At 70.8% G+C, this 56,227-nt stretch carries 56 protein-coding genes and 1 pseudogene (2 of these 57 running past the window's edge); 26 read left to right on the top strand and 31 right to left on the bottom strand.

Annotation, left to right across the window (positions count from 1 at the left end):
- On the top strand, positions 1-752 hold the final stretch of the coding sequence (locus ACLQ23_RS05245; RefSeq protein WP_355594707.1) for an ABC transporter permease. The gene continues 1,804 nt to the left of window position 1, outside the view; the window shows 752 of its 2,556 coding nt (coding positions 1,805-2,556); its start codon lies beyond the left edge, outside the window; it ends in the stop codon at positions 750-752.
- Between the two features lie 79 nt (positions 753-831).
- On the opposite strand, the gene ACLQ23_RS05240 is transcribed toward ACLQ23_RS05245, so the two are convergent.
- Positions 832-1,485, bottom strand: coding sequence for an HAD family hydrolase (locus ACLQ23_RS05240; protein ID WP_355594811.1), 654 nt, complete (start codon positions 1,483-1,485; stop codon positions 832-834).
- Positions 1,486-1,627: 142 nt separating this feature from the next.
- On the bottom strand, positions 1,628-2,371 hold the full coding sequence (locus ACLQ23_RS05235) for a neutral zinc metallopeptidase (RefSeq protein ID WP_355594709.1): 744 nt from the start codon (positions 2,369-2,371) through the stop codon (positions 1,628-1,630).
- A 290-nt stretch (positions 2,372-2,661) separates the two neighbouring features.
- On the opposite strand from ACLQ23_RS05235, the gene ACLQ23_RS05230 reads away from it, so the two are divergent.
- The gene (locus ACLQ23_RS05230) at positions 2,662-3,063 is read left to right on the top strand and encodes a YciI family protein (RefSeq protein ID WP_355594711.1); all 402 of its coding nucleotides are present in this window, start codon (positions 2,662-2,664) and stop codon (positions 3,061-3,063) included.
- 3 nt (positions 3,064-3,066) lie between these two features.
- Positions 3,067-3,462 (top strand): annotated as a pseudogene (locus ACLQ23_RS05225) (sigma factor); the annotation flags it as partial.
- Between the two features lie 156 nt (positions 3,463-3,618).
- Here ACLQ23_RS05225 and ACLQ23_RS05220 read toward each other — a convergent pair.
- The gene (locus ACLQ23_RS05220; protein ID WP_425880399.1) at positions 3,619-4,722 is read right to left on the bottom strand and encodes a calcium:proton antiporter; all 1,104 of its coding nucleotides are present in this window, start codon (positions 4,720-4,722) and stop codon (positions 3,619-3,621) included.
- Positions 4,723-4,816: 94 nt separating this feature from the next.
- Here ACLQ23_RS05220 and ACLQ23_RS05215 point away from each other — a divergent pair, with 94 nt between their 5' ends.
- The 6 genes from ACLQ23_RS05215 to ACLQ23_RS05190 all read left to right on the top strand — a co-directional run bounded on the left by ACLQ23_RS05215 (position 4,817) and on the right by ACLQ23_RS05190 (position 11,734).
- A complete protein-coding gene (locus ACLQ23_RS05215) occupies positions 4,817-5,197 on the top strand; it encodes a metalloregulator ArsR/SmtB family transcription factor (RefSeq protein WP_334549888.1) in 381 nt (126 codons plus the stop codon).
- The gene (locus ACLQ23_RS05210; protein WP_334549890.1) at positions 5,194-5,748 is read left to right on the top strand and encodes an SRPBCC family protein; all 555 of its coding nucleotides are present in this window, start codon (positions 5,194-5,196) and stop codon (positions 5,746-5,748) included. The genes ACLQ23_RS05215 and ACLQ23_RS05210 overlap by 4 nt, the downstream gene beginning before the upstream one ends.
- Before the next feature lie 4 nt (positions 5,749-5,752).
- On the top strand, positions 5,753-6,496 hold the full coding sequence (locus tag ACLQ23_RS05205) for an SAM-dependent methyltransferase (protein ID WP_306271386.1): 744 nt from the start codon (positions 5,753-5,755) through the stop codon (positions 6,494-6,496).
- A 37-nt stretch (positions 6,497-6,533) separates the two neighbouring features.
- Positions 6,534-7,349, top strand: a complete 816-nt coding sequence (locus ACLQ23_RS05200) for a CPBP family intramembrane glutamic endopeptidase (protein ID WP_355594721.1) — start codon at positions 6,534-6,536, stop codon at positions 7,347-7,349.
- Between the two features lie 281 nt (positions 7,350-7,630).
- The gene (locus ACLQ23_RS05195; RefSeq protein WP_425880398.1) at positions 7,631-8,818 is read left to right on the top strand and encodes a ThuA domain-containing protein; all 1,188 of its coding nucleotides are present in this window, start codon (positions 7,631-7,633) and stop codon (positions 8,816-8,818) included.
- 87 nt (positions 8,819-8,905) lie between these two features.
- On the top strand, positions 8,906-11,734 hold the full coding sequence (locus ACLQ23_RS05190) for a PQQ-dependent sugar dehydrogenase (RefSeq protein WP_355594725.1): 2,829 nt from the start codon (positions 8,906-8,908) through the stop codon (positions 11,732-11,734).
- A 53-nt stretch (positions 11,735-11,787) separates the two neighbouring features.
- Here the strand turns inward: ACLQ23_RS05190 and ACLQ23_RS05185 are convergent, their stop codons facing one another.
- Positions 11,788-12,648: an SDR family NAD(P)-dependent oxidoreductase gene (locus ACLQ23_RS05185; RefSeq protein ID WP_355594727.1), complete on the bottom strand. Its 861-nt coding sequence runs from the start codon at positions 12,646-12,648 to the stop codon at positions 11,788-11,790.
- A gap of 181 nt (positions 12,649-12,829) precedes the next feature.
- On the opposite strand from ACLQ23_RS05185, the gene ACLQ23_RS05180 reads away from it, so the two are divergent.
- Together ACLQ23_RS05180 and ACLQ23_RS05175 are read left to right on the top strand one after the other, a co-directional pair.
- Positions 12,830-13,693 carry a helix-turn-helix transcriptional regulator gene (locus ACLQ23_RS05180; RefSeq protein ID WP_355594729.1) on the top strand — a complete coding sequence of 288 codons (864 nt, stop codon included), beginning with the start codon at positions 12,830-12,832 and terminating at the stop codon, positions 13,691-13,693.
- Positions 13,694-13,725: 32 nt separating this feature from the next.
- Positions 13,726-14,634, top strand: a complete 909-nt coding sequence (locus ACLQ23_RS05175) for an NAD-dependent epimerase/dehydratase family protein (protein ID WP_355594731.1) — start codon at positions 13,726-13,728, stop codon at positions 14,632-14,634.
- Between the two features lie 15 nt (positions 14,635-14,649).
- Here the strand turns inward: ACLQ23_RS05175 and ACLQ23_RS05170 are convergent, their stop codons facing one another.
- A complete protein-coding gene (locus ACLQ23_RS05170; protein WP_355594733.1) occupies positions 14,650-15,012 on the bottom strand; it encodes a MerR family transcriptional regulator in 363 nt (120 codons plus the stop codon).
- 157 nt (positions 15,013-15,169) lie between these two features.
- Between ACLQ23_RS05170 and ACLQ23_RS05165 the strand changes: the two genes are divergently transcribed.
- Positions 15,170-16,093: an NADP-dependent oxidoreductase gene (locus tag ACLQ23_RS05165; protein WP_355594735.1), complete on the top strand. Its 924-nt coding sequence runs from the start codon at positions 15,170-15,172 to the stop codon at positions 16,091-16,093.
- A gap of 51 nt (positions 16,094-16,144) precedes the next feature.
- Here the strand turns inward: ACLQ23_RS05165 and ACLQ23_RS05160 are convergent, their stop codons facing one another.
- Positions 16,145-16,585 carry a VOC family protein gene (locus ACLQ23_RS05160; RefSeq protein ID WP_355594737.1) on the bottom strand — a complete coding sequence of 147 codons (441 nt, stop codon included), beginning with the start codon at positions 16,583-16,585 and terminating at the stop codon, positions 16,145-16,147.
- A gap of 119 nt (positions 16,586-16,704) precedes the next feature.
- Between ACLQ23_RS05160 and ACLQ23_RS05155 the strand changes: the two genes are divergently transcribed.
- Together ACLQ23_RS05155 and ACLQ23_RS05150 are read left to right on the top strand one after the other, a co-directional pair.
- Positions 16,705-17,214: a hypothetical protein gene (locus ACLQ23_RS05155; RefSeq protein WP_425880397.1), complete on the top strand. Its 510-nt coding sequence runs from the start codon at positions 16,705-16,707 to the stop codon at positions 17,212-17,214.
- A gap of 280 nt (positions 17,215-17,494) precedes the next feature.
- On the top strand, positions 17,495-17,953 hold the full coding sequence (locus tag ACLQ23_RS05150; RefSeq protein ID WP_355594741.1) for a DUF4878 domain-containing protein: 459 nt from the start codon (positions 17,495-17,497) through the stop codon (positions 17,951-17,953).
- Positions 17,954-18,036: 83 nt separating this feature from the next.
- On the opposite strand, the gene ACLQ23_RS05145 is transcribed toward ACLQ23_RS05150, so the two are convergent.
- The 3 genes from ACLQ23_RS05145 to metH form a co-directional block, all read right to left on the bottom strand.
- Positions 18,037-18,945 carry a hypothetical protein gene (locus tag ACLQ23_RS05145; protein WP_355594743.1) on the bottom strand — a complete coding sequence of 303 codons (909 nt, stop codon included), beginning with the start codon at positions 18,943-18,945 and terminating at the stop codon, positions 18,037-18,039.
- Between the two features lie 252 nt (positions 18,946-19,197).
- A complete protein-coding gene (locus ACLQ23_RS05140) occupies positions 19,198-19,518 on the bottom strand; it encodes a PadR family transcriptional regulator (protein ID WP_355594813.1) in 321 nt (106 codons plus the stop codon).
- Between the two features lie 603 nt (positions 19,519-20,121).
- Positions 20,122-23,622, bottom strand: coding sequence for a methionine synthase (gene metH / locus ACLQ23_RS05135; protein ID WP_425735597.1), 3,501 nt, complete (start codon positions 23,620-23,622; stop codon positions 20,122-20,124).
- 278 nt (positions 23,623-23,900) lie between these two features.
- Here metH and ACLQ23_RS05130 point away from each other — a divergent pair, with 278 nt between their 5' ends.
- On the top strand, positions 23,901-24,770 hold the full coding sequence (locus ACLQ23_RS05130) for a PAC2 family protein (protein WP_053655841.1): 870 nt from the start codon (positions 23,901-23,903) through the stop codon (positions 24,768-24,770).
- Between the two features lie 199 nt (positions 24,771-24,969).
- Entirely contained in the window at positions 24,970-25,761 is a 792-nt protein-coding gene (locus ACLQ23_RS05125; RefSeq protein WP_355632662.1) for a GntR family transcriptional regulator, read from the top strand.
- Between the two features lie 686 nt (positions 25,762-26,447).
- On the opposite strand, the gene mshC is transcribed toward ACLQ23_RS05125, so the two are convergent.
- The 16 genes from mshC to ACLQ23_RS05045 all read right to left on the bottom strand — a co-directional run bounded on the left by mshC (position 26,448) and on the right by ACLQ23_RS05045 (position 42,066).
- Positions 26,448-27,686 (bottom strand): cysteine--1-D-myo-inosityl 2-amino-2-deoxy-alpha-D-glucopyranoside ligase, encoded by a 1,239-nt coding sequence (mshC, locus tag ACLQ23_RS05120; protein ID WP_355629641.1) that lies wholly within the window; start codon positions 27,684-27,686, stop codon positions 26,448-26,450.
- 66 nt (positions 27,687-27,752) lie between these two features.
- Positions 27,753-28,571, bottom strand: a complete 819-nt coding sequence (locus ACLQ23_RS05115) for an SCO1664 family protein (RefSeq protein WP_355629639.1) — start codon at positions 28,569-28,571, stop codon at positions 27,753-27,755.
- A complete protein-coding gene (locus ACLQ23_RS05110; RefSeq protein WP_053655837.1) occupies positions 28,568-29,152 on the bottom strand; it encodes a DUF3090 domain-containing protein in 585 nt (194 codons plus the stop codon). The genes ACLQ23_RS05115 and ACLQ23_RS05110 overlap by 4 nt, the downstream gene beginning before the upstream one ends.
- Positions 29,153-29,327: 175 nt before the next feature.
- Positions 29,328-30,041 carry an MSMEG_4193 family putative phosphomutase gene (locus ACLQ23_RS05105; protein WP_355594753.1) on the bottom strand — a complete coding sequence of 238 codons (714 nt, stop codon included), beginning with the start codon at positions 30,039-30,041 and terminating at the stop codon, positions 29,328-29,330.
- A gap of 61 nt (positions 30,042-30,102) precedes the next feature.
- The gene (amt, locus tag ACLQ23_RS05100) at positions 30,103-31,797 is read right to left on the bottom strand and encodes an ammonium transporter (protein WP_355629636.1); all 1,695 of its coding nucleotides are present in this window, start codon (positions 31,795-31,797) and stop codon (positions 30,103-30,105) included.
- Positions 31,798-31,823: 26 nt separating this feature from the next.
- Positions 31,824-32,849, bottom strand: coding sequence for an urea transporter (yut, locus tag ACLQ23_RS05095; RefSeq protein WP_355629633.1), 1,026 nt, complete (start codon positions 32,847-32,849; stop codon positions 31,824-31,826).
- Between the two features lie 16 nt (positions 32,850-32,865).
- A complete protein-coding gene (locus ACLQ23_RS05090) occupies positions 32,866-33,783 on the bottom strand; it encodes an urease accessory protein UreD (protein WP_355594758.1) in 918 nt (305 codons plus the stop codon).
- Positions 33,780-34,409 carry an urease accessory protein UreG gene (gene ureG, locus ACLQ23_RS05085; RefSeq protein ID WP_053655830.1) on the bottom strand — a complete coding sequence of 210 codons (630 nt, stop codon included), beginning with the start codon at positions 34,407-34,409 and terminating at the stop codon, positions 33,780-33,782. Before ureG ends, ACLQ23_RS05090 begins: the two co-directional genes overlap by 4 nt.
- A 48-nt stretch (positions 34,410-34,457) precedes the next feature.
- Positions 34,458-35,135, bottom strand: coding sequence for an urease accessory protein UreF (locus ACLQ23_RS05080; protein WP_425880396.1), 678 nt, complete (start codon positions 35,133-35,135; stop codon positions 34,458-34,460).
- 22 nt (positions 35,136-35,157) lie between these two features.
- Positions 35,158-35,721, bottom strand: coding sequence for an urease accessory protein UreE (gene ureE, locus ACLQ23_RS05075; protein WP_053655825.1), 564 nt, complete (start codon positions 35,719-35,721; stop codon positions 35,158-35,160).
- A gap of 62 nt (positions 35,722-35,783) precedes the next feature.
- On the bottom strand, positions 35,784-37,502 hold the full coding sequence (locus tag ACLQ23_RS05070; RefSeq protein ID WP_053655821.1) for an urease subunit alpha: 1,719 nt from the start codon (positions 37,500-37,502) through the stop codon (positions 35,784-35,786).
- A 48-nt stretch (positions 37,503-37,550) separates the two neighbouring features.
- The gene (locus ACLQ23_RS05065; RefSeq protein ID WP_053655818.1) at positions 37,551-38,012 is read right to left on the bottom strand and encodes an urease subunit beta; all 462 of its coding nucleotides are present in this window, start codon (positions 38,010-38,012) and stop codon (positions 37,551-37,553) included.
- Positions 38,013-38,054: 42 nt separating this feature from the next.
- Complete coding sequence (locus ACLQ23_RS05060; protein ID WP_053655816.1) at positions 38,055-38,357, bottom strand: urease subunit gamma; 303 nt, start codon at positions 38,355-38,357, stop codon at positions 38,055-38,057.
- 204 nt (positions 38,358-38,561) lie between these two features.
- Positions 38,562-39,995 carry a sugar porter family MFS transporter gene (locus tag ACLQ23_RS05055; protein WP_167943792.1) on the bottom strand — a complete coding sequence of 478 codons (1,434 nt, stop codon included), beginning with the start codon at positions 39,993-39,995 and terminating at the stop codon, positions 38,562-38,564.
- Between the two features lie 185 nt (positions 39,996-40,180).
- The gene (locus ACLQ23_RS05050) at positions 40,181-41,017 is read right to left on the bottom strand and encodes an undecaprenyl-diphosphate phosphatase (protein WP_167943791.1); all 837 of its coding nucleotides are present in this window, start codon (positions 41,015-41,017) and stop codon (positions 40,181-40,183) included.
- Positions 41,014-42,066: an LLM class F420-dependent oxidoreductase gene (locus ACLQ23_RS05045; protein ID WP_053655809.1), complete on the bottom strand. Its 1,053-nt coding sequence runs from the start codon at positions 42,064-42,066 to the stop codon at positions 41,014-41,016. Before ACLQ23_RS05045 ends, ACLQ23_RS05050 begins: the two co-directional genes overlap by 4 nt.
- A gap of 187 nt (positions 42,067-42,253) precedes the next feature.
- On the opposite strand from ACLQ23_RS05045, the gene ACLQ23_RS05040 reads away from it, so the two are divergent.
- Both ACLQ23_RS05040 and ACLQ23_RS05035 read left to right on the top strand, forming a co-directional pair.
- A complete protein-coding gene (locus ACLQ23_RS05040; RefSeq protein ID WP_355629627.1) occupies positions 42,254-43,225 on the top strand; it encodes an aldo/keto reductase in 972 nt (323 codons plus the stop codon).
- A gap of 113 nt (positions 43,226-43,338) precedes the next feature.
- Positions 43,339-43,530: a DUF5703 family protein gene (locus ACLQ23_RS05035; RefSeq protein ID WP_053655860.1), complete on the top strand. Its 192-nt coding sequence runs from the start codon at positions 43,339-43,341 to the stop codon at positions 43,528-43,530.
- 80 nt (positions 43,531-43,610) lie between these two features.
- Here the strand turns inward: ACLQ23_RS05035 and ACLQ23_RS05030 are convergent, their stop codons facing one another.
- Positions 43,611-44,273: a hypothetical protein gene (locus tag ACLQ23_RS05030; RefSeq protein WP_355594774.1), complete on the bottom strand. Its 663-nt coding sequence runs from the start codon at positions 44,271-44,273 to the stop codon at positions 43,611-43,613.
- 57 nt (positions 44,274-44,330) lie between these two features.
- On the bottom strand, positions 44,331-45,659 hold the full coding sequence (locus ACLQ23_RS05025; protein WP_355629624.1) for a M20/M25/M40 family metallo-hydrolase: 1,329 nt from the start codon (positions 45,657-45,659) through the stop codon (positions 44,331-44,333).
- 277 nt (positions 45,660-45,936) lie between these two features.
- Here ACLQ23_RS05025 and ACLQ23_RS05020 point away from each other — a divergent pair, with 277 nt between their 5' ends.
- A complete protein-coding gene (locus ACLQ23_RS05020; protein WP_355594777.1) occupies positions 45,937-46,539 on the top strand; it encodes a hemerythrin domain-containing protein in 603 nt (200 codons plus the stop codon).
- Positions 46,540-46,614: 75 nt separating this feature from the next.
- Entirely contained in the window at positions 46,615-47,586 is a 972-nt protein-coding gene (locus ACLQ23_RS05015; protein WP_355594779.1) for a LysR family transcriptional regulator, read from the top strand.
- A gap of 15 nt (positions 47,587-47,601) precedes the next feature.
- Here ACLQ23_RS05015 and ACLQ23_RS05010 read toward each other — a convergent pair whose 3' ends face one another.
- The gene (locus ACLQ23_RS05010) at positions 47,602-48,765 is read right to left on the bottom strand and encodes an FAD-dependent oxidoreductase (RefSeq protein ID WP_425735576.1); all 1,164 of its coding nucleotides are present in this window, start codon (positions 48,763-48,765) and stop codon (positions 47,602-47,604) included.
- 24 nt (positions 48,766-48,789) lie between these two features.
- On the opposite strand from ACLQ23_RS05010, the gene ACLQ23_RS05005 reads away from it, so the two are divergent.
- Both ACLQ23_RS05005 and ACLQ23_RS05000 read left to right on the top strand, forming a co-directional pair.
- Complete coding sequence (locus ACLQ23_RS05005) at positions 48,790-49,527, top strand: TetR/AcrR family transcriptional regulator (RefSeq protein ID WP_355594781.1); 738 nt, start codon at positions 48,790-48,792, stop codon at positions 49,525-49,527.
- A gap of 81 nt (positions 49,528-49,608) precedes the next feature.
- Entirely contained in the window at positions 49,609-49,854 is a 246-nt protein-coding gene (locus ACLQ23_RS05000; RefSeq protein ID WP_334549910.1) for a hypothetical protein, read from the top strand.
- A gap of 58 nt (positions 49,855-49,912) precedes the next feature.
- On the opposite strand, the gene ACLQ23_RS04995 is transcribed toward ACLQ23_RS05000, so the two are convergent.
- The 3 genes from ACLQ23_RS04995 to ACLQ23_RS04985 are packed head-to-tail and all read right to left on the bottom strand — an operon-like array spanning position 49,913 to position 53,018.
- Complete coding sequence (locus ACLQ23_RS04995) at positions 49,913-50,263, bottom strand: DUF3140 domain-containing protein (RefSeq protein WP_053655796.1); 351 nt, start codon at positions 50,261-50,263, stop codon at positions 49,913-49,915.
- Positions 50,263-50,466: a hypothetical protein gene (locus ACLQ23_RS04990; RefSeq protein WP_355594784.1), complete on the bottom strand. Its 204-nt coding sequence runs from the start codon at positions 50,464-50,466 to the stop codon at positions 50,263-50,265. The genes ACLQ23_RS04995 and ACLQ23_RS04990 overlap by 1 nt, the downstream gene beginning before the upstream one ends.
- Complete coding sequence (locus tag ACLQ23_RS04985) at positions 50,463-53,018, bottom strand: ATP-dependent Clp protease ATP-binding subunit (protein WP_355594786.1); 2,556 nt, start codon at positions 53,016-53,018, stop codon at positions 50,463-50,465. The genes ACLQ23_RS04990 and ACLQ23_RS04985 overlap by 4 nt, the downstream gene beginning before the upstream one ends.
- A 139-nt stretch (positions 53,019-53,157) precedes the next feature.
- Here ACLQ23_RS04985 and ACLQ23_RS04980 point away from each other — a divergent pair, with 139 nt between their 5' ends.
- From ACLQ23_RS04980 to ACLQ23_RS04965, 4 genes are all read left to right on the top strand, one after another.
- Positions 53,158-53,550 (top strand): hypothetical protein, encoded by a 393-nt coding sequence (locus tag ACLQ23_RS04980; protein ID WP_355594788.1) that lies wholly within the window; start codon positions 53,158-53,160, stop codon positions 53,548-53,550.
- Between the two features lie 152 nt (positions 53,551-53,702).
- Positions 53,703-53,963: a hypothetical protein gene (locus ACLQ23_RS04975; RefSeq protein WP_053655789.1), complete on the top strand. Its 261-nt coding sequence runs from the start codon at positions 53,703-53,705 to the stop codon at positions 53,961-53,963.
- 6 nt (positions 53,964-53,969) lie between these two features.
- A complete protein-coding gene (locus ACLQ23_RS04970; protein WP_355594790.1) occupies positions 53,970-55,031 on the top strand; it encodes a hypothetical protein in 1,062 nt (353 codons plus the stop codon).
- Positions 55,024-56,227: the beginning of an FtsK/SpoIIIE domain-containing protein gene (locus tag ACLQ23_RS04965; protein WP_355594792.1), read on the top strand. 1,472 nt of this gene lie beyond the right edge of the window; only the first 1,204 of its 2,676 coding nucleotides appear in the window; its start codon is at positions 55,024-55,026; the stop codon falls past the right edge of the window. The genes ACLQ23_RS04970 and ACLQ23_RS04965 overlap by 8 nt, the downstream gene beginning before the upstream one ends.

Raw genomic sequence — 56,227 nt, 5'->3', positions numbered from 1 at the left:
GTGACATCGACCGGCTCGGGCCGACGCAGATGCTCGCCAGTTCCGACACTGCCGCCTCGCGTGGCTGGTCGGTGGGTTCGACGGTCGACGTGCAGTTGACCCGGGGCGAGGCGCGGACGTACACGATCAGCGGCATCTACGAGTCGGGGCAGCTGTTGAACCCTGTGGTGCTTCCGGCGACGGCGGCGAAGGACTTCGCGATCCCGCAGCCCTTCCAGGGGTACATCCAGCTGGCGCCCGGCACCGCTGTGGCCGACGTACAGCCGCAGGTGGAGTCGCTGCTCGCGGACAGCCCCGAGGTGTCGGTGGCTGACCGGAACGCGTTCATCGAGCAGCAGACCAGCCAGCTCGACGGGCTGCTCACGATGATCCAGATCCTGCTGGCGCTGGCCATCGTGATCGCCGTGCTGGGCATCATCAACACCCTGGCGCTGTCGGTGCTGGAGCGGACCCGCGAGCTGGGCCTGCTGCGGGCGATCGGCCTGCGCCGTGGGCAGACCATGGCCATGATCACTGTCGAGGCGGTGGTGATCTCGGTGTTCGGCGCGCTGCTGGGCGTGGTGGTCGGCACCGGTCTCGGCGCCGCCGTGGTCGAGGCGCTCAAGGACGACGGGATCACCGACCTGATCCTGCCGTGGGGGCAGATGGGTGTCTTCCTCGGCCTCGCCGCGATCATCGGGGTGGTGGCCGCGGTGCTACCCGCCGTTCGCGCGGCCCGGATCAACGTCCTGGGCGCCATCGCCCACGACTGACCGGCAACAGCAGAGGCCCCCGATCGGATCGCGATCGGGGGCCTCCGCTGTTGCGGTCAGGGTTCTCCTGACGTCTGAATCAGCCGGTCGCGCCGGCTCGGTCGGAGAGCAGCCCGGCGAGCACGTCCAGGTCCACGCCGGTCAGGCTCTCCACCTGGTGTACGCCGGCCGTGTCGGGCAGGGGCGCCTCGGGTACGGCAAGCACCGCCGCGCCGGAGGCGAGCGCGCTTGCCACGCCGGTCGCCGAGTCCTCGATAGCCACGCACCGCCCGATCGGCACGTCGAGCAGTCGAGCCGCCGTCAGGTACGGCTCGGGGTGGGGCTTGGCGGCCACCACCTCGTCGCCGCAGACCACCGCGTCGAAGTTGTTCCGACCGAGGGTGTCCAGGGCGATCTCGACAAGCGCCCGGCCGCTGGAGGTGACGAGCGCCGTGGGGATGCCCGCCGCGCGGACGGCGCCCAGCAGGGCGAACGCGCCCGGCTGCCAGCGCAGCCCGGTGCGGAACAGCTCCAGGATCCGGGCGTTGATCCACGCCGCGCTGATCTCCGCGTCCCGCTCGGGCTGGCCCAGGTCGTCGTGCAGGATGCGCATCGACTCGGCCATGCTGGTGCCGGTGATCGACCGGCGGGCGTCCTCGGAGAGTTCACCGCCGTACTCGCGGGCCAACTCCTGGAGCGCGACGTCCCACAGCTTCTCGCTGTCGACGAGCGTGCCGTCCATGTCGAAGAGCACGGCGGCGGGGTGATGGCTGCTCAGTGGGTCCTCCAGGGTCGTGGGCGACACCGGCGATCCTGCCAGGGCCGGTCGCGGCCGGTGCTGGCGGCGGACGCCGAGGTGACCCGGTTAACGCCGCTTTGCCAGGCTGGACACCCGATCAACCGAGGTCGCAGGCCTTCAGCGAACGCTCGTAGCCCCGGAAGAACGAGTCGGTGCGCTGCTCGGGGGTGCCGTGTGAGCCCTCGGCGAACCATGGCTGGTCGGGGTCGTCACCGACCGCCGCCACCCCTTCCCGGAACTCCTCCAGGTCGCCTTCGGCCAGGGTCAGCGCACCGGAGCGCACCGAGTCGCCGAGGTAAGCGCCGGCCATGCAGTCGGCCTGCAACTCCTGCTGGATGGTGAAGCTGTAGTTGATGCCGAGCCGCACCTGGATGCCGTGCGCGTACTCGTGCCCGAGCAGGTAGAACACGAACGCGTCACCGACCTGGCGGAACGCCGCCACCGACCAGTTGACGTCGTACGCGATGAAGTCACCCCGCGAGCAGTAGACGGCGTTGTTGCGGGGCAACGGCTGGCCGCCGCAGGACACCTCGCCCTCCCGCTGGTACGGGATGATCCGCCGGATCGGCTCGAACCGCTGCCCGGACGCCTTGAACTGGGCGGCCCAGTAGCGCTCGGCGACCGCCTGCGCGTCGGCGACGTCCTGCTCGAACTCGGCCACGCTCGTGGTGCCGTCGGCCCGGGTGGTGTCCGCCCTCGGCGACGCCGGGGACTGGCCCGGCGCGGGGCGCTCCGCCTGCGGCTCGGTCAACCCACCGCCGGCGCAGGCGAGCGACACCAGAGCGGCAACCACCAGAGCGGCCAACGGGCCTCGGGCGTCGCGTCCTGAACGTGTCCCCACTGCGCCTCCCCAGGTCGTCGGTGCCGCGCTGGGCAATACCCCGACGACACGACCGCCAAGCCCGTCACCAGTTACACGAGCGGCAGGGGCAGACGGTTCACGACCCTGCGCACCACCACCTCTGCGATCCGCTGATCATGAGGTTGTCGGCATCTTCCCCGGCGTGTCGGAACGGCAACCTCATGGTCAACAAATCGGATGGGGCGAGCGTGTCCGGGGATCGGGTCTGAGGTTCGACGTTTCCTGTGACGGACGCCGGGCCCCGCCCGGAACAGGAGGAGGCAACCACGATGAAGTACATGATTCTGCTCTACGGGTCGCAGCAGGACTACGACGTGCTGTCCGGGCGGGCCTCCGACCGGCCGGCGATGTCGGCCGAGCAGGTCGCGGCCATGCACAAGCACATGGAGACGTTCCACCAGGCGCTCGCCGAGTCCGGGGAACTCGTCGACGCCCGAGGGCTCAGCGAGCCGGTGCACGCCCGCCGGGTGCAGGTGCGCGACGGTGCGCCAGTGGTCACCGACGGCCCGTACCCGGAGACGCAGGAGGTCCTGGCCGGCTACACGGTCGTGGAGTGCGCCAGCTTCGACCGGGCCACCGCTATCGCCGCCGGCCTTGTCGACCCGGACACCCCCGGCGCGTACGTGGACGTGCGGCCGGTGCTCGACGGCGTCGAGGACCTGGGCGGCTGACCGGTGCCGGAAACACCTGTCGAGGACCTGCTGCGCAGCCTGGCGCCGCAGGTCCTCGGCGCGCTCGTCCGCCGCTTCGGGCACTTCGACACCGCCGAGGACGCGGTGCAGGAGGCGCTGATCGCGGCGGCGGTCGGGTGGCCGCGTGACGGCGTACCGGACAATCCGCGCGGCTGGCTGATCACCGTGGCGTCCCGGCGGCTTACCGACCTGTTGCGTCGTGACCAGGCCCGGATGCGGCGGGAGGACACCGTGGCGCGGTGGACGCCGCCGGAGCGGTGGCTGGCGCCGCCCGCCGACCGGCCGCCGGAGGACGCCGACGACACGCTCATCCTGCTGTTCCTGTGCTGCCATCCGGCGCTCACACCTGCCTCGCAGATCGCGCTCACGCTGCGCGCGAGGCGTACCGGCTGGCGGCGGCGTTGTCGACGAACCTCGCCCAGCAGCGCTACCTGAACGCCCGCGCGGACCGCCTCTCCGGCGATCCACCGGCAGAGACGAACGGAGGGATTCCTGGTTGAGTGACCGGGAACCCCTCCGTTGGACGAGTCGGTATCAGGGGCTGGCGGCCAGGAAGACGAAGGCGGCCAGCAGCACCAGGTGCACGCCACCCTGCAACACGTTGGCCCGGCCCGGGACCACCGTCAGGACCGCTGTCACGGCGGTCAGCGCGAGCAGGACGAGCTGGGTGCCGCCGAGGCCGAGCAGCAGCGGCCCGTCGAGCCAGATCGAGGCGATAGCGATGGCCGGGATGGTCAGGCCGATGCTTGCCATCGCGGAGCCGAGCGCCAGATTGAGGCTGATCTGGACGCGGTCGCGGCGGGCGGCACGGCCGGCGGCAAGGGTCTCCGGCAGCAGCACCAGCAGGGCGATGATCACGCCGACGAACGCGTGCGGCAGGTTCGCCCCCGCCACAGCGGCCTCGATGGTCGGCGAGACGGTCTTGGCGTCGCCGACCACCGCTACCAGCGCCACAAGCAGCAGGCCGAGGCTGACCAGCGCCGCACGGTTCGAGGGCGGTTTGGCGTGCTCCTCCGTCTCGATGACCTTGCCCCGGCTGTCGACCGGCAGGAAGTAGTCGCGGTGCCGGCCGGTCTGCACGAGCACGAACAGCCCGTACAGGGCCAGTGAGGCGACGGCGGCGAAGGCGAGCTGGGCCGGGCTGAACTCCGGGCCCGGCCGGGCCGTGGTGAAGGTCGGGATGACAAGGCTCAGGGTGGCCAGGGTGATCACGGTGGCCAGCGCCCCGCCGGTGCCCTCCGGGTTGAACACGGCCACCCGTCGGCGGAGTGCTCCGAGCAGCAGCGACAGGCCGAGTATGCCGTTACAGGTGATCATGACGGCGGCGAAGACGGTGTCCCGGGCGAGCGACTGCGTCTTCTCCGGCCCGCTGATCATCAACGTGACGATCAGTGCGACCTCGATGACGGTGACCGCGACGGCGAGCACCAGTGACCCGTACGGCTCTCCCACCCGGTGCGCGACCACCTCGGCGTGGTGCACGGCCGCGAGCACCGCACCGCCCAGCAGCGCCGCCACCACCACCACGATGGGGCCGGAAAGTTCTCGTCCCCAGGTCACGACCAGCATGAGCACCGCGAGCACAGGCACGGCGACAGTCCAGTCGGACATGCGGAATCGGAGCAGGGCTGCTGGCATACGTTCAAGATTGCCAGGTCAGGTGATCATGTCGCCACCATCGACGGGAGCGACTGGGAGTGTTGGAAATCTCCACAGAAATTATGCGTAACCGATGGGTTACACTTTCCAGGTGGACGAGGTGGCCGCCGCGATCGCGGACCCGGTGCGGCGACGCATCCTGACCCTGCTGCGCGACGCGCCGCTGCCCGCGGGCGAGATCGCCACGCAGTTCGCCATCAGCCGACCCGCTATCAGCCGCCACCTGCGCGTGCTGCGCGAGTGCGGACTGGTCCGCGACGACCTTGTCGGCCGCAGGAGGATCTACCGGCTCGACACCGGCCCGCTCGCCGAACTGCTCGACTGGCTCGCCGATCTCGCCACGCCCGCGCCGTGGGAGCGGCACCTCGACGCGCTGGAGACCGAGGTCTATCGCACCCGCCGAGAGAGCCGCGCCCGCGGCCCGGCGGAGCACCGAAGGGAGCACACGGCATGACCCGCACACCAGGCGGACGCCTGTTCCGCACCGCCACCGGCCATGATCTCGTCCTCACCCGCACGTTCCGCGCACCGGCGGCGGACGTGTGGGCCAGCCTGACCGAGCCGCAACGCACCGCCCGCTGGTTCGGCCCCTGGGAGGGCGACGCCGCGCCGGGCCGGACCATCCGGGTCCAGATGGCGTACGAGGAGGAGCAGCCCTGGTGCGAGGTCCGCATCGAGGAGTGCGAACCACAGCGACGCCTCGCCGTGTCGATGGTCGACAGCTACGGCGCCTGGCTGCTGGACATGGCGTTGGCCGAGACCGACGGCACCACCCAGCTGCGGTTCACCCAGCACCTCACCACCCTCGACGGCGTCGCCGAGACGGGTGCGGGATGGGAGTACTACCTCGACATGCTCGTCGCCTCCCGGGACGGCTCGCCCCGGCCGATCTTCGACGACTACCACCCGGCCATGCAGTCCTACTACCAGGCGCTGGCCGCCGCCCCGGCCACACCCGCCACACCGGACCCGGTGCGCGCCGCTGATCAGGGCTTGACACCCTGATCCGATGCGATCCACCGACCACCTCGCCACCAGCCGCTACGCGCGGATGCGCTGGAACACGCCGCTGTCGGAGGAGCACGCGGCCCTGCTGCTGCGACGACTCGACGTCCGGCCCGGTGCGCGCGTACTCGATCTCGGGTGTGGTTGGGGTGAGCTGCTGCTCAGGGCCGTCGCCGCCGGTGGTGTGGCCGGCCCGGTCGCGACGAGGGGGGTCGGGGTCGACACCGACGAGGCCGCCCTCGCCCGGGGGCGCGCACTCGCCGCCGGTCGGTCGCTGAACCGGCACGTCGCCTTCGTGATGGGGGAAGCGGCCGCCTGGCACGAGCCGGCCGACCGGGTCCTGTGCATCGGCTCGGCGCACGCCTTCGGCGGCACCGGCGCTGCCCTCGACGCGCTGGCCAAGGTGGTCCGGCCGGGCGGTCGGCTGCTGTTCGGCACCGCCTACTGGCAACGCGACCCCACGGCGGCGGCCGAGCAGATCTTCGGCGCGGACATCACGGACCTCGCGGGCCTCGTCGAGACGACTCGGGAGCGCGGCTGGCGGATGCTGCACGTGAGCACCGCCGACCAGCGCGAGTGGGACGACTTCGAGTCCACCTGGCTGGCAGGCCGTCAGGAGTGGCTGCTGACGTACCCGCAGGATCCCCGCGCGGCGCAGGTCCGCGCCGAACTCGACGACCGGCTACGCCAGTACGTCGGCGACTACCGGGGCGTCGTCGGCCTCGCGTACCTCGTCCTGGGTCACTGACCGCCAGTCGTTGACCCCGGTGGCTACGCTGCGCGGGGTGAGCGGCCGACCTCGCCTCGCCCTGCACTGGCGGGTCCTCGTCGTGTTCGCCGGCACCGTGCTGGTGTGGCTGTTCCTCTATCACGATGCCCTGCTCGGCCGCGACTACAGCCGCACGACCCACGTCGTCCGGGCCGTCCTCACGACGGCGCTTGTCGTACCCCTGGTGGTGGCCGCCCGGCGTCTGCTGGACCGGCGTCCGTGGGCCGGGCTCGGGCTGCCATCGCTGCGGGTCGGCTGGCGGCGCCTGCTGCTCGGCATGGCCTGCTGGCTCGTCCCGGCCGCTGTCGGGTTCGCGCTCTGCCTCGGCCTCGGCTGGGTCCAGATCAGCCTGCGGACGTCGGTGGGCGACGCCGTGCGCGTGGCGGCCCTGCTGGTCGTGCTCGTTTTCCTGTACGAGGCGCTGCCGGAGGAACTGGTCTTCCGTGGCTACCTGCAACACTCCCTCGCCACCCGGTTGCCGGCCTGGCAGGCGGCTGTCGGGCAGGCCGCGCTGTTCACCGGCTTCGGGTTCCTCGTCGGAGCCGCCCGGTCCCCCGACCGGCTGCTGCTCTTCTTCGTCTTCGCGCTGCTGCTTGGTGGCTTCCGCGCCGCCACCGGCGACATCTGGGCGGGCATCGGCTTCCACGTCGCCTTCCAGACCGTCGCCCAACTGTTCGGGGACGTGGGCGGCGTCTTCGACGTGCGGGGCGCCGACGTCCTGGGCAGCGTCGCGATGGGGGCCATACCGTTCGCGGTCGGTTGGACCGTCGTGCGACACCTCTACCGGGACCGCCTGGACTGGCGTGCCGTCCGCCCGGAGGCCGATTCCTGAGGCGTCCCGGCACCGGCCGGATTCCAACCCGTGGACGCAGCCGGGCGCGCGCTTGACGACGCTCATACATCAGAGGTTTACTGCGTCAGCGACGACAATCGATATACTGTGAACGCTCACAATGGTCGCTCGGAGCCGTCGGCTGGCTCCCCGCGCACCGTTCGGGCACGACCACACCACCTCGGCCGAGCATCGGCGGCTTGGCTTCCGCACCACCGCCACCTGGCCCTGGCGTGCCCGCAGGCACATCCGGGGTCGCCGCTCAGCAGAGGAGCACAACCATGCGTTCCCGTCCCCGTGTGTTGGCACTCATCACCGGCCTGGCCGTGATGCTGGCCAGCCTCGTCGCCCTACCGGCCCCGGCCTCGGCCGCCCCCCTGACCAAGGTCCTGGTGTTCAGCAAGACCGCGGGCTTCCGCCACTCCTCCATCCCGAACGGCATTTCCGCGATCCAGCAGCTCGGCGCCAACAACGGGTTCACAGTGACCTCGACCGAGGACGCCGGCCAGTTCACCACCTCCAACCTGGCCCAATACCAAGCGGTGGTCTTCATGTCCACGACCGGTGACGTCCTCAACGCCAGTCAGCAGTCGGCGTTCGAGGCGTACATCGCCGCCGGCGGCGGCTATGTCGGCGTGCACGCGGCGGCCGACACCGAGTACAGCTGGCCGTGGTACGGCTCGCTGGTCGGCGCGTGGTTCGACTCGCACCCGGCGATCCAGACCGCGACCGTGCGGATCGAGGACCAGACCAACCCGTCGACCGCCCACCTCGGCAGCACCTGGGTGCGCTCGGACGAGTGGTACAACTACCGCACCAACCCCCGGTCCAGCGCGCGGGTCCTGGCCAGCCTCGACGAGTCGTCCTACAGCGGCGGCAACATGAGCGGCGACCACCCGATCACCTGGTGCAAGGCGTACGGCGGCGGGCGGGCCTGGTACACGGGTCTCGGGCACACCGAGGCGTCGTACACCGACCCGAACTTCACCCGGATGCTGCTCGGCGGCATCCAGGTCGCCGCTGGTTCGGTGACCGCCGACTGCTCCCCGCGTACGACCACCCCGCCGCCCACCGTCAGCGGCTCGACCCTGCGGGCCCGCGCCAACAACCAGTACGTGAGCGCGCCCAACTCGACCACCGCGCTGATCGCCAACAAGACCTCCGTCGGCACCAGCGAGCGGTTCGACCTGGTCAACCTCGCCAACGGCAACGTGGCGCTGCGAGCCAAGAGCAACGGGCAGTACGTCGCGGCCGAGAACGCCGGTGCCGCCGCGCTGATCGCCAACCGTGCCACCGCCGGCGCCTGGGAGACGTTCCAGCTGGTGCGCAACTCCGACGGCACGGTGAGCCTGCGCGCCACGGTCAACAACCGGTACGTCGCCGCCGACAACGGGGGCTCCTCTCCGCTGATCGCCAACCGGACCTCCATCGGGCAGTGGGAGAAGTTCGACCTCGTCACCACCAACTGACAGCGCCTCGACGCGTTCTCCACCACCCTTTCGGCCGTGGTGCGCCCCCGCACGCCCCGGCCCCGGATCGTCGAGGAAGGACGATCTATGCTCTCGTACCCCCGGCGCTGGCCCCGGGCCCTCGTCGCGGCGTTCACCGCCGCCGCGGGCGTGCTCCTGGCCGTTGCGGCACCAGCCCCCGCCCAGGCGGTGGTGATCCCCGCCTCCGACTACCAGCAGGTCAAACTCGCCACCGGCTCGGCGGAGCTGGGTGAGGCCATGTCCCTGGCAGTCCTGCCCAACCGCTCGGTCCTGCACACCGCCCGCAACGGCGTGCTGCGGGTCACCGACGTGGCTGGCAACACGAAGGTCTCCGGCACCCTGTCGGTCTACACCCACGACGAGGAGGGGTTGCAGGGCGTCGCCGTCGACCCCAACTTCGCCACCAACCGGTGGATCTACCTCTACTACTCCCCCACGTTGAGCACGCCGTCCGGGGACGCACCCACCACCGGCTCGCAGTCGGACTGGGACCGGTGGAAGGGGCACCTGCGGTTGTCCCGGTTCACCCTCAACAGCGACGACACGCTCAACATGGGCAGCGAGAAGATCGTGCTGCAGGTCGTCAACGACCGTGGGCAGTGCTGCCACGTCGGCGGTGACCTGGACTTCGACGCCGCCGGCAACCTGTACCTGACCACCGGCGACGACACCAACCCTTTCGAGTCGTCCGGCTACGCGCCGCTTGACGAGCGAACCAACCGCAACCCGCAGTTCGACGCCCAGCGCACGGCGGCCAACACCAACGACCTGCGGGGCAAGCTGCTGCGGATCAAGCCGCAGTCCGACGGCACGTACACGATTCCGTCGGGCAACCTGTTCGCGCCCGGGACTGCGAACACCCGCCCCGAGATCTACGCGATGGGGTTGCGCAACCCGTTCCGGATGAGCGTCGACAAGGCCACCGGCGTCGTCTACCTCGGCGACTACGGCCCGGACGCCGGATCCACGAACTCCAGCCGGGGGCCCCAGGGTCAGGTGGAGTTCAACCGCATCACCGCGCCCGGCAACTTCGGCTGGCCGTACTGCACGGGCACCAACACGAGCGCCGAAACATACAATGAATACACCTTCCCGTCCGGCCCGTCGCAGTCGAAGTACAACTGCACGGGCGGGCCGACCAACAACTCGTTCCGCAACACGGGCCTCGGCACGCTGCCCGCGGCGAAACCGGCCTGGATCAAGTACGCGGGTGACTCCGGTTCGCCGTCGGAGTTCGGCAGCGGCTCGGAGTCCCCGATGGGCGGACCGGTCTACCGGTACGACGCCTCGCTCAACTCCAGCATCAAGTTCCCCGCCTCGCTGAACGGGCAGTTCTTCGCCGGTGAGTACGGCCGCCGCTGGATCAAGGCCATCGCCGTCAACTCCGACGGCTCCCGTGGGGAGATCTCCAACTTCCCGTGGTCCGGAACCCAGGTCATGGACATGGCCTTCGGCCCGGACGGCGCGCTCTACGTGCTGGACTACGGCACCGGCTCCAACAACCAGGCGCTGTTCCGGATCGAGTACATCGGTGGTGGCAACCGCAGCCCGATCGCCGTCGCCTCGGCCAACCCCACGTCGGGGGCCAACCCGCTGACCGTCAACTTCTCGTCGGCGGGCAGCTCCGACCCCGAGGGTGGGGCGCTGAGCTACCTGTGGACGTTCGGTGACGGCACCACGTCGACGGCGGCGAACCCCACCAAGACGTACACCACGAACGGCACGTACTCCCCCACGTTGAAGGTCACCGACCCGGCCGGGCTGTCCGGCACGGCGAGTCTGGTCGTCACAGTCGGGAACACGGCACCGACGGTCACGCTCACCTCGCCGGCCGACGGGCAGCTGTTCAGCTTCGGTGACACGGTGTCGTACCAGATCAGCGTGAGCGACCCGCAGGACGGCACGATCGACTGCACCAAGGTGAGCCTGACCTACGCGCTGGGTCACGACAGCCACGCCCACCAGATCACCTCGAAGAACGGGTGCAGCGGCTCGATCACCGTCCCGACCGACGGTGAGCACGACTCGGCGGCAAACATCTACGGGGTCTTCGACGCCGCGTACACAGACAACGGTGGGCTGACCACGCACAGCATCAAGACGCTACAACCCAAGCACCGCCAGGGTGAGCACTTCGGCGCCCAGTCGGGTGTCCAGGTCACCGAGCACACGAGCGCCGAAGGTGGCCGCACCGCCGGGTTCATCGAGAACAACGACTGGATCTCGTACCAGCCGTACAACCTGTCCAACGCGACGCGCTTCACCGTGCGGGCGTCGTCAGCCGGTGCCGGCGGCACCGTCGAGGTCCGGGCCGGGTCGGCGACCGGCACACTGCTGGGCACCGTCACGGTGCCGGTGACCGGCAGCTGGGAGACCTTCACCGAGGTGTCCGGCGCCATCACCAACCCGCCCGCCTCGACGACCACGCTGTACCTGGTCTTCAAGGGTGGGTCCGGCTACCTGTTCGACGTGGACGCGTTCACGTTTACCACCGGCACCCCTGGTGGCACCGCAGGGATCAGCCTGCGGGCGCAGGTGAACAACCAGTACGTGTCGGCGGTCGGCACCACAGCGCTGATCGCCAACAAGGCCACAGTCGGGTCGACGGAGCAGTTCGACAGGGTGGACGCCGGCAACGGCACCATCGCCCTGCGGTCGCGCGCCAGCGGCCTGTACGTGTGCGCCGAGAACGCGGGCGCCGAACCGCTTGTCGCCAACCGCACGACGATCGGCGCGTGGGAGACGTTCCAGCTCATCACCAACACCGACGGGACGGTCAGCCTGCGAGCCACTGTCAACAACCAGATCGTGGCCGCCGAGAACGCCGGGGCGGGGTCGTTGATCGCCAACCGCACGTCGGTCGGCTCCTGGGAGAGGTTCATCCTGACCGGCTGAGTGCACGTGGGCCCGGCCCGGACAGTGTCCGGGCCGGGCCCACGTCACGGCGCTCAGCTCTGCTGCGGGATGTCAGTCGTGTACGCCAGCTCGCGACCCGCCTCGACGTCGGCGCTCAGCGAGTCGATCCGGGCCCTGGCGAGCGAGTAGGAATCCGAGCCGAGCAGCTGGTGCAGCGGCGCCCTACCCGAGACGGCGACCTCGATGATGGCTGTCGCGGCCCGCACCGGGTCACCGAGTTGGGTGCCGGGCATCGCCAGGTGCGCCTCGGTCATCTCCCGGATCGACTCGTAGCCGGCCACGGTCCCCGACGGCAGGCCAAGCGATTCCGTACGCAGGAAGTCGGTCCGCATGTAGCCCGGCTCCACGAGGTTGACCCGCACACCGAACCCGCCGACCTCCGCGGCCAGCGACTCGGTCAGCCCTTCCAGGGCGTACTTCCCGGCGCAGTAGAGGCCCCAGCCCGGAAACGAGGTCAGGCCGAGGATCGAGGAGACGTTGATGATGTGGCCGCTGCCCTGCTCGCGCAGGTGCGGCAGCACGGCACGGAGAACGTTCCAGAGTCCGAAGATCTGCACGTCGAACATCTGCCGGGCGTCGGCGTCGGTGACCTCCTCGACGGCGGCGAGAAAGCCGTAGCCGGCGTTGTTCACCACCACGTCGATCGCGCCGAACCGCTCGACGGTCGAGCCGATCGCCGCCGCTACCGCCGCCTCGTCGGTGAGGCTGACCTCGATCGGCAGCAGCCGGGACCGGTCCACGGAGGCCAGTGCCGCGTCGAGACGCTCGGCCGACCTGGTCGTCGCCGCGACGTTGTCGCCCCGCTCGAGGAGCTGCTTGACCAACTCCAGGCCGAGCCCACGGGAGGTGCCCGTGACGAACCAGGTGGCGGGTCGGGTGGTGGGGTAGGCCATCGAAGTTCTCCCTTGTGACTGGTGTGGCAGCTTGAGCAGCGCTGGCACTGCCGGGAACGCATTTCATGCTGCTGCCGGGTGGGCGGACCCGGACACCCCTGGCCGGGCCCAGCCGTACCGGGGAATGCCATGCCCACCCAGCGCCTGGGCGTTCGCCGCGACGCGCGCGATGATTGACGGCATGGCGCGACGGACAGAGCTGGGCGACTTCCTGCGGAAATGCCGGGCCGACACGACGCCGGAGGCGGCGGGCTTCGTCGAGCAGTCCGGCAGGCGCGTCCGCGGCCTGCGCCGGGAGGAGGTGGCGCAGCTCGCCGGGGTGAGCGTCGACTACTACACCCGGCTCGAACAGGGCCGGCACACGAGCCCGTCGGAGGCGGTCCTCGACGCGTTGGGGCGGGTCTTCCGGCTTGAGGCCGCCGCCCGGGCCCACCTCGCCGACCTGGCCCGGCCGGCCCGGCACCGCACCGGGGAGGTGCCGGGGCAGCGGGTACGGCCCGCAATGCACCAGCTGATCGCGTCGATGGTCGACCACCCGGCGTTCATCGTCGGCCGCCGCACCGACGTCCTCGCGTCGAACCTGCTGGCGCGCACCCTGCTCACCGACTGGCCCCGACTGCCACCCCGCGAGCGCAACTACACCCGGTGGGTCCTCCTCGACCCCGCCGCCCGCGAGGTCTACACCGACTGGGCGACAGTGGCGGCCGACGTCGTGGGCACCCTGCGCCTCTACGCCGGCCGCTTCCCCGACGACCCTCAGCTCAACGAACTCGTCGGCGAGCTGACCATCAAGAGCCCGCAGTTCCGCACCTGGTGGGACAACCATCGGGTGCACGAGCGGACCCACGGCACCAAACACATGATCCACCCCGCCGTGGGGCCCATCACCATCAGGTACGAGGCGCTGACGCTGCCGGGCGACGATGACCAGACGCTCTTCGTCTACAACACCGATCCCGGCAGCAGCTCACACGACAACATGCGCCTGCTCGCGCTCTGGGCGACGCAGAACACAGCGGAGGCCACCCGGACGACTGTCACTTGACAAGCACCGGCATCCAGAGTGGACGATGCATCGTGCGGATTCTCGTGGTGGGTGGCAGTGGTCTGATCGGCGCGCATGTCGTGGAGGTGCTGCGCGAGCGGGGGCACACCGCGACCACTGTGGCGCGTACCGCCAATCCGGGTGTCGACCACCTTGTCGACGTGGAGTCCGCCTCGGTCGACGAACTGCGCCCGCTGCTCGCCGACCATGACGGTGTCGTCTACGCCACCCGCACCGACGAGCAACGACCGCTGCCCAAGCCGATCTATCCGCAGTTCCGCCACGACAACGTCGAGCCTGTCGTGCGCCTGTTCACCGCCGCGCGCCTGGAGGGCCTCACCCGAGGCGTCGTCATGGGCTCGTACTACACCTATTTCGACAGGCTGCATCCGCAGTGGCGGCTCGCCGAGCGGCACACGTACATCCGGTGCCGGGTGGAGCAGGCCCGGGAGGGACGGGAGGCCGCCGGCCCCGATCTGCCGGTCACCGTCCTCGAACTGCCGTTCGTCTTCGGCCGCGCCGGTGACCGGCTGCCCAACTGGGCCGGACCGCTGGACCGGTGGGCGCGCTCGCGTACACCTCTGGTCGCCCCTACCGGCGGAAGCGCCGCAGCCTCGGCGCGCAGCGTCGCCGAGGTCACGGTGGATGCCCTGGAGAGGGCCAGCGGCGACGACATCCCGGTGGCCGACGAGAACCTGACCTGGAACGACATGATCGGACGCATCGCCACGGCGGTGGGCCGGCCCCGGCGGGTCTCGCGGATGCCGTCCGGCGCGGCGAAGGCCGCCCTACGCCTCGGCGGCGCGCTACAGGCCCTCGGCCGCAAGGAATCGGGCGTCAACCCGACCTACCTCGCCGACCTCCTGCTCGCTGAGTTGTTCATCGAGCCGACGACCGGCCGACCGCTGGGTCCGGCCCTGAGCGAGACATTCACCGCCTAGGCCTGCGGTGCGTCCTCAGGCGACGGCGTCCCGGTCCAGGTGCTGGTACGCGGTGCGGAGCACCGAGTCGAGCCGTTCCCGGGCCTCGGTGAGGCCGCGCAGTTGGCTGTCGATGCGGTCGCGCTCGGCGGTGAGCCTGGCGATCATGTCGGGGGTGGCGCTGCCGGTGTAGACGCACGGGAGCAGTTCGAGGATGTCCCGGCTCGACAGGCCGGCGGCGTAGAGCTGCTGGATGAGGTGCACCCGGTCCACCGCTGCCACGCCGTAGTGTCGCTGCCCGCTCGCGCTGCGGTCGGCCTGCAACAGACCCTGCTCCTCGTAGTAGCGCAGGGCGCGCACGCTGACCCCGGAGCGCTCCGCCACCTCGCCGATTCGCACGAGCACCCCTTCCGGTCCTATCTCTGACGTCACCGTCAGGAACGACCCTAGCGCCGGCCGCCTCGGCCGACGTGTGACGCGGGCCACGTGGTGTTGCCTCTGACGTCAACGTCAGCAAATAGCGTCGCCAGTCGTCAACAGATGGAGGAGAGCGACGATGAGCCGCGCATTTGGCTACCACGCATTCGGTGGCCCCGAGGTCCAGCAGTACTTCGACCGACCCGACCCGAAGCCCGCCGACAATGAGGTCCTCATCCGGGTCCGGGCAGCCGGGGTGGCACGCCTCGACCACCTGCTCCGCTCCGGCGCCGTCCCGGCGCTCAACGGGCACGTGCCGTTCCCGCAGGTGATGGGAATGGAGGCCGCCGGCGATGTTCTCGCGACCGGGGCCGGCGTCACCGATCTCCAGGTGGGCGACGCGGTGTTCGGGTTCGCGCTCAGCGGCGCCGGCACGTACGCCGAGACGACGGTCCTGCCGGCCGAGAACGTGGCCCGCAAGCCGGAGTCGTTGCCCTACGAGTGGGCGGCGACAGTGCCGGTGTCCGGTACGACAGCCCTCGACGGGCTCGACCGGCTCGACCTGCCGGCAGGCTCGACACTGCTGATCAACGGTGTCGGTGGCAGCACCGGCCTCGCCACCGCACAGCTTGCCCGAGCGCGGGGACTGACGGTCATCGGAACGGGCAGCGACAGCAAGCGGACGGTGGCCGAGGCGCTCGGCGTCGCCTTCGTCGACTACACCGCCGGCGACATCCCGGGACAGGTGCGCGCGCTCGCTCCGACCGGCGTCGACGGGCTGTTCGACCTCGTCGGCGGCGACTCCCTGCGCTCGGTCGCCGGGCTGGTGAAGGATGTTCGGCAGCTGCTGTCGGCCGCCGACTACGCGGTGAGTGAGCTGGGTGGCGAGTTCGTGGACCGCCGGCTCGGCAGGACGTCGCTTGAGGCTGTCGCCGCGCTGATGGTCGACGGCACCATCGATCCGCACATCACGCGCACGTTCACCTTCGACCAGAGCGCCCAGGCGGTGGCGGCCGTCGAGACCGGTCACACCACCGGCAAGCTGGTCATCGCACTCGGGTGAGATCCCCGGCGGGGTGGCGCAGACAAAACGCGCCGCCCCGCCGACGGCACCTCACGTCAGCTGTTGGGCCAGGCCGACGATGATGCCCTCCGGGCCACGGACGTAGCAGAGCCGGTAGCTCTCCTCGTACTGCGCCACCTCCCCGACGAGTTCGGCACCGTGCGTACGCAGGCAGGCAACGACGTCCTCGATGTCGTCGACGGCGAACATGATTCGACGAATGCCGACCGTGTTCGCCGGGGCGTGCCTCGGCTCGCTGCTGATCGCCGTCGGCGTGTGGAACATCGCCAACTCCACCTTGCCGTGCCCGTCGGGTGTGCGCAGCATCGCCACGTCCTGCCGGACGCCGTCGACCCCGATGACGCGCTCCACCCAACGACCCTCGACGGGCCCTCTGCCTTCAAGCTCCATGCCGAGTTCGACGAAGAACGAGATGACGGCGTCGAGGTCTTCGACAACGATGAGGACGTTGTCCATCCGCTGAATCGCCATGCCGGATCTTTCCCCTTGGTCGCGTACGGCCACCGTGACCGCATCCACCTCGGAGACGAAGCCGCGTTCCCGTTCTCGACACCATCGTCGCCTGGGACTACGCCGCTCGCCACCGCTTCTTGGAATCCGTCGCGGTGGTCGTACACACCATCGACTTACCGGTCTTTGTCACACCACGCGCTCCCTGCTTGGAGCAGAAAGCCCCGGGATGCACCGTCGCCAGCGAAGGCGGTTTCGGCTTCGCCGTCGTGGGCTTCGGTTTCGGCTTCGCCGTCGTGGGCTTCGGCCTGGGTGCTGCCGTCGTCGTCTTCGGCTTGGGTTTGGTGGTCGTCGGCTTCGCGTTCGGCCGAGGTGTCGGCTCACCACTTGTGCCCTGCGGGTCCGGTGTCGGGCTCGACGTGGCAGGCTCCGGGATCGCCGACGGCGGCGCGTCCGGCGTGGCACTCGCGTCTTCCGCGAGACGGTCGCTGGCCGTCGGAGCGGTTCGTGTCGCCGCCGCGGTGGGCTTCTTGTCACTGTCGTCGGTGGTGAGCGCCCCTATGGTGCCGACGCCGCAGCACAGTAAGACCGAGATCGCGGCGGCGATACCAACGGCACCGAGATTGCCGATCTTCTTTTTCGCCGGGTAAGTGGTCACCTCCGGGAGTGTGCTGGGCGGGATGAGCCGACGGCACCACTGATCGGGGGCAGTTGAACTCCAACGACCCACAGCCGGGCCACAGCAGGATCACAGCAGAGGGGCCGGTCGTCGATATCTGCCGGCTGGCCGTCCACCATGGCGCATCGATGCGGGTGGTCGCCGATGGACGTGCCGATGCGCGCCCGACCGAACGGACGGGCGAACCGCCACGGCAAGATCAACCGTTCGGGGGGATCGAGACTTTCTCGCGTCCCCTACCGTCGCTACCTATGACCTACCCGTACCAGGTGCCCCCACCACCACCCAAGCGGCGGACGCTGCGGACCGTGCTGATCGTCGTGGGCGTGGTCGTCGTACTGTGCTGCGCCGGCGTCGGCACCGGCGGCTTCTTCCTGTTCAAGGGCATCAAGGCCGCAACCGACCCGGCCCGGCAGGCTGCCGAGTCCTTCGTGAGCGAGTTGGAGGCCGGCGACGCGGCGGCGGCGTACGAACTGCTGTGCAGCGACACGCGCAGGAATTTCACGAAGGACACGTTCGTCCAGGGCGTCGCCAGGCAGCCACAGATCCAAAGCCACAAGGTCAACGGCGTCAACGTGTCGACAGTCAACGGGCGTACCTCGGGGACCGTGAACATGGCCTTGAAGCTGGACAGTGGCTTCACCGACAGGCGCGCGATCCCGCTGGTGAAGGAGGACGGCACCTGGAAGGTGTGCGGCCAACCGTACTGATCAGCAGGTGCGTGACTGCCAACTCACCTTCGTGACGACTGTTCGCATATGCAGGTCCCCACCACCGTGCGGCGGTTCGCCGCTCAACCTGCCGGCCTCACGTTGGTCGACGCCACGTGGCGGCGGGGCAGCGCAGACGCCATGAGTGCGAGCAGCGCCGCACCCGCCCCCACCACGAACAGCGGCGCCAGAGCTGGTTGCCCAAGCCACTCCCACATGGGGTGCCAGGACGGGTGCGGCTCGTCCATGTGATGCCTCACCGTGGACGGGCCGGCAAGGAGGACCGGCACCCACCACGTGACGGCGGCAAGTCCGAACAGAACAGCGGTGAGCACGCGCAGTGCCCGGCCGCGATTCTCGGTGCGGCGACTGGCCCACCCGAACACCAACCAGGCGACCACCGTCCCGAGCAGAAAGCCTGCGACGCCGAAAGGCTTGACCGCTGCCGGGGTTGCCCGCGTCAGCTCGGCGGAGGCGTACGTCTCGTCGTTGTGGCCGGTCACCCCCGGCTTCGGTGGAGCCGACAGGGAACTGCCGAGCGATATTTCGAGATTCAGTACGTCGTCCCCACGCCACGCGGCGAACACCGCGCTCCTGGGCAACGTCGACTCGTCACAGCTGTTGCAGTCCACCCTGTTCCGGGTGGTCACGTCCGATACACGCCATCCGTTGTCGCGCAGCCACCCTCGGCTGGACTCGACAAGCGCCTGGTGGTCCACCTGCGCCGGGCCGCTCAGGCCCACCATGGCGCGACCCTGCTGGTACTCGCCAGCGTCGGGCGAGAACAGAACATGCAGGTTGTCGGAGCCGAGCGGCTGCCCGTAGATGACGAACAGCGCCGGGTCCACGCCGACGTGACCAGTCGCGTCCTGACCCAGCACGCCACTGAACAGCTCCGTCGCCTCGGCCGCGCTGGGCAACGGACGGGCGGTCTCCCACCCGAGCCGGGCAGCGAAGGCACCGGCGAACAGTCCCCACACGATCGCGGTCAAGGCGGCCCACACCACAACGCCGCGACTGTTCGGTCGCCCCAGTCGGCACCGCATTCCGTGGCGGAACAGGTTGGCCGCCTCACGGATGGTCGGTCGGGTCCGATCCGGCGGGGCGAGATCGAGGAGTGTCCCAACGACCTCCTCACCGCGGGTCCGTCGGAACTGGCGTGGATAGCACAGCAGCAGCCTGCGATAGCGGCGCGCGAGCCTTCCCCGCGTACGTGACATGGGGGTCTCCTTGGTGACGTCGACTTACGCCGGGCGCGGGCGGGCGATGCGCAGCTTGCGCTCCGCTGCCGCGGCGAGTGAGCGCAGACGGGCGGTCTCCGCGTCGAGCACAGCCAGCCCGTCCGAGGTCAACCGGTAGTACCGGCGAAGGCGCCCATCGGCGATCTCTTCTCGGTCCCGTACGACGAGGCCCTGCGAAGCCAGGCGGTCCAACGCGGTGTAGAGGGTCCCCGGGAGCAGCGTGACCCGGTTCGCCGACAGCACCGCGACCTCCTGAATGATCCCGTAGCCGTGCCGTGGCTGGTCGGCAAGTGCGGTCAGGATCAGGAAGCTCGGCTCTCGCATCTCGCTCACGCCGACAATATATATCGGTGATCAATGTATGGCAAGCGCGGAGTGCGGTGGCCGTTCGGCGCTGCATTGGTCAGCGGTGCTTCCTCCAACGGCGGGAACCCGCGACGATCATTCCCCCGCCCACTGCGCCCAGGATCGCCTCGTTGAAGGGCCCCGGCTGCTCGACGTAACCCAAGGCGACCGCGAGTCCAGCCCCTGCCGTCATCACACCCGCCACCGCCAAGGTGGCGCACAGAACGAGACGAGTACGCACGGCGTCAGTAGAGCAGCCCGATCGCCACGTCGTCGAACCCCTCACCCGAAGGGATCGAGACGGGCCGAGATCTACCCGCAGCCTGATGTCCAGCGGACTGCACCGCTGAGGCGGCGAGCGACGCAGTCGGGCGTGATCGACTCGGCTTCACTGAAACCGGGGCATCCCCGCAACCCGGACACCCCGATATCAAGGAAACCGAGTCGATCAACCCGCCAGCTGTCCGAAATACCCATTCTGAGTCGGAGCGCGCGAACGGTCACGGCGGAACGGGACAGCCCGTCGCGCTGCCCGAGGCGTGCGACGGCCCAGGGTTGCGCAGGTCAAGGCAGTTGCGCCCGTTACTTGGCGTTGAAGTAGCTGGCCTCCGGGTGGTGGACCACGATCGCGTCGGTGGCCTGCTCCGGCATCAACTGGAACTCTTCGGACAGCTCCACGCCGATCCGGTCCGCCCCGAGCAGGTCCACGATCTTCGCCCGGTCCTCCAGATCCGGGCAGGCCGGGTAACCGAACGCGTACCGGCAGCCCCGGTAGTCGTTGCGCAGCAGGCCGGCCAGGTCCGTCGGGTCGTCATGGCCGAGCGGGCGACCGTCGGGCAGGGTCATCTCGGTACGGATGCGCCGGTGCCAGTATTCGGCGAGCGCCTCGGTCAGCTGCACGGACAGCCCGTGCACCTCCAGGTAGTCGCGGTACTCGTTGCGGGCGAACAGCTTCGCCGCGTACTCGCTGACGGGCTGGCCCACGGTGACCAGTTGCAGCGCGACCACATCGAGCTGGTCGCCCTTGGGCTTGAAGAAGTCGGCCAGACACAGCCGGCGTTCCTGGCGCTGCCGGGGGAAGGAGAACCGGGCGCGCTCGGCGTGGCCGTTCTCGTCCAGGACGACAAGGTCGTTGCCTTCGGAGTACGCCGGGAAGTAGCCGTACACGACGGCGGCCTCCAGCACCTGGTCGGCGATCAGCCGGTCCAGCCAGTAGCGCAGCCGGGGGCGGCCCTCGGTCTCCACCAGCTCGTCGTAGGAGGGGCCGTTGCCGCCCCGGGCGCCGTTGAGCCCCCACTGCCCGCGGAAGGTGGCCCGCTCGTCGAGCAGCGCCGCGTAGTCCGACATGGGTACGCCCTTGACTACCCGGGTGCCGAAGAACGGTGGCGTGGGCACCGGCACGTCGGCGGCCACATCGGAGCGGACCGAGGAATCGTGCAGCTCCGGCAGCGACTCGCTGACGACCGAGCGCTGCCGCTCCCGGCGTGCCCGCCGGGTCGCCAGGGCCGCCTCCCGCTCCGGGTCGATCACCGGGGCGCCACCGCGCTTGGCGGTCATCACCCGGTCCATCAGGGACAGCCCTTCGAAGGCGTCCCGCGCGTAGTGCACCTGCCCGGGGTACATCGCCCGCAGGTCGTCCTCGACGTACGACCGGGTCAGCGCCGCCCCACCCAGCAGCACGGGCCAGCGCTCCGCGACCCCCCGCGTGGCCATCTCGGCGAGGTTCTCCTTCATGATGACAGTGCTCTTGACCAGCAGCCCCGACATGCCGATCGCGTCGGCGCGGTGCTGCTCGGCGGCGTCCAGGATGGCGCTGATCGGCTGCTTGATGCCGATGTTCACCACCTCGTAGCCGTTGTTGGACAGAATGATGTCGACGAGGTTCTTACCGATGTCGTGGACGTCGCCGCGCACGGTCGCGAGGACGATGCGGCCCTTGCCGCCGTCGTCGGTGGTCTCCATGTGCGGTTCCAGGTACGCCACCGCCGTCTTCATCACCTCGGCGGACTGCAACACGAACGGCAGCTGCATCTGCCCCGAGCCGAACAGCTCACCCACCACCTTCATCCCGTCCAGCAGGATGTCGTTGATGATCGACAGCGGGGCTCGGCCGCCGGCCATCGCCGCGTCCAGGTCGGCCTCCAGGCCGTTGCGCTCACCGTCGATGATCCGCCGCTTGAGCCGCTCGTCCAGCGGCAGCGCCGCCAACTCCTGCGCCCGGCTGGCCCGCGCGCTCGTCACGTCGACGCCCTCGAACAGCTCAAGGAAACGCTGCACCGGGTCGTACCCCTCGCGACGCCTGTCGTAGACCAGGTCCAGGGCGACCTCGCGCTGCTCGTCGGGGATCTTCGACATCGGCAGGATCTTGCTGGCGTGCACGATCGCCGAGGTCAGACCGGCCTGCACGCACTCGTGCAGGAACACCGAGTTGAGCACCTGGCGGGCCGCCGGGTTGAGGCCGAACGAGATGTTCGAGATGCCAAGTGTGAAGTTGACCCCCGGATAGCGGCGGGCGATCTCCCGGATCGCCTCGATCGTCTCGATGCCGTCGCGGCGGGTCTCCTCCTGCCCGGTGGCGATCGGGAACGTCAGCGCGTCGATGAGGATGTCGGAGCGGTCCATGCCCCACCGGCCGGTCAGGTCGTCGATCAGCCGGCCCGCGACCCGAACCTTCCATTCCTGGGTACGCGCCTGCCCCTCCTCGTCGATGAGCAGCGCTACCACCGCCGCGCCGTGCTCGCGCACGACCGGCATCACCCGCGCGTACCGGGAGTCGGGGCCGTCGCCGTCCTCGAAGTTCACCGAGTTCACCACGCACCGGCCGCCGAGCATCTCCAACCCGGCCTCGACAACGGCCGGCTCGGTGGAGTCCAGCATGATCGGCAACGTGGACGCGGTGGCGAACCGGCCGGCCAGCTCCCGCATGTCCTGCGTGCCGTCGCGGCCGACGTAGTCCACGCACAGGTCCAGCAGGTGCGAGCCGTCCCGCGCCTGACTGCGGGCGATCTCCACGCAGGCCCGCCAGTCGGCGGCCAGCATCGCCTCGCGGAACGCCTTGGAACCGTTGGCGTTGGTCCGCTCCCCCACCATCAGCACCGAGGCGTCCTGTGCGAACGGCACCGGGTGGTAGACCGACGAGACGCCCGCCTCGTGGCGCGGCTCGCGGGCCGGGGCGGTGACGCCGTGCAGCCGCTCGGACAGCACCCGGATGTGCTCCGGGGTGGTGCCGCAGCAACCACCGATCAGACCCACGCCGTACTCGGTGACGAACCGCTCCAGGGCGTCGGCCATCTCCACGGGAGTCAGCGGGAAGTACGCGCCGTCGGCGGTCAGCACCGGCAGGCCGGCGTTCGGCATCACCGACAGCGGGATGCGGGAGTGCTGCGACAGGTACCGCAGGTGCTCGCTCATCTCGGCCGGGCCGGTGGAGCAGTTGAGCCCGATCAGGTCCACGCCCAGCGGCTCGATCGCGGCCAGAGCCGCGCCGATCTCGCTGCCCACAAGCATCGTGCCCGTGGTCTCCACGGACACCTGACAGATGATCGGCACCTGTCGACCCAGCTCGGTCATTGCCCGCTTCGACCCGACGACCGCCGCCTTGACCTGCAACAGGTCCTGGCAGGTCTCGATGATCAACGCGTCCGCGCCGCCGTCGATCAGGCCGGCGGCGTTCTCCTGGTACGCGTCGCGCAGTGTGGCGTAGTCGGCGTGCCCGAGGGTGGGCAGCTTGGTGCCCGGCCCCATCGAACCCAGCACGAACCGGGGCCGCTCCGGAGTGCTGGCCGCGTCGGCGGCCTCCCGCGCGATCCGGGCGGCCGCCGTCGACAGCTCCCGGATGCGCTGCGGGATGTCATATTCGGCCAGGTTGGCGAGGTTGGCGCCGAACGTGTTTGTTTCCACGCAGTCCGCGCCGGCGGCCAGGTAGGCGTCGTGCACCCCCCGCACCACGTCCGGTCGGGTCACGTTGAGGATCTCGTTGCAGCCTTCGAGGCCGTCGAAGTCGTCGAGCGTGAGGTCCGCGGCCTGCAGCATCGTGCCCATCGCCCCGTCGGCGATGAGGATCCGATCGGCCAGCACATCCATCAACGAAGTCCGCACCCGTTCAGGTTAGTGCGGCCCCCGGCCTGCCCGGCTGCCCTCCGAGCCCGATCCCATATTGTGTCAGCCGAATCACGCTGTCCGGTTCACTCCCGTATGACTGGCCCCCGGCCGGGCCGGACCGGCGCGGCCGACGGGCCGCATCCCTGCCCGGCACGTAGGCTGACGGACGTGAACGACAACAGGGACGCCGCTGTGCACCACGGCCGGACGATCGGGCGCGGTCCCGGTGTCGGCCGCGACGAGCAGGGTGAGGTGACGGCGTGACCGAGTTCGACGGACTGCCGGTGCTGCGATCCCCGGTGGCGATTGCCGCGTTCGAGGGCTGGAACGACGCCGCGGACGCGTCCACCGCTGCCGTCGAGCACCTGGAGCAGGTCTGGAACGCGCGGCAGCTCGCCGAGCTGGACCCGGAGGATTTCTACGACTTCCAGGTCAGCCGGCCCACCATCACGATGGCCGACGGGGAGACCCGCCGGGTGGAATGGCCGACGACCCGGTTCATGGTGGCCAGCCCCGAGGGCACCGACCGTGACGTGGTGCTGATCCGGGGCATCGAGCCGAGCATGCGCTGGCGGACGTTCTGCGAGCAGGTGCTGGAGATCTGCCACAGCCTCGAAGTGGAGCGGGTGGTGCTGCTGGGCGCCCTGCTGGCCGACGTGCCGTACACCCGGCCGCTGCCGATCAGCGGCAGCGCCTCCGACGCGCAGGCCGCCGAGCGCTACCAGCTCACCCCCACCCGCTACGACGGGCCGACCGGCATCGTCGGGGTGCTGCACGACGCGTGCACCCGCGCCGAGGTCGACGCCGTCTCGTTCTGGGTGCACGTGCCGCACTACGCCAACAACCCGCCCTGCCCCAAGGCCACCCTCGCCCTGCTGCACCGCGTCGAGGAGGTCGTCGACCTGCCGGTGCCGATGGCCGACCTGGCCGAAGAGTCCGCCGAGTGGGAGCAGCGGGTACGCAGCGCCGCCGAGCAGGACGCCGAACTCGGCGAATACGTCCGCGAGCTGGAGGAACGGGTCGGCGACGAGGGCATCACCCCGCTGACCGGTGACGAGATCGCCCAGGAGTTCGAGAAGTACCTACGGCGCCGGGGCGGCTCGGCCGGCCCCACCGCCGGCTCCTGGTAGCTGCCCCTCCCCCGTTCGACGCGGGCCTCGGACTTAGGTGTCCGAGGCCCGCTTTCTTTGTTCTCCGGTTCCTTCGCTGCCTTTCGTGTTCTTCGGGGCTTGGCTTGTGCTCATAGTCCGATTGTTGTGCGTGTTCGGGGTGGCGCCGTCACACCCGCTAGGGCATCCTAGGAACCTAGCTATGATTGAGGAGGCGGCGATGCAGATCAATCCCGGGGCAGCCGAGTTCCCGCACCGCCAGATCGCCGCGCAGCTCAAGGCCCAGGTGCGCCGCGGCGACTGGGGGCCTGGCGAACGGCTGCCGTCCATCCCGGCCATCGCCGAGATGTTCGGCGTCGCCAAGCAGACCGTGCAGCGCGCCGTCGACCAGCTGCGGGTCGAGGGCATCCTGATCACCAAACCCGGCTCCGGTACGTACGTCCGCGGCACCCGGCGGCGGCTCAACCGGCTCTCCCGAGGCAGGTACGGCGGCTTCCGCGGCTACCACACCGACCTGGCCGCCCGGTACCGTCAGCAACTCGTCTCGGTCGGCCGCGCTCCCGCCCCCGCCGAGGTAGCCGACGCATTCGGGGTGCCCGACGGCACCGACCTGCTCTGCCGCCGCCACCTCGTCCGCACCGACGACTCCCCCGTCGAGGTTGGTGCCTCCTGGTTCCTGCCCAACGACACCGCCGGCACCTCGCTGGAGCGCGCCGAAGCGTTCGGGCGCCCCCTCTACCAGGAGGCCGAAGAGGCAACCGGGCGCCGCTACATCTCGGCCACCGACACGATCAGCGCCCGGCAGCCCAGCCGTGAGGAGGCCGAGACCCTGCAGATCCGGCCCGACACCCCGGTGCTGCACCTGCTGCACGTCGCGTACGACGGCCACCGCAAGCCGATCGAGGTAGCGCAGGCCACCTGGCCCGGCCCCATGACCACCCTCACCGAGGAGTACAAGATCCCCGCCCCGACCCCGGACCCGGAGCCCGACCCCGGCCTGGTCCTAGGCTGACCCCACCCACCCGCTCGAAAACCACCCCGCCGCGCCCCCACTCCCGGCGGCTCCGCGTCCCATGCCCCACCCCGCGCCCCGCGCCCCTGCTCCCGCGCCCCTGCTCCGCACTCCGCTCCGCGCTTCCCGCTTCGCCCTTCGCCCTCGCCCTCGCCCTCGCCCCTCGCCCCTCGCCCCTCGCCCCTCGCCCCTCGCCCCTCGCGTCGATCATGGAGTTGTGGTGGCCAGTATGGGCCGCGCTGCACCTTTTGCGGGGCACCACAACTCCATGATCGACGCGGTTCCAGGCCCTGGCGCCCTGCCTCCCCGCCGATCTTGCGCTTCCTGTCCTCACAAAAGTGATCGATAAGGCTATATCGGCGACCGAAAGTGCAAGATCGGCGGGTGGGGGCGCAGCGCGAAGCGGTGCGGCACAGCTCGGCGCAGCAGAGCTGGCACAGCCCGTCGTGAAGCAGCACAGCGCGGCGCAGCACGAAGCAGCGCAATGCGGCGCCGGACAGCACAGCCGTCGCGACGCAGCCCCGCACAGCGCAGCCCCGCACAGCGCAGCCCCGCACAGCGCAGCCCCGCACAGCGCAGCCCGCACAGCGCAGCCCCGCACAGCACAGCCCCGCACAGCGCAGCCCCGCACAGCACTGCACGAAGCAGCCCGGCGCGGGCACAGCCGAGTGTGGCGTGGCGTGAGGTTAGAGGCGGATGCCCAGTAGGGCGTCCATTGTCTTGGCGAACAGGGCGGGTGCTGCCGGATCGTCTGTCGCTCCGGCCAGCGTCGCGTCGGCCCAGCGGTCGGCTGCCGCCAGCGCGCCGGGGGTGTCGAGGTCGTCGGCGAGGCGCTGGCGTACCTCGGTAAGGAGTTCAGCCCCGGACGGCCCGGCGGGTGCTGCGGCGGCCTGCCGCCAGCGGGCCAGGCGCTCCTGGGCGACGGCGAGCACCTCGTCGGTCCAGGTGCGGTTGCTGCGGTAGTGCCCGGAGATCAGCGCCAGGCGGATCGCCATCGGGTCGACCTTGTCGGCGCGCAGCCGCGAGACGAAGACGAGGTTGCCGCGGGACTTCGACATCTTCTCGCCGTCCAGGCCGATCATGCCGGCGTGCACGTAGTGCTGGGCGAACGGCGCCTGGCCGGTGAGCCGCTCGGCGTGCGCGGCGGACGCCTCGTGGTGCGGGAACAGCAGGTCGTTGCCGCCGCCCTGCACGTCGATCCGGTCGCCGAGCAGGTTCAACGCGATGACGGCACACTCGATGTGCCAGCCCGGGCGGCCCGGCCCCAGCTCGCCGCCGGGCCAGGACGGCTCGCCCTCGCGCGCGCCGCGCCACAGCAGCGGGTCGAGCGGGTCACGCTTGCCTGCCCGGTCCGGGTCGCCGCCGTTCTCGGGGAAGATCTCCAGCATCTGCTCGCGGGTCAGGTTCGATTCGTAGCCGAACCGGCCGGTGGCGGAGATGTCGAAGTAGATGTCGCCGGTGCCGTCGTCGAGCCGGTACGCGGCACCGTCCTTGACGAGCACCTCGACCTTGTCGGCGATGTCCGGGATCGACTCGACAGCGCCCACGTAGTGCTCCGGCGGGATGATCCGCAGCGCCTCCATGTCCTCCCGGAACAGCGCCGTCTCGCGCATGGCGAGGACCACCCAGTCCTCGCCATCGCGCTCGGCCCGCTCCAGCAGCGGATCGTCGATGTCGGTGACGTTCTGCACGTAGCGCACCGCACGGCCGGCGTCGCGCCACATCCGCTGCACCAGATCGAACGTGATCATGGTGGCGGCGTGGCCGAGGTGGGTGGCGTCGTACGGCGTGATGCCGCAGACGTACATGCTTCCCGCGCCAACCGGCTCGCTCGGGTGGATACCCTGCCGCGCCGAGTCGTACAACGCCAGCGGCTCGCCCCTGCCCGGCAGCCGTGGCACCTCGTGTCCCGCCCAAGACTCCATGGCCTCAGCCTAGCCAGCCGTCCGGCCCGCCCGAGTCGCCCCACCGGTGATCAAAATGACAGCTGCTCACATGGGCGGCCAGGGCACCGCCGGCCAGTCCTCGGGTGGCTGCGGGAAACGGCCGGTGTCCCGCAACCGGTCGATGCGGGCGGCCAGCTCGGCGATCTCGCTGATCGTCAGGTGGTCGGCAAGCTCCGCGCCGAGCGGTCCGGCGACCTGCCCGGCAAGCGCGCCCAGCATCTCCACCGCGTCCGGCGGCAGCTGCCGGCCGGCCCAGCCCCACAGCACGGTGCGCAGCTTCGACTCGACGTGGAAGCTCACCCCGTGGTCGACGCCGTAGATCCGGTCGTCCGCGCCGACAAGCACGTGACCGCCCTTGCGGTCCGCGTTGTTGATCACCGCATCGAGTACGGCGAGGCGGGCCAGTCGCGGATCGTCGGCGTGAGCGAGGGCGTACGCCGCGCCGTCGTCGTCGCGGGCCGCCGCTATCGGAAACCAGCGCGGCGGCAACGCCTCGGCGGGCACGAAGCCGACAAGTGGTTCGGCGTCCTCCGGCTCGTCGATCCAGAGCTGGCAGGAACCCGGGCCGAACGGGCCGTCGCGCAGGACCGTCGGCGGCACCAGATCCCAGCCGGTGGCCTGGGAGACCAGGTACGCGGACACTTCCCGGCCGGCCAGGGTGCCGTCGGGGAAGTCCCACAGCGGACGCTCGCCGCGGACCGGTTTGTAGACGCAGCGGGCCGTCGCGCCGTCGAGCGTCAGGATGCCGCGCAGTGTCGTGTTCGACGCGTCGACGAGCCGCCCCTCCAGGTCGAGCGTGCCGTCGCGAAGCAGGCGCAGCGCGGCGTCGCCGTCCTGGCGGGGCTGCAAACCGGACGAGGTCACCGGTGGTAACCGTTGTGCCGCGGGCACAGGTGCCCGGCGGGGTCCAACGGTTGGCCGCACAGCGGGCACGGCGGCCGGCCCGCGTTCACCACGCGCCGGGCCCGCTCGATGAACTGGCGGGTGGCCTGCGGGGTGAGCCGGACCCGGAGCCGATCCAGGTCCTCGTCCGGCTCGTCGTCGTCATCGTCGTCGTCGGAATCGTCGTCATCGTCGCCCAGCTCGACCTCGGGCTCCACCTCGCCGGCGGCGATCGCCTCGATCACCACCGTCGCGGTGTCCACGTCGAAGGCCAGCCCGAGCGTCCCGACCCGGAACTCCTCGTCGACAGGCGTGTCCAGTGGCTCGTTGTCGCCCACCACCGGCGCCAGCTCGGGCAGGTCCACCCCGAAGCGGCGCTGCGCCTCGGTGAGCAGTTCCTCCAGCTTTTCGGCGAGCAGTGACACCTGGACCTTTTCCAGCGCGACGCTGACCAGCCTGCCGCCGCCCCGGGCCTGTAGGAAGAACGTGCGCTCCCCCGGCGGCCCGACAGTCCCGGCGACGAACCGCTCCGGCGGTTCGAAGGCGTGCACCTGGTGGGTCATACCCACGACCCTATCCGGCCCGTCATCGCGTTGCGCACCCCACCGACCCGAATCGCCGCACGGGCGGCGCGCCCGGCGTACGAGGGGTTACCGCCGGGCGTGGCGGCCGGCGGAGAGCTCACCGCCGGCCGTGGGGCACGCGGCCCAGGGTTGCGCTGAGGGTTCGTGGCGCGGCTCACCCGGCCGCACCGGCCCCGCCGCCGACGGCGGCGTCGGAGTCGGTGGCGCGGGTCGCCCGCCGACGCCGCTTGCGCGGCGGCGGCACCAGCGCGGCAAGGTCGCCGCCGGTGTCGTTGAGGCGCAGGAGGAACGGCCGCAACGACGTGAACCGGATAGCGGTCACCGAAGCCGGGTCGGCCACGATCCGCTGAAAAAGATCAAGGTGTACGCCGAGCGCGTCCGCCACGATCGCCTTGATCACGTCTCCGTGGCTGCACGCCAGCCAGACCGCCTCGGGCCCGTGCTCGGCGGTGACCCGGGCGTCCCAGGCGCGTACGGCCGCCACGGCACGCGCCGCCATAGCCGCCATCGCCTCACCGTCGGGAAAGACCGCGGCGCTCGGGTGCTGCTGGACGACGGGCCAGATCGGCTCCTTGGCGAGCTTCTTGAGCGGCTGTCCTTCCCAGCTGCCGTAGTCGCACTCGATGAGCCCCTCCTCCACGGTGGGGGTGGCCTGCGGTAGGGCCAGCTCCAGGGTCTGCCGGCAGCGGATCAGCGGGCTGGTCACCACCGCGGCGAGCGGCACGGTCCGCAGCCGTTCGCCGACCGCGCTCGCCTGGGCGCGGCCCGTGTCGTCCAGTTCGACGGGCTGGCGGCCGGCCAGGCCGCCGTCGGCGTTCGCGGTGGTCCGGCCGTGTCGCAGAAGCAGAAGGGTCGCCACGGGGATCACCCTATGACCTGCCGGGACCGGTACGCGGGCGCGGTGCGGCGACGCCGGCCCGGGAGCCAGGTCAGCGGACGTCCGTTGCGGGCTGGACGTCCTGCACGAAGCTGTCCGACCGGTCGGCGCCGTACCCGCCGAGGACGTTCAGCACGGCCGGCACGGCGTCGCGCTCCACCATCACCTCGACCCGGGCGCGGTCCAGCAGGTCCTGGTCGAGCCAGTAACCGCGGGGCAGGGCGCGGGCGGCCGGCTGGGCTGTCGAGACAGTGGCGTCGGAGACGACGATGGAGGTGGCGCCCGCGTCGAGCAGGGCCTCCCGCAGCTCCCTGGTGGTCGGCAGTCGCGCCGGGTCGACAGTCGCGGTGACCAGCCGCACCTGCCGCACCGGTTGACCAGGCTGGACTGGCTGGGCGGCCGGACCGCCGCGGCCGGGCTGGGCGGTGGATCGGCTTCGTCCCGTCCGGCGGCGCTCGGGCGCGCCGGTGCCGTTGAGCCCGGCGACGCCGCCCAAGTGGTACGCGTCGGTGCCCTGCTGCGCCTGGTCGAGGCTGTCCTGGGTGTCGGCCGGGGCGCGCAGCCCGATGACCGCCTGCACGCCGGCGGCGATCAACCAGCTGAGCACGAACGAGAAGATCACCACGCAGATCACGCCGACGATCTGGTGCCAGAGCAGGGATCCGCCTCCGCCGAAGAAGATGCCGTCCTTGCCGAGCGGGTTGGTGCCGCTGTTGCCGAAGAAGCCGACAAGCAGCGACCCGAGCATGCCGCCGACGAAGTGGACAGCGAGGACGTCGAGGGCGTCGTCGAGCCGCAGCAGGTACTTCAACCGCAGCGCGGTGTGGCACACGATGCCGGCGATCGCGCCGATGGCGATGGCGGACAGCGTGTTGACGTACCCGGCGGCGGGTGTGATGGTCGCGAGGCCCGCGACGGCACCGGAGACGCCGCCCACGACGGTGCTGTGGCCGTCCTTGGCGCGTTCGGCGACGAGCCAGACGAGCATGCCGGCGGCCGCCGCGAGGTGGGTGTTGATGAGCGCCTGGGCGGCCACACCGTTGGCCTGGAGTCCGTCGCCGCCGTTGAAGCCGAACCATCCGAACCAGAGGATGCCCGCTCCGAGGATGGTCAGCGGAATGGAGTTGGGCGGGGCGGCGGTGTGTGGCCAGCCGCGACGGCGTCCGACGACCATCAGGGTGGCCAGGACGGCGGCGCCCGCCGAGGCGTGCACCACCATTCCGCCGGCCCAGTCCTGGGTGCCGAACCGGGCCAGCAGGCCGTCGGGGTGCCAGAGCCAGTGCGCGATCGGCGCGTAGACCACTATGGACCAGATGGCGATGAACACCACCCAGCCGATGAACTTCAGCCGGCCGGCAGTGGCGCCCGTGACGAGCGCGGGGGTGATCACCGCGAACATCATCTGGTACGCCACGAACGCCAGTGTGGGGATGGTGACCTGACCGGCGACCACGTGCAGGTGGGGCGCGGGCGGGACCCGCAGGTCGGTGAGCCCGAACAACTCGAAGTTGCCGAGGAGGCCGCTTCCGGCGTCGTCGCCGAAGGCGATCGTGTATCCCACGAGCACCCAGGTCAGGCTGACGACGCCCAGTGCGATCATGTTCTGCTGGAGCATGGCGAGCACGTTGCGGGTGCGGACCATCCCGCCGTAGAAGACGGCCAGGCCAGGGGTCATGAACAACACCAGGCCGGTGCAGACGAGCACCCAGGCGGTGTCGCCCGAGTTCACCGCTTCCTGAGCGAGCATGGGGGCTCACCTTTCCTCTCGGTACGTCAGACGGTGTGTCGTACCGCGCTGACGACGGACTCCTTGACGCGTTCGTGGTTGGGCACGGGCGCGAAGTGCCGCCGGGGCAGCAGCAGCAGCCAGGTGGCGATGTTGAACGGCCCGGTCAGCACGGGGATGCCCAGCGGGGTGAGGACGGTGGCCAGGGCGAGTTGGATGAAGAGGGTCAACGCGATGCCGAAGAGCGTGTAGACGGTCACCAGCGCGCCGGGGCGGTGCAGCACCGCGCCCACGGCGATGGCCGTCAGCACCGCGTTGAAGCCGAACAGGCCCTTGTCCAGCGAGGACGCGTCGGCGCCGAACCAGAGCGCCAGCAGTGTCGCGCCGACGGCTCCGATCACCGCGAAGAGCGCCGACCAGCGGGAGTTGATCAGCAGCGCGACCAGGATGATCAGCCCGGTGACCCAGCTGTTGATCAGGAAGACCTGGGACACACCACGCAGGAAGGTGGGGATCAGGTCCCAGTCGAAGCGACCACCGGTCAGCTGCCCCTCGCCGGGGAACATCGGCTTCAGGTTGGTGAGCACTGTGAGCCTGTCGAACTGGTACGCGGCCATCAGCAGCACCCAGGTGGTAAGCACGAACGGAATGGTGAAGGCGGTAAGCCCCCACGTCTTGAAGATCGTGTTCAGGGCCAGGGTGACAACCGTCGTGGCGATCGCGCCGAGCACCAGGTAGAGCCACATCAGCGGCCGGTCGTCAAGGAACGTCGGGACGGCGATGCCGGTCAGAAACGGGCTGAAGCCGAACAGCCCTTTGCGCAGCGAGGCGTTGTCGGCCTGTAGGACGACGGCCGTGGCGGTGCCGACGAGCAGGCCGACGACCCCTCCCCCGAAGATCCGTGGCTGCCCGTTCTCGACGGCTCCCCAGGCGACAGCCACGAGGATCAGCAGGCCGGTGAGCGGGTTGTTCTGTAGGACGACCTGCGCCGGCCCGCGCAGGCAGGCGTCGACGAACCCGACCAGCGGGTTGCGGTCGGCGAGCCTGTCCCACCCGTGCACCACTGCGGTCACGACGTTCTTCCTCTCGTCAACGCCACCGGAACGCCGGCGGGAAGGTGCGACCGGTCACCTCTTCGCGGGCGGCCACGCAGAAGGCGCGTACCGCCGCGCGTACCGGCTCGGTCTCCTGGCCCAGGACCTTGAAGATGAGCCCCGCGTCGTTGGGCAGCCGGGTGACGGCGCTGGCAAGTGGGGTCTGCTCGTCCCAGACCGGCGTCGAGGTCCGGTGCAGGACCCGTGCCGCCCGGTCGGGGTCGGTGAGCAGCACGACGTTGCCGAAGATGTGGAAGCGGTCCATGACCCCTACCCGCGCCACGTCGAACTGCCCGGGGGCCACCACGAACTTCTCCACGAACAACTGCCGGCCGTCGGGACGCTGGACGCGCAGCGCGCTCGAGAAGAGGTCGTACGCGAAGAGTTCGCCGTCGCGGTAGTACTTGCGGCCGGGTTGCAGGATCTCGCCGTAGAGCATGGTGGCGCTCTCCGCGAGGCGTACCCGGGTGTCGGTGGCGAACCGGCTGGCCCGGTACGGGATCACCGGCTCCGGCAGGTATTCGAGGTAGGTGTCCTCGGCCAGGGTGAACGTCTGGACCTGGGTGCCGTAGTTGGCGTCCATCTCCTGGATCTTGGTGGCGGACTGGGTCACCAGGTGCGCCTGGCTGCCGGGGGCGAGAGCGACGTCCATGTGCAGGCGGTCGCCCTGGAGCACACCACCGGAGGTGGTGAGGATCATGACGCACGGCAGGTCCGGCATCTCCTCGTCCCAGTAGAGCGCCCGCTGCACGAGCAGCGGCGACTGCCGGAAGAGGTCGCGCAGGATCGTGCGGTCTCCGCGCCGCTCGAACCCCAGGCGCAGGATGCCGACCTTGCCGTTGGACGCCGCGGGTAGCTGGGCCGGTTGGTCCTGGTACGGCTCCAGCTCCCGCGCGCTGTCCAGTGTGATCATGCGACCACTTCGGCGTCGAAGAGCGCGTTGCGGCGGATCAGCGAGACCAGCTCGTCGATGCCCTCGCCCGTCTTGCAGTTGGTGAACACGACGGGCTTGCCGTTGCGCATCATGTCCGCGTCTCGGGCCATGACGCCGAGGTCGGCGTCCACGTAGGGCGCCAGGTCGGTCTTGTTGATGACGAGGATGTCGGACTTGGAGATGCCCGGACCGTTCTTGCGCGGGATCTTGTCGCCGGCCGCGACGTCGATGACGTAGATGAAGTAGTCGACGAGGGCCGGGCTGAAGGTCAGCGTGAGGTTGTCCCCGCCGCTCTCGATGAGCACCACGTCGCTGTCCGGGAACTTGGACTCCATGTCCTCCACGGCGGCGAGGTTCATGCTCGGGTCCTCCCGCACCGCTGTGTGCGGGCAGGCGCCGGTCTCCACGCCGATGATCCGCTCCTCGACCAGGACCCCGGTCAGCGCCCGCCGGACGTGCTTCGCGTCCTCCGTGGTGACCACGTCGTTCGTGATCACCAGTATTCGCAGCCCGTTCTCCACGAGCCGCGGCACGACAGCCTCGATGATCGCGGTCTTGCCGCTGCCCACCGGGCCGCCGACACCGATACGACTTGCCGACTTCATGTTGTGACCTGTCCTTCTGGGTACGGTTCGGGTTCGGGTGATGCGGGTTCAGCTCATGAACATCCGCACGTGGATGTGCTGGTGTGCGGCGGCCAGGACGTCGAGGTGCGGCCCGAAGGTCTGCATGTCCTCCAGCCCCGCGGTACGCACGTCGCGGTAGTCGTCGCTCACCTTCTCGTTGACAGCGAAGAGGATCGACTGCGCGTCGAGGTGGTCGACCCGCATCAACCGGATGGCGGCGCTGAGCACCGTCGACGCCACGCCGTACTGGTGGGCCGCGAACGCGTCCTCCTCGGGCACCCCGAGGTCGGCGAAGCACACGCCGAGCGCGACCGGATAGGTGACGGGCGTGCCGGCCGTTGACTCGCTGAGCCGCTTCTTGAGCAGCGTCTCTCCGACGATCCGGGTCGCGGCCTCGGCCAGCTTGCGCCCCATCCGCACGGACATGGTCCGCATCTCTTCGTTGATCTTGCGCTGGTGGACGGCGTCGTCCGCGGACCTGATCCGGTCGAGGTCCCCGGTCAGGGCGGCCCGGTGCGCGGCGAGCAGTGCCACGCCGTCTCCGGTGGCGGCGAGCCGGGTGACAGTCCGGACGTAGTCCTGAAGGGTCGTCCGGTCGTGCACGACGCCGTGCTCGACGGCCATCTCCAGGCCGCTGGAGAAGGAGAACGCGCCGACCGGGAAGACCGAGTCGCCGAATTGGAGCAGCTTCAGGGTCTCGGCCATGGTTCGCACCGTCCGGCCCCGCTCAGTTGAGGTCGGCGGGGAGGTGGGAGTGCGGCGTCGAGTCGGCACCGCCGAACAGTCGCCGCGACTCGTGCGGCGCCAGGTACGCGATGATCTCGGTGCCGGGCACGAACTCGTGCGTGATCCCGGTGAAGGCGTGGGTGCGCATCACCGAGTCCATGACCTTGCGGTCCACAGTGAGCGGAACGTACATCCTGGTGTCCTTGACGACGGCCGGCCAGTGCTGGTTGCCGATCGCGTGGCCGAGCTCGACTGCCGAGCGGATGAGCAGCTCGGCGGACTCGCCGCGCAACTTGTCGAGGTGGACCACCATCACCTCGCCCAACTGCACCCGGGCCACCACCGCGGTGGCGGTCAGGTCGTCCCAGGCGAGGACGTCGCCGTCGCGCAGCCGGACGCCGCGGGCCAGCGCGACGGACAACTCCGCCCCGGAACTGGTCATCTTGCGGATCCGGCTCTTCTGGGCGTCCCACTGGTCGAGGACCAGGTCGTCGATGCGCGCCTCCTTGAGCCGCAGCATCCAGTCCGGCTCGTTCATGTTGCCCAGCACCGTCTCGACGAGCACGGGCGTCTCCTTTCGGTAGGTGCGCCGCAGCCGCGCACGGCGGCGCAGGCGTGCGGGGGATGTCAGCTGAAGAAGTAGAGCTGGCCCAGGGGCAGCGTCCGGGCCGGCGGCACTGTCGCGTGCACGCCGTCCATCGTCACCGCGAAGGTCTCCGGGTCGACCTCCAGCTTGGGGGTACGGTCGTTGCGGACCATGTCCCTCTTGGTGAGACCTCGGGTCCGGTACACGGGAATGACCTGCCGTTGCAGGCCGAGCTGCTCGGCGACGCCGGCCTCGTGTGCGGCACGGGACACGAAGGTCACGCAGGTCTTGGCGATCTGGTTGCCGAACGCGCCGTACATGGGCCGGTAGTAGACCGGTTGCGGTGTCGGCAGCGAGGCGTTCGGGTCGCCCATGATCGACCAGGCGATCATGCCGCCCTTGAGGACCATCTTCGGCTTGGTACCGAAGAAGGCGGGCTCCCAGAGCACCAGGTCGGCCATCTTGCCCGGCGTCACGGATCCCAGCACGTGCGAGATGCCCTGGGTGATGGCCGGGTTGATGGTCATCTTGGCGACGTACCGCAGCACCCGGAAGTTGTCGTTGGCGCTGGAGTCCTCGGCGAGCTTGCCGCGCACGGTCTTCATCTGCCCGGCGAGCTGGATGGTCCGCAGCCAGGTCTCACCGACGCGCCCCATGGCCTGCGAGTCGCTCTGCATCATCGAGATGACGCCCTCGTCGAGCAGGACGTCCTCGGCGGCGATCGTCTCGGTCCGGATACGGCTCTCGACGAATGCGACGTCGGAGGGGACCTTGGGGTTGAAGTTGTGGCAGACCATGATCATGTCGTAGAGCTCGGACTGACTGTTGATGCCGTACGGCACCGTCGGCGTTGTCGAGCTCGGCAACACGTTCATCTGGCTGGCGATCTTGATGACGTCCGGCGCATGGCCACCGCCGGCGCCCTCGGTGTGGAAGGTGTGGATCGTGCGGCCCTCGAACGCCGCGACGGAGTCCTCCAGGTAGCCGCTCTCGTTGAGGGTGTCCGTGTGGATGCTGACCTGCACGTCGAACTCGTCGGCGACGTCCAGGCAGGCGCGGATCACCGCGGGCGGCGCACCCCAGTCCTCGTGGATCTTGAAGCTCGGCGCGCCGGCCATGATCTGCTCGACCAGCGGGGCGCGGCCGGTGCTGTTGCCCTTCGCCATCAGACCGATGTTGATCGGGATGTTCTCGAAGGCCCGCATCATCGCATGGATGTTCCAGGGCCCGGGGGTGATGGTGACGCCGTTGCTGCTGTCCGACGGACCGGTGCCGCCGCCCCACAGGGTGGTGACGCCGTTGCTGAGGGCGGCGTACGCCTGCTGCGGCGCGACAAGGTGCACGTGCGCGTCGATGCCGCCCGCGGTCAGGATGAGGTGCTCGCCGGAGATGGCGTCGGTGCCCGGCCCGGTCACCAGTTCGGGCGTGACACCCTGCATGATGTTGGGGTTTCCGGCCTTGCCGATGCCGGCGATCTTGCCGTTCTTGATCCCGACGTCGGCCTTGACCACGCCGAGGGTCGCGTCGACGATCGTCACGTTGGTGATGACCAGATCCAGGCCACCCTCGGCGTTCGTGTACTGGTTCTGCACGCCCATGCCGTCGCGCAGCGTCTTGCCCCCGCCGTACATCACCTCGTCGCCGAGGACCCGCAGGTCCTTCTCGATCTCGATGTACAGGTCGGTGTCGCCCAGCCTGATCTGGTCGCCCGTCGTCGGGCCGAACATTCCCGAATACTCTTGCCGAGATATCTGGCTCATCGAATCATCTCTCCTGCCCGCGGCTGCCAGCCCTGCGGGATAGTGGATCTACTTTTTCTTGCCCTTGGAGTCGTCCTGCTGCTCCGGGCCGAACTTGAAGCCGCGCGTCCTGGCGTTGTGGATCGCCTCGGTCCGGTCCGGCCGGTAACTCGGGGCCGACTGGCTGCCGGTCCACCCCTGCACGAGCCCGTTGAACCCGTAGACCCGCTGCACCCCGGCGAAGGGGATCAGCTCCACCGTCTTCTTGTCGCCGGGCTCGAAGCGGATGGACGTCGTCGCCGGGATGTTCAGCCGCTTGCCGAAGGCCGCCTCGCGGTCGAACGCGAGCATGCGGTTGACCTCGAAGAAGTGAAAGTGCGAGCCGACCTGAATGGGCCGGTCACCGGTGTTCTGGACGACGACTTCCGTCACCGGCCGACCCTCGTTCAACTCCAGCGGCTGGTCGCTCAGGATGTAGCCGCCGATGGGTCGCAGATGCTTCGAGTTGGGCCCGGGATGCTGCTTGGTCATTTCTGCTCCGCCTTCCTGGAGACCGCGTCTGCGCTGGTGCGCCTACTGGATCGGTGAGTGCACAGTGATCAGTCGGGAGCCGTCGGTGAACACCGCCTCGACCTGGAGCATGGGAACCATGTCCGCCACGCCCGGCATCACGTCGTCGACGCCCAGCACCGTGCGGGAGTCGTTCATGACCTCTTCGACGGTCTTGCCCTCACGGGCGCCCTCCAGCGCCGCCGCGCAGATCACCGCGACGGCCTCCGGGTGGTTCAGCTTGATCCCCCGGGCCTTGCGGGCATTGGCGACCATTGCCATCGAGAGAATCGTCAGCTTGTCGAATTCCTTCGGCGTCAGATGCACTGTCCTGGTCCTTCGTGACTGTTCGATCGGGAACACCAGCCGGCGGACCCACCTCTGGGACTCGCGCCCGGTATGTCCTCTAGCCTGCGCTATGTAGGCATAGGTCGGTTTTATGCCTTATGAGCCGACCGTACGCCTCACCACTGCGCACCGAGTCAGAAACCCGGAACCAGAACGAGTTGTGCGATCCAGGCCATCCGGCTGTCACCGGGAGCGGTGCGGATGGCGGGCGCTGGCGTCGGATCGCCACATCTGCTGGATCTGTTCGAGGGTCTTGCCCTTCGTCTCCGGCAGGTAGCGCCACACGAACAGGAAGCCGAGCACACAGGTGCCGGCGAAGAGCGCGAACACCCCCGACCGCCCCAGGGCGCTGAGCATGGTCAGGAAGAACTGGGTGATGAGGTACTCCGAGCCCCAGTGCGTGGCCGAGGCGATCGCCACGCACCTGCCCCTGATGCGCCCCGGGAAGATCTCGTTGATGACCGTCCAGGCGGTCGGGCCGATCGACATCGCGTAGAACGCCACGAACATGACCACGCCGATGAGCAGGAAGATGCCCGCGTCGGTGGGATGGTGCCCGGTCGCCCCGGCCGCCTGCGCCGCCGGGTCCATCTTCGCGAAGCTGACGCTCACCACGACGAGCGAGACCGCCATGCCCAGCAACCCGACCAGCAGCAGCGGACGGCGGCCCAGCCGGTCCAGGAAGGCCACCGCCACAAGCGTGAAGAGTGAATCGACAGCGCCGATCGCCCAGGTGGTCGCGGCCAACTGCTCCTGTGGGGTGTGGAAACCGGCGGCCGAGAAGATCGGATCGGCGTAGTAGATGATCCCGTTGATGCCGGTCAACTGCTGGAACAGGGCAAGGCCCACACCCAACGCCAGCGGGCGCCGCCACTGTCGCGAGAGCACCTCCCGCCAGCCCGCCTTGCCGGCCGCGAGGCTCTCCTCGATGGCGTGCAGCCGCTCGGGCACCTTCCGCTCCGGCACCGTCGCCGTCAGCGACGCCTGTGCCCTGCGTTTGTCGCCCCGCCCGACGTACCAGACGGCCGAGTCGGGGATCACCGTGGTTACCAGGGCGAGGGCCGCCCCCAGCAGGACCGCCGCCGCGAGCAGGTAACGCCAGGAGTTGCCCGCCTCGAACAGTTCGTCGGCCAGGTAGCCGATGAAGATCGCGAACGTGGTGGAGAACTGGTAGACCGCGAGCAGGCTGCCCCGGATCCGTTCCGGCGCGGCCTCCGCCGCGTACATCGGGCCGGCGACCGAGGCCACCCCGATGCCCAGACCCAGGATCAGCCGCGCACCGAACATGACCCCGATCACCGGGGCGAACGCCTGCGCGATGGTGCCCACCCCGAACGCGACGGCGGCCACCCACAGCGCCCTCCGGCGGCCGACGCGGTCGGCGAGGTGACCACCGAGCAGCGCGCCCACCAGGGCCCCGGGCGTCACCCAACTCGCCGCCACCTCGACGGCGAAGGTGTCCGCGTCGAAGGTCTGCCGGATGTCGCGCAACGCCCCGCTGATGACGCCCTGGTCATAGCCGAACAGCGCGCCGGAGAGCACCACGATCGAGAGGACCGCGACGAGGTTGCGGCGTGGTGGTCTCCCCCGCCCGCGCTTCGCGCCGCTGGCGGCCACGGTCGCCCCTCTCCCGCGAGCTGACGGCGCGTCCCGTTCGAGACGTCACCCCCGACAGGGAAAGAGTAGGTGCGCCCTGAGCTACTTATCCGAAATGCGCAGAATGCGCGGCCGGCACCGCCCCAGACGCACACCGGCCCCCGAACCCCACTGCGGGGTCGGAGGCCGGCGGAGCGCGGAGCCGATCAGGTGGCGCTGATCGTGCCCGTCAACAGCAGCGCGAGGACCAGGGTGCCCAGCGCCACCCGGTACAGCACGAAGACGTACAGGGTGTGGTGGGCCACGTAGCGCAGCAGCCAGGCGATGGCCGCGTACCCGATGCCGAAGGCGAGCACCGTCGCCACGATCATCTGCGCCACCGAGGGCGCCGACGTGCCCGGAGCGGACGGCTCGAAGACGTCCCCGAGGCTGAACACGCCGGACATCACCACCGCCGGGATGGCCAGCAGGAACGAGTACCGCGCCGCCGCCTCCCGGGTCAGGTTGAGCAGCAGACCGGCGGTGAGCGTGCCGCCGGAGCGGGACACCCCGGGGATCAACGCCATGGCCTGGGCGAAACCCATCACCACGCCGTCCTTCATCCGGAAGTTCTCCAGGGTGCGGGTCTGCCGACCCCAGTACTCGGCGAACGCCAGCACGAACGCGAACACGATGAGGGTTGTCGCCACCACCCACAGGTTGCGCCCGACCGTCTTGATCTGGTCCTTGAAGAGGAAACCGAACAGCCCGATCGGGATCGAGCCGACGATCACGTACCAGCCCATCCGGTAGTCGAGGCTGGAACGGACGGACTTGTCCCTGATCCCGACAAGCCACGTCCGGGTGATCCGCCAGATGTCCTTGGCGAAGTAGATCAGCACGGCCGCCTCGGTGCCGAGCTGGGTGACAGCTGTGAACGACGCCCCGGCGTCACGGTCGAAGAAGATCGCCGAGGTGATCCGCAGATGCCCCGACGAACTGACCGGAAGGAACTCCGTCAGCCCCTGGACGATGCCCAGGACGATGGCCTCGACCCAGGTCACTCCCCAACTCCCGAAAGATCGAACGCCTCGGCGACGGTACGCAGGGTCTGCACGCCGGAGTCCCGGTCGGCCACGAACAGGCTCACCGACAGCGTCGTCACCCCGGCCGCGGCGTACTCCCGCATCCGGTCGGCGATGCGCTCCTTCGGCCCGAGCAGCGAGGTGCGGTCGATGAACTCCATCGGCACCGCGGCGGCCGCGTCGCGCTGCCGCTTGGCCAGGTACAGATCCTGCACCTCGCGGGCGGCGTCGCCGTAGCCCATCCGCGTCGCGAGCTGGTTGTAGAAGTTCTGCTTGCGGCTGCCCATCCCGCCGACGTAGAGCGCGGCGTACCAGCGCACCAGCTCGGCACAGGACGCCACATCGTCGCCGACCACCACGGGCACCGACGGCACCACGTCGAAGCCGGCCAGCTCCTTGCCGACCTTGGCCCGCCCGGCGGCGACCGCCGCGAGGTGCTCGTCGGCGTACTCCGGGGCGTAGAACACGGCAAGCCAGCCGTCGGCGATCTCGCCGGCCAGCTCAAGGTTCTTCGGACCGACGGCGGCCAGGTAGATCGGGATGTGCTCGCGGGGCGGATGGAAGCTCAACCGCAACGCCTTGCCGGGGCCATCCGGCAGCGGCAGCGTGTAGTGCTCGCCGTCGTACGCCACCTCCTTGCGGGCGATGGCCAGCTTGACGATGTCGACGAACTCGCGGGTCCGCGCCAGCGGCTTGGCGAACCGCACCCCGTGCCAGCCCTCGGACACCTGCGGGCCGGACACGCCGAGACCGAGCCGGAACCGGCCGCCGGACAGCGCGTCGATCGTGGCGGCGGTCATCGCGGTGGCCGCCGGCGTACGGGCGGGGATCTGCATCACCGCCGCGCCCACATCGATCCGTTCGGTCTGGCCGGCCATCCAGGCCAGCATGCTGGGCGAGTCGGAGCCGTAGGCCTCCGCGGCCCACACCACCGAGAAGCCGAGCCGGTCCGCTTCCTGGGCCAAAGCCAGGTGATCAGCCGGTGTGCTCCATGCTGTCTGGTATCCGAGGCTTAGCCCGAGTCGCACTGGTCCTCCCCCATCCGTGGCACAGGTCGCACCAGGTTACGCAATGCCGCAATCGGGCCTCATCACCGGCTCACCGCCAATGATCCCCTGCCGGTAGAGGTACCCGACGCAGGCGGAACCGGCAGAACCGGCAGAGTTGACGGGAGCGAGGATATCCGTGGCGGCAGGTTCGAAATAAGGTTCACCCATGCAACAGCGACCGCTCGGCCGAAGCGGGCTGGCGGTTTCGCGGCTCGCGCTCGGCACCATGACCTGGGGTCGGGACACCGACGCCGATGACGCGGCCGCCCAGCTGAAGAGTTACCTGGACGCGGGCGGCAACCTGATCGACACCGCCGACGTGTACGGCGACGGCGACGCCGAGTCGGTGATCGGATCGCTGCTGGGCACCCTCGTACCCCGCGACGAGCTGTTGATCGCCACCAAGGCGGGGCTACGCCCCGGCACCGGTCGCCGCCGCGACGGCTCCCGTGGCCACCTGCTGCGCACCCTCGACGCGTCGCTGCGCCGGCTCGGCACCGACCACGTCGACCTGTTCCAGGTGCACGGGTACGACCCGGACACCCCCCTGGAGGAGACTCTGGCCGCGCTGGACCACGCCGTGGCCAGCGGCAAGGTCCGCTACGTCGGCGTGTCGAACTTTTCCGGCTGGCAGACCGCACGGGCCGCCGCCTGGCAGACCGCCTGGCCGGGCCGCGCGCCCGTGGTCGCCGCCCAGGTGGAATATTCGCTGCTGGAGCGGGGCGTGGAGCGGGAGGTGCTGCCCGCGTGCGGGGCGCTCGGCCTGGGCGTGCTGCCCTGGTCGCCGCTGGGCCGGGGTGTGCTCACCGGCAAGTACCGGCACGGCCGTCCGGCGGACTCCCGGGCCGCCTCGCCGCACTTCGAGCGGTTCGTGTCGACGTACCTGGAGCCTCGGTGCTCCAGCATCGTCGAGGCGGTGGCGACCGCGGCCGGCGGGCTGGGCGTCTCGCCGCTTGAGGTGGCGCTGGCCTGGATCCGGGACCGGCCCGGGGTGACAGCGCCGATCCTCGGCGCCCGCACCGTCGGGCAGCTGCTCGGGGCGCTCCAGGTGGAACGGATCACCCTGCCCGAGGAGATCACCACGGCGCTCGACGACGTCTCCGGCGTGCCGGTGGGCTACCCGGAGCGCGACAGCTGACCCCGGCGGCCGCGTTCTTCAGGTCGAGGACGCGGCCGTCTGCGCCCCGACGCGGCGTCGGTCACCCCGCAAGGGGGTGGCGAACGGCCGCTGGGCTGGGCAGCATGGGTGGCATGGACTACGAATACGCGCCGCTGCGGCTGCCGCCGAACGTCGACCGATTGACCGCCGCGGCGCAGCTGGCGATCCAGGCGGAGTTCTCCGGGTGGGAGTTGGCCCGGGTGCGGCTGTTCCGCGACGGAACCCGGCAGGTGGTGCTGCGCCGCCGACGGGTCAACCAGCCGCAGCCCGGCCTGTCGTACTGACGAGAGCCGGCCGCCCGGGACTGACGACGACGCGCCCGGCGCCCCACCGCACAGGTGGGGTGCCGGGCGCGTCGCGTCGTCTAGTGCTGGTGCCCTGCGTGGTCGTGGTCGTCGTCGAGCTCCAGGAACGGGTGCTCGTCGAGCCGACCGACCAGCCGGTCGTCGGCTGCCGGCTGGAACGGGCCGACAGCGTCGTCGTCGTCGAACGACTCCAGGTCGACAGGGGTGCCCACCTCGCTGACCATCACCACCCCGTCGAGAGGCTCCAGCTCGGGCACGTCCAGCGCGCCGAGCGAGCCGTCGCCGCTCTGCAGCAGCTCCAGGACCGCCTCGCCGACGCCCTCCACCGGCGCCGGCTCGTCGTCCTCCGGGGTGCCCTCGCGGCGGGCCGCCTCGGCCGCCCGCAGCAGCGCGGCCACGCTCGGCACCCGGTAGTCGCGGCGCTGGCGTACCGAGATCACCCGGGGGTGCGGGTCGCTGGCCTCGCCGGCGTCCGCGCCGCCGAAGCGCTCGTCGGCCTCGTCCGGGTCGATCGAGTCGACGTCCCACGGCGTCACCTCGCCGAACGCGTCGAGCAACTGCTCGTCGTAGGCGAAGGACGCGTTGTTCAACGCCACGTACGCCTGCCAGACGTCGTCGTCGTCGACGCGGCCCTGCGCGGCGCGTACGGCGGCCAGGTGGCGGCGGGCCGCTTCGATAACGCGCTCGAGAGCGGCGTCCAGCTCACCGTGCTGGTCGGTCATGTGGGGCAGTCCCTTCACGATGGGGAGTAACGCGCGGGGTGCGGTTACCGGACACGGCTAGCAGGTGCGCAGGAACCGGTCGAGAACCCGCACGCCGAACTGTAGTCCGTCGACCGGAACCCGCTCGTCGATGCCATGGAACAGCGCGGAGAAGTTCAGGTCGGCGGGCAGCCGCAGCGGGGCGAACCCGAAGCAGCGGATACCGAGCTGGGAGAACGCCTTGGCGTCGGTGCCGCCGGACAGCATGTACGGTACGGGCCGCGCGCCCGGGTCCTCGGCGCGCAGCGCCGCCGACATGGCCTCGACCAGGTCGCCGTCGAACGTGGTCTCCAGCGCGGGCTGCCGCTGGATGTACTCGATGGCGATGTCCGGGCCGATCAGCTCGCGCAACTGCCGTTCCAGCAGCTCGGACTGGCCGGGCAGGCTGCGGCAGTCGATGGTGGCGGTGGCCCGGCCGGGAATGACGTTGTCCTTGTAGCCGGCGTCCAACCGGGTCGGGTTCGCCGTGTTGCGGATCGTCGCGCCGATGATGTTGGCGATCGGGCCGAGCTTGGCGATTGCCGTCTCCGGGTCCTCCGGGTCGAGTTCGACGCCGAGCAGGTCGGAGACCTCCTCCAGGAACGCCCGCACGGTGTCGGTGACCACGACCGGGAAGCGGTGCCGGCCGATCCGGGCCACCGCTTCGGCAAGCGCGGTGACGGCGTTGTCGTCGTGCATCATCGAGCCGTGCCCGGGGCGGCCCTTGGCGTGCAGCCGCAGCCAGTCGATGCCCTTCTCGGCGGTCTCGATGAGATAGAGCCGCTGGCTGTCGTTCACCGAGTAGGAGAAGCCGCCGACCTCGCCGATCGCCTCTGTGCAGCCGTCGAAGAGGTCCCTGTGGTTGTCGACGAGGAAACGCGCGCCGTAGTCGCTGCCGGCCTCCTCGTCGGCGGTGTACGCCAGCACGATGTCGCGCGGGGGTCGTACGCCGGTGCGCTGCCAGTGCCGCACCACGGCGAGCACCATGGCGTCGAAGTCCTTCATGTCGATGGCGCCCCGCCCCCACAGGTAGCCGTCGCGCAGCTCGCCGGAGAACGGGTGCACCGACCACTCGTCGGCGTCGGCGGGTACGACGTCCAGGTGGCCGTGCACCAGCAGCGCGCCCCGGCTCGGGTCGGTGCCGGGGATGCGGGCAATCACGTTGGCCCGGCCGGGCGCGGACTCGTGCAGTACCGACTCGACGCCCACCTCGGCGAGCTTCTCCGCCACGTACTCGGCCGCGCGGCGCTCGCCGACGCTTGTGGCGTTGTCCCCCGTGTTGGTGGTGTCGATGCGCAGCAGGTCGCGGCAAAGGTCCACGACCTCGGCGGTGGGGTCCGGTCGGGCAGGGGCGGCATCGCTCGTCATCGCCCCTTCATACCAGCCCGGGGCGTCCGGCGGGTCGTCGCACCGGCGCGGTGCGACCGGGCACGCAGGTCGGCGCGTCGACGCCGTACCGGCCGACATCCAGGCCGGCGGATCCGCGCAGGCAGGAGGGCATCCAGGCCGACGGATCAATGCGGGCGCAAGGGCATCCAGGGCGGCGGATCGACGCGACGGTTTCGCGGCGCCCGGGTACGGGTACCGCCGCCCACGACCGCACGTCCCCTGTCGGAGCTTCCGCCCGCCAGTCGAGGAGGGCACCATGTCCGCCGTCCCCCTGCCACCGTTGCCGCCCGCGCCCGACGAGGGTTACCGGCCCGGTGGCCGCAGCATCGCCGACATCGTGGACCGCGAGCACCGGCAGCTGCTGGCGCTGCTGGACCAGCTGACCGCTTCCGCCGGTACGCCGCGCGACGGGCTGGCGGTGCTCACCGCCACGCTGTCGCGGCACCTGTCGGCCGAGGAGCAGTACCTGCTTCCGGCGGTACGGGCGGCGCTGCCGGAACAGGCCGGACGGGTGGACGCGGAGATCGACGGCGACGCCGGCCTGCTGGCCGCGCTGAAGGAGCTCACCGACGAGACGCTCACCGAGGTCGCCGAGCGGGTCCGCCGGCACGTCGACGGGGTCGGCGGGCTCGTCGCCGAGCTGCGTACGGTGGCGACCCCGGAGGAGCTGATCCGGTTGGGCAACCGGCTGGAGATCGCCGAGGAGGCGGCGCCGACGCGGCCGCATCCGGGCACCCCGGCGACGCCGCCGTGGAACCGGATCGTCGAGCCGGCGGTGGGCGTGGTGGACAAGGTCCGCGACGCCGTGACCCGTCGCCCGACGTACCTGGCGGACCTGCCGGAAGCGCCGCGCGACTGACCTCGACAGTGCATTCAATCTCACCGATCCGCTTCGCCTCTTCCGCAGGCCGCGGCGTGGTCCTACCGTCACCGTATGAACCTGGAGCTGCGACACCTGCGGGTGGTCTGTGCGATCGCGGAGACAGGGAGCGTGACCAAGGCGGCGTCGGCGCTGGGGCTCGCCCAACCAGCGCTCACCGCCCAGCTCCAACGGATCGAACGGACCCTGGGCGGGCCATTGTTCGACCGGGACCGGCGCGGGGCACGACCCACAGCGCTCGGTGAGCTGGTGCTCGCCCGCGCCCGGGTGCTGCTGCCGGCGATGAAGGGCCTACAGGACGAGGCGGCCCGCCTGGCCAGCGCCAACGCGGCGCCCCGTGGTTACCGTCTGGGCGGGGTGAACAGCCCGATCCTGGGCCGGCTGGTGCACCGACTGGCCGCCGAGCAGCCGCCGGCGCAGATCACCACGTACGCCTCCTGGTCGGTGGACGAGCTGGCGCAGTTGGTGGCCGGCGGGCGGTTGGACTTCGCGCTCGCCGGTGTGTGCGGTGACGCCAGCCCGTCGGCCGAGTTCGGGTTGAGCTGGCGCGAGGTGGCCGTCGACCCGGTGCTGGTGCTGCTGCCCGAGACCCACCCGCTCGCCGGGCGCGACGAGGTGCGCCTGGGCGACCTGCGCCACGAGCAGTGGGTGGCCGCGCCCGGTGACGGCTGTTTCGCCGACTGCTTCGCGACCGCCTGCGCCCGCGCCGGCTTCACCCCCCGGAAGGTGTACGAGACCGACATCCGCGGCTGCGTCGACCTGGTGGAGGCCGGCGTGGCGGTGGCCCTCTGCCAGGCGACGTTCCGGCCGGTGGCCGGTCTGGTGACCCGGCGGCTGGCCGGTGTGCCGTTGCGGTGGCGGCTGCTGCTGGGGTGGCACCCCGACTCGCTGGCGGCACGCGACGCCGAGTTGCTGTTGGCGACTGCCAAGGCGGCGTACACCGACTCGCTGGCGCCGCACCCCACCTACCTGGACTGGCTGGTGCGCAATCCGGGTTTCGGGGTGCGGCAGCCCAGCGGGGTGTGAGGGCGGACGGGAGGTCTAGCGGGACGAGGCGGTCTGGGCGACGCGTTCCTGTTCCCCGGGCGCGGGCTCGCCCGGCTGCCGCGTGAAGAAGCGGACGAGGTCGTCGGCCGCCGTCGGGGACAGCATCATCGCCTGCACCCGTGCGCACATCTCGGCGATCGGCTGGATTCTGGCGAACATCGCCTCCTCGTACGCCCGGATCGCCGCGTCCGGGTCGGTGGGGGCGGCGGCGAGTTCGCGCGCGAGTTCGGCGGCGTCCAGCATGGCCTGGTTGGCGCCCTCACCGACCGGCGGCATGAGGTGCGCGGCGTCACCGAGAAGGGTGATTCCGGGCTGGTTGGCCCAGCGCGCGCCGATCGGCATCGCCTCGACCCGGCGCGGCGTCGGTGCGCCGTCGCCGGCGTCGATGAGGGCGGTGAGGCGCGCGTCCCAGCCGTCGAACAGGTCCAGCAGGGCACCCTTGTCACGGTAGGTGCCGAGGTCACGGCCATCGGCACGCAGTGAGATCCCGACCCGGATGCTGCCGTCGCCGAGACGTTGCGCCGAGAGGATCCGACTCCCGCCGACACACCACAGGTTTCCCGGGCCGACCAGCTCGGCGAGATCCGGGTGGCGTCGGTCAGCGTCGCCGATGGTCAGCTCCACATGGGTGGCCACGTAGGACAGTCCCACGTCGGTAAGCAGCCCTCGCACGACCGAGCGCGCGCCGTCCGCGCCGACCAGGACGTCGCAGTCGGCGCGATCGCCGTCGTCGAAGGTCAGCCCGAAGCCGCCGCCCGGTCGTGGCGTCGCCGCGACGAGGCGGTGCCGCCACGCCACCGCGTCTGGCGGCAGCGAATCGAGCAGAAGATCACGCAGTACGGTGCGGTCGATCTCGGGACGTCCGGCGAACGTGCCGGGTCGGGGTATGTGGTGCACGAGGGTGCGCCCGGCCGGGTCGAGGATGCGGTGTTCCTCGCCCTCGGGCCGCGCCTCTGACCGGAACCGGTCGTCGAGACCCGCCTCGGTGAGGGCCAGTTGCCCGGATTCCGGGTGCAGGTCGAGCATCCCGCCCTGGGAGCGCGCGGACCGGCCGGCCTCGCGTTCGTAGACCACCGTGTCGATGCCGTGTCGGTGCAGAATCCGTGCCAGCGTCAGGCCGCCCAGGCCACCACCGGCGATCGCCATTCGCATAGCCATCCCCCTTACCGTACGCTGTATCGCGTGGATACACCGTACGGTAGCGAGTTCGTACCCGTTTGGGAACGCCCCGAGCCCCGGCCCCGGGCGACGCCGGTGCCGTTGAGCCGCGCGAAGATCGCCGACACGGCGATCCGGCTCGCCGACGCGCACGGCCTCGACGGGCTGTCGGTCCGCAAGATCGCCAAAGAGCTCGGCGTCGGCCCGATGCGGCTCTACGACTACCTGGCCAACCGATCGGAACTGCTCGACCTGATGGTCGACGCCGTCTACGCCCAGATCGCCGAGACTGGCCAGCATTCCGGGTGGCGCGCCACGGTCCTCGCGATCTTCCGGCGGACCCGCGTCGCCGCCCTCGACCACGAGTGGTTCGCCGACCTGCTCGGCGGTCGGCCACACCTGGGGCCCCACGCGCTCGCTGTGGGCGAGACGACCGCGGCGGCCCTCAGCCAGGCCCCCGGCGTACGCGGTGTCGACGACCTCCAGCGGGCCCTGGGCGCCCTCAACGCGTTCGTCGTCGGAGCCCTGCGCCGGGAGGTCACCGAACGACGCACCGCCCGCACTACCGGCACCGACGTCAGCGCCTGGCAGACCAGCTTCGGCCCCTACCTGACACGCATGCTCGACACCGGCCGCTACCCCACCATCGCCCGGCTCGTGATCGACGGCGCCCACCTCAGCGCCGAGAAAACCTTCGACCACAACCTGACCACCATCCTGGACGGCATCACCGGCCACCCCGCAGGCGGCACCGGCGAGTAGTCCCGGTGACGCCGACCGAGGCGTCGGCTACTGGCCGGCCCGCGGCGGTGCGAACGGCCGCTGTCCGGGTATCTGGCCTACATGACCGATCTCTACCCGCCCGCCGACGACCGGGAGCTGCTCCGCCAGGCCGCCGCCGCGCACACCGCCGCCACCCGCGAGGTGGAGGCCTTCCTGCGCCGGCTGCCGGCGGTGCCCGACCCCGCCGACGTCACCGAGTACGCCAACCTGCTCACCCGGGAGGACCAGACCCGTGGCGACCGGGACGCCGCCGCCGACGCGGCCGGGTTGACAATCGCCAGCCTGGAGTCCGACCAGGGCCAGTAGCCGGACGCGGAAACGGTGCCGTCCCGCCCGGGACGGCACCGTCGCGCGTGGACCGCGTTCAGCGTTCGACGAGTGGATCGTGGCCCAGGTCGAGCAGGGAGTGCCGCCAGCTGTCGTCGGCGTTGCCGCGGGGCGGCTTGGCGTCCATCAGCTCGCGGATCCGCTCGACAGCCTCCCGCATCACCTCGATGTCGTCCGGGGTGAGGTCGACCTTGCGCTTGTTGAGCACCTTGAGGATCTCCCGGCCGGGCTGGGGCAGGTCGAGATCCGGGTTCGACCCGAACGCCTCCTCACCGGACCCCCGTGTCAGCAGCCAACTGCGCAGCTTCTCCGACGGGACGTTTACCTCGGCGTGGAAGTCCTCCCAGAGCACTTCCACCTCGGGGTCGAGCCGCGTTTCGCGTACCATCAGGTCTCCTCTCGCCGCGGCGGCCCGGCCGTCTCCGGGTCGTCCTGGTCGGTCTTCGGGTGCAGACCCTCCGCCGGCACCCGCGTACGGCGAGGGTTCGCGGTCGGCGAGGCCAGGATCGGGTCGGGATGCTCGTCGTCGTCCGGCGGCTCGGCGGGCGGGTGCGCCCTGTCGTCCTCCGGTTGTCGTTCCGCCGGGGTCATCGTGGATGCGAGGTCGTGGCGGCCTTGTAGCCCCGCTCCCCCGCGTGCACGTCGAAGGCGAGCTGCCCGTCGCGGGCGTCCACGACGACCTTCTGCCCGGGCGAGATCGCCGACTCCAGCAGCATCCGGGACAGGTGGTTGTCCACCTCCCGCTGGATCACCCGGCGCAGTGGGCGGGCGCCGAACTCCGGCTGGTAGCCGTGCTCGGCGAGCCAGTCCATGGCGGCGGTGGTGAACTCCACCTGGATGTCCTGCGCGTGCAGCCGGCGGCGGGTCTCCTCAAGCAGCAGCCCGGTGATCTGGCGCAGCTGCTCGGCCTCCAGCCGCCGGAAGATGATGGTCTCGTCGATGCGGTTGAGGAACTCCGGACGGAAGTTCTCCTGAAGGCGGCGCATCAGCCGCTCCCGCAGCTCGTCGCTCTCCTGTTCGCTGCCCGGCGCGCCGGTGCCGAACCCGACGCTGCGCTGACTGCCCGTGATCAACTCGGAGCCGAGGTTGCTTGTCATGATCAGTACGGTGTTCTTGAAGTTCACCGTCCGGCCCTGACTGTCGGTGAGCCGCCCGTCGTCGAGCACCTGGAGCAGGATGTTGAACACGTCCGGGTGGGCCTTCTCGATCTCGTCGAGCAGCACCACGGCGTACGGGCGACGGCGTACCGCCTCGGTGAGCTGGCCGGCCTCCTCGTAGCCGACGTACCCGGGCGGGGCGCCGACGAGCCGGCTGACAGTGTGCCGCTCCTGGAACTCGCTCATGTCCACCCGGACCATCCGGTCTGCCTCACCGAACAGCGCCTCGGCCAGGGCACGGGCCAGTTCGGTCTTGCCGACGCCGGTGGGACCGAGGAACAGGAAACTGCCCATCGGGCGGTCCGGGTCGGCCAGTCCGGCGCGGGAGCGGCGGACCGCCTCGGCGACGGCGGTGACCGCGTCGTCCTGGCCGACCACCTTCTCGTGCAGGTGCCCCTCCAGGCGCAGCAGCCGGTCCCGCTCCTCCTCGGTGAGCTGGCTGACCGGGATGCCGGTGGCCCGGGAAACCACCTCGGCGATCTCCCGGGGACCCACCTCGGGCACCTGCGAGGAGTTGCCGTCGTCACCGTTGGCGCGGCGGATCTCCTGTTCCAGCTCACCGATCCGGTCGCGCAGCGCCGAGGCCCGCTCGTACTGCTCGTCGGTGACCGCCTGTTCCTTGTCCCGGCGTACCTCGTCGAGTTCGCGTTCCAGATCCCGCACGTCGGAGGCGGGCGTGCGGGTGCGCAGCCGGACCCGGGCGCCGGCCTGGTCGATCAGGTCGATGGCCTTGTCCGGCAGGAACCGGTCGGTGACGTACCGGTCGGACAGTTCGGCGGCGGCGACGAGCGCCTCGTCGGTGAACCGCACCTGGTGGTGCGCCTCGTACCTGTCGCGCAGGCCGCGCAGGATGGCGATCGTGTCGTCGACGTCGGGCTCGGGCACCAGCACCGGCTGGAACCGGCGGGCCAGCGCGGCGTCCTTCTCGATGCTCTTGCGGTACTCGTCGAGCGTTGTCGCGCCGATCACCCGCAGCTCGCCCCGGGCCAGCGCGGGCTTGAGCATGTTGGAGGCGTCCATGCCGCCCTCGCTGCCCGCGCCGCCGGCACCGACCAGGGTGTGGATCTCGTCCAGGAAGATGATCAGTTCGTCGCGGTGCGCCCGGATCTCGTCGATCACCTTCTTCAGCCGCTCCTCGAAGTCGCCCCGGTAGCGGGTGCCGGCGACGAGGCCGGCCAGGTCCAGCTGGACCACCCGCTTGCCGAGCAGGGTCTGCGGCACGTCACCGTCGCAGATCCGCTCGGCGAGGCCCTCGACGATCGCGGTCTTGCCGACACCTGCCTCACCGATCAGGACCGGGTTGTTCTTGGTCCGCCGCGACAGGATCTCCACTGCCTGCTCGATCTCGTCGGCCCGCCCGATCACCGGGTCGATCTGGTCGGCGCGGGCCAGGTCGGTGAGGTCCTGCCCGTACTGGTCCAGGGTGGGTGTGCCGCGGTCGGGCTTCGGCCCGTTCATCGGCCCGCGCTCGGCGTTGGCGGCCTGCAAGGACTCGGGCTGGATCCGACCGGCGGCGAGCATCCGGCCGGCCGGCGACTCCGGGTTGAGCGGCAGCGCCATCAGGATGTGCTCGGGGCCGATGTAGTTGGCGCCCATCGCCCGGGACAGCTGGTGGGCATCGAGCAGCGCCCGCTTGGCGGCGGGGGTCAACGACAGGTTGGGCGGCACCTCCCCGCGCGGCGCGCTGTCGCCCTTCCCGCCGAGCGCGTTGAGCAGGGTGTCCGGGTCGGCGCCGGCCCGGCTCACCAGATCCCGCAGGGGTTCGCGTTGCAGCGCCGCCCAGAGCAGGTGGTCGGTGTCCAGGTCGTTGCTCTGCCGTTGCGCGGCACGCCGGGCCGCGTCGGCGAGCATCTCCCGCGCGTCGGCGGTCATGAGTCGGGTGATGTCCACCCGGTGTGGCGGCCGGCGCCCTCCCTCACCCCGGCCGAAGTACCGGGCCAGGAACTCGTCCCACGGGTCGGAGCCAGCGTCACCGGGTCCCATCATGTCTGTCCTCCGCAATCGGGCGCGGCATGGTCGGCAGGGGCTACCCGGCACCCGGCGCGACAAACGCCCACCGGCGGCGACGCCCGGCGTCGTGGAGTGGCGTGGGCCCGACGCCGGCAGGTGGTGGCAGGCTTGCGGCATGGATGAGAACCCGCTGCTGATCGTGGACGGCGCCAACGTTGTGGGCTCCCGCCCGAACGGGTGGTGGCGGGACCGGGCCGGGGCCGCCGCCCGGCTGCGTGACTCACTCGCGCCGGTGGCCGCGACCGGCCTGCCCGCCCGGCTGGACGCGCCGGTCGAGGTGGTGCTCGTGGTCGAGGGCGCCGCGCGGGACGTGCCCGGCATCGACGACGTCCGGGTGGTCTCCGCCCCGGGTTCGGGCGACGACACGGTGGTCGAGTTGGTGCAGGCCGCGCCACGACGCCGCAGGCTCGTGGTCACCGCCGACCGGGAGTTGCGCGAGCGGGTCACCGCGCTTGGCGCCGAGGTGTACGGGCCCCGGTGGCTGCGCGACGCCCCCGCCAACAGGTGAGAAGTTCTCGCACTGGGACTCCCACAGAACGGACTCCCGGCACTTCAGGGCGGCAACCGGACAGCCGGGCAGGAACACCACCAGGGCGGAGGTTTTCCCACGATCGCCGATAGGCTCTAATGGAGGCCTCCCCGCCCCCAGGAGGTTGCACCGTGGCGAGCGTCGCCGAGCTGAAGGCTGCCATCGATGTCGCCCTCCAACAGATCGGTGACGGGCAGACAGCCGTGCAGGCCGCCGGGGAGAAGCTGTCCGAGGCCCAGCAGACCCTCGCGGGCGCGCTGGAGGGCAGCGGGCACGAGACGGTGGAGGCGGCCCAGGCGTCGCTGAGCCAGGCCAGCCAGGAGCTGGAGGAGTGTCTCGCCGCGACACTTGTCGCGGTCGAGCAGGCGCAGCTCTACGTCGCCACCCTGTAGGCGGTCGTGTCCATCATCGAGGACGTCGGCGGGCAGGTCCGCGCCGCCAGCGAGGAGTTCCCGGTGGGGCTGCTCGGGCAGGCGCTGGAGAAGTTCGGCCTGGCCGCGGAGCGGCTGCGCTGGGTCCGCCAGGAGTCGGCCAACCCGATGGGAGTGCCCGAGCTGTCCGCCGCCACCGAGCACGCCGAGAGCGCCAACTACGCGCTGCGGGTGGCGCAGGAGCAGCTCTCGGCGTACCTGGCAGCGATCGGGCTGGCCGCCGACGGCGCCCCGCCGCCCCGCCCGGAACGCCGCGACCCCCGCCACGACGCACCACCGTCGGAGGAGCCCACCACAGTGGCGCCGGAGGCACCCGAGCAGGTCCGGATGCGCCGCTGGTGGGCGGTACGGGTGGCGGAGCTGACCGGCGGCAGCGACGGCGGCGCCGACGAGCCCGACGAACGGCTCGACGACTCCCAGGAGCTGCTGCGCCGGGTCGTACGCGGGGTGCGCGCCGGTGACCGGGACCGGCTGCGCACCGAGCTGCGTCGGGCGTCGGCCGACGTGGGCCTGGGCATGGCCGCGCTTGCCCCACCGCTGCTGCGCGAGCTGGCCGGTGAGCTGCTGGGGCATCCGCCGCGCGCCGCCGACCTGGGGCGGCTGCGCGGTGAGCTGGACGGGCGGATCCGCGACCTGCTTCCCGGACTGCCGCCGCCGGTTCTGGAGACGCTGTTGACCCGGGTGTGCCGGATGCCGCCGCCGCGATCCTCCGGTGAGCCGCCGCACGCCGCCGACTCGGCGGTCACCGCAGGCGTGGCGACCGGGCTGCTGCTCGCCCGGCTGGGCCGGGACCTGCCCACCGGCGCGCAGCCGCCCCCCACCGGCCCGCAGGCTGCCACCGGCCCGCAGCGCACCGCCGGTTCGCAGCGCACCGCGAGCCCGCAGCCGGCGGGTGGCCACCGGGCCAACGGCGCGCGGCAGCGCCCGGCCGCCTCCCCCGACGGAGGGGAGCGGCAGCACTCCGTCGGCCTGCCGCGTACCGGCAGTCCGTGGCGGGACGCGCCGGCCCGCCGGAGCTCCGATGGCTGACCGGCGCGGGCAGCTCGCCAGCCGGGTCCGGGACACACTCGCCGAGGCGCTGGGCGCCACCCGTACCCGGCTGTCCGCCGCCCAGGCCGATCTGACCGCCGGGCGGGAGCGGTTGACCCGGATCCGCCGGGCCGCCGCCGCCGTGCCGGAGCGGGTGGCCGCCCAGCGGGACCGCCGTCTCGCCGAGATCGACAGCCGGTACGCCTCCCGGATCGCCGAGCTGGCCCGCCAGGCCGCCGACGCCGCCCGCCGCGAAGCGCCCGGCTGCGCCGGCGCCGACTGGCCGGGCTGGCAACCCACTCCCACCCGGCGGGCCGAACCGCCCGGCGCGCTGCGGGTCGGCACGGTCCGGATCGACGACGTCGACCCGGTGCCCGCGCTGGTGCCGCTGCTCGACGCCGGGCACGTCCAGCTCACCGGCGACGACCGCGCCGGCTGCGACGCCGTCGTGTCCGCGCTGCTGCTGCGGGCCGCCGGCCGCGCCGAACCGGGCGCCATCCGACTGATCGGGTACGACCCGGAGCACCTCGGCGGCGGCCTGGCCGGGTTCGCCCCGCTGGGCACCGCGGGGCTGCTCACCTTCGTCGGCCCCGGCGGGTTGGGCCCGTTGCTCGACGACCTGGTCGAGCAGATCCGCCGGATCAACGAGACGGTGCTGGCCGGTGAGCACGGCTCGCTGCGCGACCTGGCCGCCGCGACCGGCCGGCGCCCCGAGCCGTGGCGGGTGGCGGTGCTGCTCGGCGGCGACGAACTCAACCGGCACGAGCGCGGGCAACTCGACAGGGTGGTCCGCACCGGAGCCGCCTGCGGGGTGCACCTCGTGGTCCGGGGCGTGCCGCTGCCGGACGACCCGACGGTGACCCGCGTGGTGGCCGACACGTCCGGCACCCGGATCGGCGGCCCGTCCGGCCTGCCGGTACGGCTGGACCCGCCGCCACCGGCGACGCTTGTCACCGAGACCTGCCGGTCGATCGCCGCCCAGGTGAACGCCGGACCGCCGCCGACCCCGTTCGACGAGCTGCTGCCACCGCCGGAGCTGATGTGGCGGGAGGACTCGGCCGGCGGCCTGACCGCGCCGATCGGTTCGGGGCCGCACGGCCGGCCCGTACGGCTGACTCTTGGTGACTATCCGCCGCACGCCCTCATCGGTGGGCCGTCCGGCACCGGCAAGACCAACCTGATCTTCGCCTGGATCG

It is taken from the genome of Micromonospora sp. DT41 (genome assembly GCF_049841715.1).
Classification (GTDB): domain Bacteria; phylum Actinomycetota; class Actinomycetes; order Mycobacteriales; family Micromonosporaceae; genus Micromonospora; species Micromonospora profundi.
This window is presented reverse-complemented; position numbering and strand designations above follow the sequence as displayed.

Bases quoted from the DNA above. Each gene is read 5' to 3' on its own strand.
- ACLQ23_RS05065 (WP_053655818.1), bottom strand. From the start codon at position 38,012: ATGACCAAGCAGCATCCCGGGCCCAACTCGAAGCATCTGCGACCCATC.
- ACLQ23_RS05030 (WP_355594774.1), bottom strand. From the start codon at position 44,273: ATGACCGACCAGCACGGTGAGCTGGACGCCGCTCTCGAGCGCGTTATC.
- ACLQ23_RS05230 (WP_355594711.1), top strand. From the start codon at position 2,662: ATGAAGTACATGATTCTGCTCTACGGGTCGCAGCAGGACTACGACGTG.
- metH (WP_425735597.1), bottom strand. From the start codon at position 23,622: ATGGATGTGCTGGCCGATCGGATCCTCATCGCCGACGGGGCGATGGGC.
- ACLQ23_RS05210 (WP_334549890.1), top strand. From the start codon at position 5,194: ATGACCCGCACACCAGGCGGACGCCTGTTCCGCACCGCCACCGGCCAT.
- ACLQ23_RS04995 (WP_053655796.1), bottom strand. From the start codon at position 50,263: ATGGTACGCGAAACGCGGCTCGACCCCGAGGTGGAAGTGCTCTGGGAG.
- ACLQ23_RS05205 (WP_306271386.1), top strand. From the start codon at position 5,753: ATGCGATCCACCGACCACCTCGCCACCAGCCGCTACGCGCGGATGCGC.
- ACLQ23_RS04985 (WP_355594786.1), bottom strand. From the start codon at position 53,018: ATGATGGGACCCGGTGACGCTGGCTCCGACCCGTGGGACGAGTTCCTG.
- ACLQ23_RS05070 (WP_053655821.1), bottom strand. From the start codon at position 37,502: ATGAGCCAGATATCTCGGCAAGAGTATTCGGGAATGTTCGGCCCGACG.
- ACLQ23_RS04990 (WP_355594784.1), bottom strand. From the start codon at position 50,466: ATGACCCCGGCGGAACGACAACCGGAGGACGACAGGGCGCACCCGCCC.
- ACLQ23_RS05025 (WP_355629624.1), bottom strand. From the start codon at position 45,659: ATGACGAGCGATGCCGCCCCTGCCCGACCGGACCCCACCGCCGAGGTC.
- ACLQ23_RS05150 (WP_355594741.1), top strand. From the start codon at position 17,495: ATGACCTACCCGTACCAGGTGCCCCCACCACCACCCAAGCGGCGGACG.
- ACLQ23_RS05015 (WP_355594779.1), top strand. From the start codon at position 46,615: ATGAACCTGGAGCTGCGACACCTGCGGGTGGTCTGTGCGATCGCGGAG.
- ACLQ23_RS05110 (WP_053655837.1), bottom strand. From the start codon at position 29,152: ATGACCCACCAGGTGCACGCCTTCGAACCGCCGGAGCGGTTCGTCGCC.
- mshC (WP_355629641.1), bottom strand. From the start codon at position 27,686: ATGGAGTCTTGGGCGGGACACGAGGTGCCACGGCTGCCGGGCAGGGGC.
- ACLQ23_RS05125 (WP_355632662.1), top strand. From the start codon at position 24,970: ATGCAGATCAATCCCGGGGCAGCCGAGTTCCCGCACCGCCAGATCGCC.
- ACLQ23_RS05040 (WP_355629627.1), top strand. From the start codon at position 42,254: ATGCAACAGCGACCGCTCGGCCGAAGCGGGCTGGCGGTTTCGCGGCTC.
- ACLQ23_RS05180 (WP_355594729.1), top strand. From the start codon at position 12,830: ATGGCGCGACGGACAGAGCTGGGCGACTTCCTGCGGAAATGCCGGGCC.
- ACLQ23_RS05000 (WP_334549910.1), top strand. From the start codon at position 49,609: ATGACCGATCTCTACCCGCCCGCCGACGACCGGGAGCTGCTCCGCCAG.
- ACLQ23_RS05020 (WP_355594777.1), top strand. From the start codon at position 45,937: ATGTCCGCCGTCCCCCTGCCACCGTTGCCGCCCGCGCCCGACGAGGGT.
- amt (WP_355629636.1), bottom strand. From the start codon at position 31,797: ATGCTCGCTCAGGAAGCGGTGAACTCGGGCGACACCGCCTGGGTGCTC.
- ACLQ23_RS05185 (WP_355594727.1), bottom strand. From the start codon at position 12,648: ATGGCCTACCCCACCACCCGACCCGCCACCTGGTTCGTCACGGGCACC.
- ureG (WP_053655830.1), bottom strand. From the start codon at position 34,409: ATGAAGTCGGCAAGTCGTATCGGTGTCGGCGGCCCGGTGGGCAGCGGC.
- ACLQ23_RS04980 (WP_355594788.1), top strand. From the start codon at position 53,158: ATGGATGAGAACCCGCTGCTGATCGTGGACGGCGCCAACGTTGTGGGC.
- ACLQ23_RS05195 (WP_425880398.1), top strand. From the start codon at position 7,631: ATGCGTTCCCGTCCCCGTGTGTTGGCACTCATCACCGGCCTGGCCGTG.
- ACLQ23_RS05035 (WP_053655860.1), top strand. From the start codon at position 43,339: ATGGACTACGAATACGCGCCGCTGCGGCTGCCGCCGAACGTCGACCGA.
- ACLQ23_RS05165 (WP_355594735.1), top strand. From the start codon at position 15,170: ATGAGCCGCGCATTTGGCTACCACGCATTCGGTGGCCCCGAGGTCCAG.
- ACLQ23_RS05215 (WP_334549888.1), top strand. From the start codon at position 4,817: ATGGGTTACACTTTCCAGGTGGACGAGGTGGCCGCCGCGATCGCGGAC.
- ACLQ23_RS05140 (WP_355594813.1), bottom strand. From the start codon at position 19,518: ATGCGAGAGCCGAGCTTCCTGATCCTGACCGCACTTGCCGACCAGCCA.
- ACLQ23_RS05080 (WP_425880396.1), bottom strand. From the start codon at position 35,135: ATGGCCGAGACCCTGAAGCTGCTCCAATTCGGCGACTCGGTCTTCCCG.
- ACLQ23_RS05090 (WP_355594758.1), bottom strand. From the start codon at position 33,783: ATGATCACACTGGACAGCGCGCGGGAGCTGGAGCCGTACCAGGACCAA.
- ACLQ23_RS05190 (WP_355594725.1), top strand. From the start codon at position 8,906: ATGCTCTCGTACCCCCGGCGCTGGCCCCGGGCCCTCGTCGCGGCGTTC.
- ACLQ23_RS05220 (WP_425880399.1), bottom strand. From the start codon at position 4,722: ATGCCAGCAGCCCTGCTCCGATTCCGCATGTCCGACTGGACTGTCGCC.
- ACLQ23_RS05160 (WP_355594737.1), bottom strand. From the start codon at position 16,585: ATGGCGATTCAGCGGATGGACAACGTCCTCATCGTTGTCGAAGACCTC.
- ACLQ23_RS05010 (WP_425735576.1), bottom strand. From the start codon at position 48,765: ATGGCTATGCGAATGGCGATCGCCGGTGGTGGCCTGGGCGGCCTGACG.